Origin of the sequence: Ralstonia psammae (assembly GCF_958405935.1) — a bacterium.
Taxonomy (GTDB): domain Bacteria; phylum Pseudomonadota; class Gammaproteobacteria; order Burkholderiales; family Burkholderiaceae; genus Ralstonia; species Ralstonia psammae.
This window is the reverse complement of record NZ_CATZBU010000001.1, coordinates 671219-728018: the sequence shown is the minus strand read 5'-3', so window position 1 is coordinate 728018 and position 56800 is coordinate 671219. Positions and strand designations below refer to the sequence as shown.

General features: G+C 64.2%; 51 protein-coding genes (2 of these 51 cut by a window edge). 27 read left to right on the top strand and 24 right to left on the bottom strand.

Annotated features, from left to right (window positions below; translation table 11 throughout):
- A protein-coding gene (locus R2N16_RS03515; protein ID WP_316664180.1) for a lactonase family protein crosses the window boundary here: on the bottom strand, positions 1–335 show its start. Its footprint begins 1192 nt before the window's first position; only the first 335 of its 1527 coding nucleotides appear in the window; it begins with the start codon at positions 333–335; the stop codon falls past the left edge of the window.
- 200 nt (positions 336–535) lie between these two features.
- Between R2N16_RS03515 and R2N16_RS03510 the strand changes: the two genes are divergently transcribed.
- Complete coding sequence (locus R2N16_RS03510) at positions 536–1078, top strand: GNAT family N-acetyltransferase (protein WP_316664179.1); 543 nt, start codon at positions 536–538, stop codon at positions 1076–1078.
- A 73-nt stretch (positions 1079–1151) separates the two neighbouring features.
- On the opposite strand, the gene R2N16_RS03505 is transcribed toward R2N16_RS03510, so the two are convergent.
- The 3 genes from R2N16_RS03505 to R2N16_RS03495 form a co-directional block, all read right to left on the bottom strand.
- Positions 1152–1622, bottom strand: a complete 471-nt coding sequence (locus R2N16_RS03505) for a carboxymuconolactone decarboxylase family protein (RefSeq protein ID WP_316664178.1) — start codon at positions 1620–1622, stop codon at positions 1152–1154.
- Between the two features lie 142 nt (positions 1623–1764).
- Complete coding sequence (locus tag R2N16_RS03500) at positions 1765–2673, bottom strand: RNA polymerase sigma-70 factor (protein ID WP_316664177.1); 909 nt, start codon at positions 2671–2673, stop codon at positions 1765–1767.
- 70 nt (positions 2674–2743) lie between these two features.
- Positions 2744–4957: a response regulator gene (locus R2N16_RS03495; protein ID WP_316664176.1), complete on the bottom strand. Its 2214-nt coding sequence runs from the start codon at positions 4955–4957 to the stop codon at positions 2744–2746.
- Between the two features lie 239 nt (positions 4958–5196).
- Between R2N16_RS03495 and R2N16_RS03490 the strand changes: the two genes are divergently transcribed.
- Positions 5197–5811: a glutathione S-transferase gene (locus R2N16_RS03490; protein ID WP_316664175.1), complete on the top strand. Its 615-nt coding sequence runs from the start codon at positions 5197–5199 to the stop codon at positions 5809–5811.
- A gap of 63 nt (positions 5812–5874) precedes the next feature.
- Here the strand turns inward: R2N16_RS03490 and R2N16_RS03485 are convergent, their stop codons facing one another.
- The 3 genes from R2N16_RS03485 to R2N16_RS03475 form a co-directional block, all read right to left on the bottom strand.
- Positions 5875–7221, bottom strand: a complete 1347-nt coding sequence (locus R2N16_RS03485) for an MFS transporter (protein ID WP_316664174.1) — start codon at positions 7219–7221, stop codon at positions 5875–5877.
- A gap of 56 nt (positions 7222–7277) precedes the next feature.
- Entirely contained in the window at positions 7278–7652 is a 375-nt protein-coding gene (locus tag R2N16_RS03480) for a 5-carboxymethyl-2-hydroxymuconate Delta-isomerase (protein ID WP_316664173.1), read from the bottom strand.
- 61 nt (positions 7653–7713) lie between these two features.
- Complete coding sequence (locus tag R2N16_RS03475; RefSeq protein ID WP_316664172.1) at positions 7714–8751, bottom strand: polysaccharide deacetylase family protein; 1038 nt, start codon at positions 8749–8751, stop codon at positions 7714–7716.
- Positions 8752–8857: 106 nt separating this feature from the next.
- Here R2N16_RS03475 and R2N16_RS03470 point away from each other — a divergent pair, with 106 nt between their 5' ends.
- Positions 8858–9763: a LysR family transcriptional regulator gene (locus R2N16_RS03470; RefSeq protein WP_316664171.1), complete on the top strand. Its 906-nt coding sequence runs from the start codon at positions 8858–8860 to the stop codon at positions 9761–9763.
- Positions 9764–9796: 33 nt separating this feature from the next.
- Here R2N16_RS03470 and R2N16_RS03465 read toward each other — a convergent pair whose 3' ends face one another.
- Complete coding sequence (locus R2N16_RS03465; RefSeq protein ID WP_316664170.1) at positions 9797–10945, bottom strand: HPP family protein; 1149 nt, start codon at positions 10943–10945, stop codon at positions 9797–9799.
- Between the two features lie 232 nt (positions 10946–11177).
- Between R2N16_RS03465 and R2N16_RS03460 the strand changes: the two genes are divergently transcribed.
- Entirely contained in the window at positions 11178–13169 is a 1992-nt protein-coding gene (locus tag R2N16_RS03460; RefSeq protein WP_316664169.1) for an acid phosphatase, read from the top strand.
- A gap of 4 nt (positions 13170–13173) precedes the next feature.
- Here the strand turns inward: R2N16_RS03460 and R2N16_RS03455 are convergent, their stop codons facing one another.
- Positions 13174–14055, bottom strand: coding sequence for an AraC family transcriptional regulator (locus R2N16_RS03455; RefSeq protein ID WP_316664168.1), 882 nt, complete (start codon positions 14053–14055; stop codon positions 13174–13176).
- A 242-nt stretch (positions 14056–14297) separates the two neighbouring features.
- Between R2N16_RS03455 and R2N16_RS03450 the strand changes: the two genes are divergently transcribed.
- The gene (locus tag R2N16_RS03450; protein ID WP_316664167.1) at positions 14298–14810 is read left to right on the top strand and encodes a hypothetical protein; all 513 of its coding nucleotides are present in this window, start codon (positions 14298–14300) and stop codon (positions 14808–14810) included.
- Between the two features lie 63 nt (positions 14811–14873).
- Here R2N16_RS03450 and metK read toward each other — a convergent pair whose 3' ends face one another.
- Entirely contained in the window at positions 14874–16064 is a 1191-nt protein-coding gene (metK, locus tag R2N16_RS03445; RefSeq protein WP_199030949.1) for a methionine adenosyltransferase, read from the bottom strand.
- A 239-nt stretch (positions 16065–16303) separates the two neighbouring features.
- Here metK and R2N16_RS03440 point away from each other — a divergent pair, with 239 nt between their 5' ends.
- From R2N16_RS03440 to R2N16_RS03425, 4 genes are all read left to right on the top strand, one after another.
- Positions 16304–17152, top strand: coding sequence for a lysophospholipid acyltransferase family protein (locus R2N16_RS03440; protein WP_316664166.1), 849 nt, complete (start codon positions 16304–16306; stop codon positions 17150–17152).
- A gap of 13 nt (positions 17153–17165) precedes the next feature.
- Positions 17166–18059, top strand: coding sequence for a lipid A biosynthesis lauroyl acyltransferase (locus R2N16_RS03435; protein WP_316664165.1), 894 nt, complete (start codon positions 17166–17168; stop codon positions 18057–18059).
- Between the two features lie 87 nt (positions 18060–18146).
- Positions 18147–19025 carry a diaminopimelate epimerase gene (dapF, locus tag R2N16_RS03430; protein ID WP_316664164.1) on the top strand — a complete coding sequence of 293 codons (879 nt, stop codon included), beginning with the start codon at positions 18147–18149 and terminating at the stop codon, positions 19023–19025.
- 51 nt (positions 19026–19076) lie between these two features.
- Positions 19077–19904, top strand: coding sequence for a polyphosphate kinase 2 family protein (locus R2N16_RS03425; protein ID WP_316664163.1), 828 nt, complete (start codon positions 19077–19079; stop codon positions 19902–19904).
- A gap of 90 nt (positions 19905–19994) precedes the next feature.
- Here the strand turns inward: R2N16_RS03425 and pyrE are convergent, their stop codons facing one another.
- On the bottom strand, positions 19995–20672 hold the full coding sequence (gene pyrE, locus R2N16_RS03420) for an orotate phosphoribosyltransferase (protein WP_316664162.1): 678 nt from the start codon (positions 20670–20672) through the stop codon (positions 19995–19997).
- 32 nt (positions 20673–20704) lie between these two features.
- Between pyrE and R2N16_RS03415 the strand changes: the two genes are divergently transcribed.
- The gene (locus R2N16_RS03415; protein WP_316664161.1) at positions 20705–21490 is read left to right on the top strand and encodes an exodeoxyribonuclease III; all 786 of its coding nucleotides are present in this window, start codon (positions 20705–20707) and stop codon (positions 21488–21490) included.
- 137 nt (positions 21491–21627) lie between these two features.
- Complete coding sequence (gene argC, locus R2N16_RS03410; protein ID WP_316664160.1) at positions 21628–22641, top strand: N-acetyl-gamma-glutamyl-phosphate reductase; 1014 nt, start codon at positions 21628–21630, stop codon at positions 22639–22641.
- 61 nt (positions 22642–22702) lie between these two features.
- On the opposite strand, the gene R2N16_RS03405 is transcribed toward argC, so the two are convergent.
- Positions 22703–23611, bottom strand: coding sequence for a prohibitin family protein (locus tag R2N16_RS03405; protein WP_316664159.1), 909 nt, complete (start codon positions 23609–23611; stop codon positions 22703–22705).
- A 311-nt stretch (positions 23612–23922) separates the two neighbouring features.
- Positions 23923–24678, bottom strand: a complete 756-nt coding sequence (locus R2N16_RS03400; RefSeq protein ID WP_316664158.1) for a YdcF family protein — start codon at positions 24676–24678, stop codon at positions 23923–23925.
- Positions 24679–24928: 250 nt separating this feature from the next.
- Between R2N16_RS03400 and R2N16_RS03395 the strand changes: the two genes are divergently transcribed.
- On the top strand, positions 24929–25384 hold the full coding sequence (locus R2N16_RS03395; RefSeq protein ID WP_316664157.1) for a GyrI-like domain-containing protein: 456 nt from the start codon (positions 24929–24931) through the stop codon (positions 25382–25384).
- Between the two features lie 88 nt (positions 25385–25472).
- Here R2N16_RS03395 and R2N16_RS03390 read toward each other — a convergent pair whose 3' ends face one another.
- A complete protein-coding gene (locus R2N16_RS03390) occupies positions 25473–25982 on the bottom strand; it encodes a MarR family winged helix-turn-helix transcriptional regulator (RefSeq protein ID WP_316664156.1) in 510 nt (169 codons plus the stop codon).
- 235 nt (positions 25983–26217) lie between these two features.
- Here R2N16_RS03390 and R2N16_RS03385 point away from each other — a divergent pair, with 235 nt between their 5' ends.
- The gene (locus R2N16_RS03385; RefSeq protein WP_316664155.1) at positions 26218–27141 is read left to right on the top strand and encodes an EamA family transporter; all 924 of its coding nucleotides are present in this window, start codon (positions 26218–26220) and stop codon (positions 27139–27141) included.
- Between the two features lie 7 nt (positions 27142–27148).
- Here the strand turns inward: R2N16_RS03385 and R2N16_RS03380 are convergent, their stop codons facing one another.
- Positions 27149–28093 (bottom strand): M48 family metallopeptidase, encoded by a 945-nt coding sequence (locus R2N16_RS03380; protein ID WP_316664154.1) that lies wholly within the window; start codon positions 28091–28093, stop codon positions 27149–27151.
- A 97-nt stretch (positions 28094–28190) separates the two neighbouring features.
- Here R2N16_RS03380 and R2N16_RS03375 point away from each other — a divergent pair, with 97 nt between their 5' ends.
- Entirely contained in the window at positions 28191–29471 is a 1281-nt protein-coding gene (locus R2N16_RS03375; RefSeq protein ID WP_316664153.1) for a muropeptide transporter, read from the top strand.
- Here the strand turns inward: R2N16_RS03375 and R2N16_RS03370 are convergent.
- Positions 29463–30656, bottom strand: a complete 1194-nt coding sequence (locus R2N16_RS03370) for a class I SAM-dependent methyltransferase (RefSeq protein WP_316664152.1) — start codon at positions 30654–30656, stop codon at positions 29463–29465. The genes R2N16_RS03375 and R2N16_RS03370 overlap by 9 nt on opposite strands.
- Positions 30657–30672: 16 nt before the next feature.
- On the opposite strand from R2N16_RS03370, the gene R2N16_RS03365 reads away from it, so the two are divergent.
- On the top strand, positions 30673–31491 hold the full coding sequence (locus R2N16_RS03365; protein WP_316664151.1) for an SDR family oxidoreductase: 819 nt from the start codon (positions 30673–30675) through the stop codon (positions 31489–31491).
- A gap of 20 nt (positions 31492–31511) precedes the next feature.
- Positions 31512–31904, top strand: coding sequence for a dihydroneopterin aldolase (locus tag R2N16_RS03360; RefSeq protein WP_316664150.1), 393 nt, complete (start codon positions 31512–31514; stop codon positions 31902–31904).
- Positions 31905–31909: 5 nt separating this feature from the next.
- Here R2N16_RS03360 and R2N16_RS03355 read toward each other — a convergent pair whose 3' ends face one another.
- Both R2N16_RS03355 and rocD read right to left on the bottom strand, forming a co-directional pair.
- Positions 31910–32839: an arginase gene (locus R2N16_RS03355; RefSeq protein WP_316664149.1), complete on the bottom strand. Its 930-nt coding sequence runs from the start codon at positions 32837–32839 to the stop codon at positions 31910–31912.
- Positions 32840–32863: 24 nt separating this feature from the next.
- The gene (gene rocD / locus R2N16_RS03350; protein ID WP_316664148.1) at positions 32864–34090 is read right to left on the bottom strand and encodes an ornithine--oxo-acid transaminase; all 1227 of its coding nucleotides are present in this window, start codon (positions 34088–34090) and stop codon (positions 32864–32866) included.
- A 129-nt stretch (positions 34091–34219) separates the two neighbouring features.
- Here rocD and R2N16_RS03345 point away from each other — a divergent pair, with 129 nt between their 5' ends.
- The 6 genes from R2N16_RS03345 (at position 34220) to R2N16_RS03320 (ending at position 40892) form a co-directional block, all read left to right on the top strand.
- Positions 34220–35143, top strand: a complete 924-nt coding sequence (locus R2N16_RS03345; protein WP_316664146.1) for a LysR family transcriptional regulator — start codon at positions 34220–34222, stop codon at positions 35141–35143.
- A gap of 84 nt (positions 35144–35227) precedes the next feature.
- Positions 35228–35986, top strand: coding sequence for a TetR/AcrR family transcriptional regulator (locus R2N16_RS03340; RefSeq protein ID WP_316664144.1), 759 nt, complete (start codon positions 35228–35230; stop codon positions 35984–35986).
- A 57-nt stretch (positions 35987–36043) separates the two neighbouring features.
- Positions 36044–37018 carry an HlyD family secretion protein gene (locus R2N16_RS03335; protein WP_316664143.1) on the top strand — a complete coding sequence of 325 codons (975 nt, stop codon included), beginning with the start codon at positions 36044–36046 and terminating at the stop codon, positions 37016–37018.
- Positions 37015–37986, top strand: a complete 972-nt coding sequence (locus tag R2N16_RS03330; protein WP_316664142.1) for an ABC transporter ATP-binding protein — start codon at positions 37015–37017, stop codon at positions 37984–37986. Before R2N16_RS03335 ends, R2N16_RS03330 begins: the two co-directional genes overlap by 4 nt.
- Complete coding sequence (locus R2N16_RS03325) at positions 37983–39146, top strand: ABC transporter permease (protein ID WP_316664141.1); 1164 nt, start codon at positions 37983–37985, stop codon at positions 39144–39146. The genes R2N16_RS03330 and R2N16_RS03325 overlap by 4 nt, the downstream gene beginning before the upstream one ends.
- Positions 39147–39155: 9 nt before the next feature.
- Entirely contained in the window at positions 39156–40892 is a 1737-nt protein-coding gene (locus tag R2N16_RS03320; RefSeq protein ID WP_316664140.1) for an efflux transporter outer membrane subunit, read from the top strand.
- A gap of 283 nt (positions 40893–41175) precedes the next feature.
- On the opposite strand, the gene panE is transcribed toward R2N16_RS03320, so the two are convergent.
- Positions 41176–42132, bottom strand: coding sequence for a 2-dehydropantoate 2-reductase (gene panE, locus R2N16_RS03315; protein ID WP_316664218.1), 957 nt, complete (start codon positions 42130–42132; stop codon positions 41176–41178).
- 166 nt (positions 42133–42298) lie between these two features.
- On the opposite strand from panE, the gene ttcA reads away from it, so the two are divergent.
- The 4 genes from ttcA to R2N16_RS25480 all read left to right on the top strand — a co-directional run bounded on the left by ttcA (position 42299) and on the right by R2N16_RS25480 (position 48830).
- The gene (gene ttcA / locus R2N16_RS03310; protein WP_316664139.1) at positions 42299–43246 is read left to right on the top strand and encodes a tRNA 2-thiocytidine(32) synthetase TtcA; all 948 of its coding nucleotides are present in this window, start codon (positions 42299–42301) and stop codon (positions 43244–43246) included.
- 337 nt (positions 43247–43583) lie between these two features.
- Positions 43584–44951 (top strand): bifunctional UDP-N-acetylglucosamine diphosphorylase/glucosamine-1-phosphate N-acetyltransferase GlmU, encoded by a 1368-nt coding sequence (gene glmU, locus R2N16_RS03305; RefSeq protein WP_316664138.1) that lies wholly within the window; start codon positions 43584–43586, stop codon positions 44949–44951.
- Positions 44952–45067: 116 nt separating this feature from the next.
- Positions 45068–46906, top strand: coding sequence for a glutamine--fructose-6-phosphate transaminase (isomerizing) (gene glmS / locus R2N16_RS03300; RefSeq protein ID WP_316664136.1), 1839 nt, complete (start codon positions 45068–45070; stop codon positions 46904–46906).
- 130 nt (positions 46907–47036) lie between these two features.
- A complete protein-coding gene (locus R2N16_RS25480; protein WP_102064264.1) occupies positions 47037–48830 on the top strand; it encodes a TnsD family Tn7-like transposition protein in 1794 nt (597 codons plus the stop codon).
- Here R2N16_RS25480 and R2N16_RS03295 read toward each other — a convergent pair.
- From R2N16_RS03295 to R2N16_RS03275, 5 genes are all read right to left on the bottom strand, one after another.
- Entirely contained in the window at positions 48784–50619 is a 1836-nt protein-coding gene (locus R2N16_RS03295; protein ID WP_102064265.1) for a TnsD family Tn7-like transposition protein, read from the bottom strand. The two genes, R2N16_RS25480 and R2N16_RS03295, sit on opposite strands and share 47 nt — an antisense overlap.
- Before the next feature lie 4 nt (positions 50620–50623).
- Complete coding sequence (locus tag R2N16_RS03290) at positions 50624–52129, bottom strand: ATP-binding protein (protein WP_102064266.1); 1506 nt, start codon at positions 52127–52129, stop codon at positions 50624–50626.
- Entirely contained in the window at positions 52126–52836 is a 711-nt protein-coding gene (locus R2N16_RS03285) for a Mu transposase C-terminal domain-containing protein (protein WP_316664217.1), read from the bottom strand. Before R2N16_RS03285 ends, R2N16_RS03290 begins: the two co-directional genes overlap by 4 nt.
- 86 nt (positions 52837–52922) lie before the next feature.
- The gene (locus R2N16_RS03280) at positions 52923–54197 is read right to left on the bottom strand and encodes a hypothetical protein (protein ID WP_316664135.1); all 1275 of its coding nucleotides are present in this window, start codon (positions 54195–54197) and stop codon (positions 52923–52925) included.
- Between the two features lie 94 nt (positions 54198–54291).
- Entirely contained in the window at positions 54292–55149 is an 858-nt protein-coding gene (locus tag R2N16_RS03275; RefSeq protein WP_102064268.1) for a TnsA endonuclease N-terminal domain-containing protein, read from the bottom strand.
- Between the two features lie 608 nt (positions 55150–55757).
- On the opposite strand from R2N16_RS03275, the gene R2N16_RS03270 reads away from it, so the two are divergent.
- A protein-coding gene (locus R2N16_RS03270) for an AAA family ATPase (protein WP_102064269.1) crosses the window boundary here: on the top strand, positions 55758–56800 show its 5' portion. The gene runs 178 nt beyond the window's last position; 1043 of the gene's 1221 nt are visible here — the first part of the coding sequence; the start codon lies at positions 55758–55760; its stop codon lies beyond the right edge, outside the window.

Here is a 56800-nt window from a genome sequence, read left to right as displayed (position 1 = left end):
AGCAGCGTGACGGACTTGCCCGTGGCCAGGCCGCTCACAGTGCCGCCTACGGAGTAGGTCGCGGGGGCGGGGGCGGGCGCGGGTGCCGGCGTTGGTGTTGGTGTTGGCGACGGTGTGGGCGCGGGCGTGTTGTTGCTCGTCGGTGGGGGCGTGGTACCTCCATCTTCACCGCCACCGCAGGCGGTGAGCCCCAGCGACAGCGCGGCGGCCATCACCAGCGCGGCGCCGTGCATGCCGCGCGTGTGTCGTGCGGTGTCGGGTGGGATCGGTGCCGGTGTTGGTTGTGCGTGTGCGCTGTTGCTGCGTTGCGCTTGGGCAATGACAAGCTCGGCCATGGCTCCCCCCGTTCTGGTTGTCGCGGTTTGTTGACTCGCGTTTCCGGAAGCATAGGTACCCCCGCCCACACCGACATAGGCCAATTGACGGACAAAGCCCTCGGCTTCATGGACGGAGGCGGCACTGTTGGGGCCAGCGCATGTGATTGGCGCGATACTGACGACGTTTGCCTGCTCCCCGCCTATACGCGCTGTCAGCCATGTCCAATGCCAACCCGAACAACAACAACGCCGTGGTGATCCGCCGGCTGTCTTCTGCCAATGCGGCCGATGTGGCTGACTATCGCGCCATTCGACTGGCAGCGCTCAAGGATTCCCCCGACGCATTCGGTTCAACCTACGAGGCCGAAGCGGGGCTCTCGATGGAGGCATTTGCCGAGCGGTTGGCCACCACGATTGTGCTGGGCGCCTATGAGGGCACCGGCGGCGTAAGCATCATCGGCATGGTCGGCTTCAAGCAGCAGACGATGCCCAAGCTTGCGCACAAGGGTTTCGTGTGGGGCTTTTACGTGGCGCCCGCCGCGCGCGGGCGGGGCGTGGGGGCGGCGCTGGTCGAGCGCATCGTGGCGGCCGCAAGTGGGGTGGTGCAGCAGCTCACGCTGTCGGTGGTGCACGGCAACGATGCGGCGCTGGCGCTGTACGAGCGTTGCGGGTTTGAAACCTACGGCGTTGAGCCGCGCGCGCTCAAATCGACCACGGGCTACGCAGATGAAGTGCTGATGGTGCGCTTCCTGCAGGGGTAGGCCTGTAGGTGCAGCGCCTACCCCTGCGCGCAGGCGCTGCTGTACAGCGATCGTCGTATCGGCGCCGTCTCTGTTAAGCCGCTGCAACATAGGGCGCCTTCAGCGGCACCGGGTTGCGCAGGCTCACGTTCAGCAGGTTCCAGCTGTTGATGGTGACGATCACAAAGCTCAGCTCGGCGATCTCCTCATCGCTGAAGTGCTCGCGCAGCTTGGCGAATTCTTCGTCGCTGGCATCGCTGTGCGGGGTGTTGGTGACCAGTTCCGCCCAGCGCAGGGCGGCGCGCTCGCGCTCGGTAAAGAACGGCGCTTCGCGCCAGCCGGCCACGGCGTTCAGGTGGCGCGGGTCTTCACCCATCTTGATGAGGTCGCTCCAGTGCATGTCGATGCAAAAGGCGCAACCGTTGATTTGCGACACGCGCAGCAGAACGAGGTCGACCAGCTTGGCGCCCAGCAAGTCGCGGCGCAGGCCATTCGACAGGTTCAGCAGGTTGTTGAAGGCCTTCGGTGCGAGTTGGAAGTAGGCAACGCGGGGGGCTTGCGACATGAGCGGCTCCTAGAGGGGGTGGCTTGGTGACCAGGAGCAGCGGCAGGCGTCAGGTTTGTGCCTTGCCTCGCCTTGCTCCATGCCCTTAAGACGCGCCGCGCGGCCGGGTTGTGACAGCCCGGCCGAAAACGTTCTGCTGCTTTTATGCGTCGATGCCGATGTGCGCCAGCTTGTCCGGATTGCGCACCACATAAATGGCGACGATGCGGCTGTTTTCGATGACGAACGACTGGGCCGACTCCAGCTTGCCGTCCACGTAGCGCAGCAGGCCGGGCTCGCCATTCACGCGGGCGTGTACGTAGCGGACGTCGCCCATGGCGCGCACCAGTTCGCAGTAGATCTTGGTGATCTGGCCGGCGTCTTGAATGATGCGCATGAACGAGGGCACCTTGCCGCCGCCGTCGCCCACCAGTTGCACATCATCTGCCAGCAGCGCGCGGATGGCATCGCGCTGGCCGGTGCGTGAGGCTTCGGCAAAGCGCTCGAGCAACGCCCGATGCGCATCGGGCGCGACATCGAAGCGCGGGCGCTCCTGCTGCACGCGGTCGGATGCGCGGTGCACTATCTGCCGGCACGCGGCTTCGGTCTTGCCCAGCAGTGCGGCGATCTCCGAGTAGTCCTGGTCGAACACCTGACGCATCAGAAACGCCGCGCGCTCTTCGGGCGACAGGCGTTCGAGCACCCACAGCAGGGCCATCGACAAGTCGCCTGCCAGTTCCACGGCGGTTTCGGGCGTGGGGGTGGTGGACTCCGGCTCGACGAGCGGCTCGGGCAGCCACCAGCCGACGTAGGCTTCGCGCTCGGTCTTGGCGGCGCGCAGGCGGTCGATGGAGAGGCGCGTGACGACGGTCACGAGCCATGCCTCCGCTGACTGCAGCGCGCTCTGGTCGGTCTGGTGCCAGCGCATCCAGGCGTCCTGCAGCACGTCTTCTGCGTCAGCGCGGCTGCCGAGCATGCGGTAGGCAATCGTAAAGAGGCGGGGCCGGGCGGCGGTGAAGGCCGTGTCCTCGCGATCGGTGCGATCGGTGCGATCGGGGCTGGGCTGGGTCATGGCAGGGGGGCGTCTAGGGATGATGCTCCCTAGACGGGCAGGTGCGAGCGTTTGTGACAAGGTGCGGCGATTATGCGGCGTTCGTCACATGCTGCGTGCTGGCCGCACGCACAGGGGCACTGAGCCACGGCACCAGCGCCCGCTGCAGCGTCATCAGGTCGATTGGCTTGGCGAGCAGGCGTGCGCCGGCAATGGGCTCGCCAATCTCGGCTTCCGCGCCGTAGCCGGACATCAGCAGCACGCCCACTTGCGGCTGCAGGCGCAACAGCGTGCGGGCGAGGTCCGCGCCGGATTGGCCGGGCAGGGTAAGGTCGGTCAGCAGCACCTGAACGAGGCGCGTGCGAGCCAGTGCAAGGGCGTCTTCGGCATTGGCGGCGGCCACGCATTGCAGGCCGAAGGTGGCGAGCACCTCTTGCATGGCTTCGCGCGAGGCGGTGTCGTCTTCCACCAGCAGCACCGTCGGCGCTTGTGACGCGTCGGCTGCCACGGCATGGCCCACCGATGGGGATGCCGATTGCACCGCCTGTGCTTGTGCCTGTGCCTGTGCTGCGCGGCTGGTGCTGAGCACCTTGCGCACCATGCGCGCCAGGTCATCACGGCGGTAGGGCTTGCCGAGCAGCGTCACGCCGGGCGGCAGCCTGCCGTCGTACTGCACCTCGTCGCGCGTATAGCCCGAGACGAGCAGCACCGGCAGCGGCGGTACGCGTTGCGCGGCGCGTATCGACAGTTCGCCGCCCTTGATGGGGCCGGGCATGATCACGTCGGTAAACAGCAGATCGATGGGCGCGCCGCTGTTCATGCATTCCAGCGCGGCTTCGCCGTTGGCCGCCGTGAGCACGCGGTAACCGAGCTGGGTCAGCATGTCGACGGCGGTCAGGCGCACGTCGGTATCGTCTTCCACCACGAGGATGGTCTCGCGCCCGCCCATGGGCGTGACGATGGTATCGCGAAGGTCCACGGCATCGTCCGGGGCCGCCTCTGTGCAGCGTGGGAAGTAGAGCTGCACCGTGGTGCCCTGACCGACCGCGCTGTCGATGGCGATATGCCCGCCGCTCTGCTTGACGAAGCCGAACACCATGCTCAGCCCCAGGCCCGTGCCGTGGCCGTCGGGCTTGGTGGTGAAGAAGGGCTCGAAGGCGTGTTCGACCACTTCGGGCGGCATGCCCACGCCGGTGTCGGTGACAGAGAAGACGAGGTAGTCGCCGGGGGCAGGCTGATCGCTCCCCTGCGCCTGCGTGTTGTCGAGCGTGACGTTGTTGGCGGCGATGGTCAGCACGCCGCCGCCCCGCATGGCATCGCGTGCGTTGATGGCGAGGTTCAGCAACGCATTCTCGAGCTGGTTGCGGTCAGCTTGCACGTGCCACAAGCCGCCGGCCAGGTGCGTTTGCACCTTGATGGCTTCGCCCAGCGCGCGGTGCAGCATCTCGCTCATGCCCTGGACCAATCGTGTCGGGTTGACGACCGCCGGCGAGAGCTGCTGGCGGCGCGCAAAGGCCAGCAATTGCGCGGCCAGCGTGGCACCGCGTTGCACGGCGCGCGTGGCGGCGGCAATCCGGTGCTGCACGCGCGTGTTGCCCGGCGCCTCCACCGAGAGCATCTGCAGGTTGCCGGCAATCACCTGGAGCACGTTGTTGAAGTCGTGTGCGACGCCGCCGGTCAGGTTGCCGATGGCTTCCATTTTCTGGGCCTGGCGCAATTGCGCTTCCACTTCGGCGCGGGCAGACAGCGCATCGGCCACGCGTTGCTCCAGCGTTTCGGTCAACTGGCGCAGGGCCTGTTCGGCGGCCTGCCGTTCGCGCTCGGTCTGCACGCGCTCGGTGGTTTCCACCACGATGGCCAGCACGCCCGCCGGGCTGCCGTTGTCGTCGGGCAGCGGGCTGTAGTAGAGATCCATCCAGACGTTTTCGGGGCGGCCGTTGCGCAGCAGGACGAGTTCCTTGTCGCGGTACGACAGCGTGCCGCCACCCAGGCAGACATCCATGACGTGGCGGTTGAAGTCGGCCACTTCGGGCCAGCCGAGTTCAACCGGGCAACCCAGCAGGTAAGGGTGACGCCCGCCGGCAAACCCGGCGTAGGCATCGTTGTAGATCATGTAGCCCTGGCGGCCCCACAGCATGACTAGCGGCACCGGGCATGCCAGCACCATTTGCACGGCGGCACACAGGCTGGGTGGCCAGTCCATGATTGGTCCCAGTTCAGTGGAAGCCCAATCGAATGCCAGCACGCGCTGCGCCATCTCACCGTTCCACCCCAGGCAGCCATGGTGATGCGCGAGAAACGGCATAAGGTCTCCTGTCTGGCCGGGCAGCGTTGAGCACCCGGGTTGCGGTCATTCTAGAAAGTCGGGCGCCCGTCTGTTGTCGGCATCAGACGGCTCAAAGCCGGCACGGGCACGCAGAAAACGTGCCTGAGGCGCGGGCACGCTTTGCGCTGGCTATCTATCATGTGCTGCCGTGCCTGCGCAGCGCTGCGCTTTGCACCGAGGTTTCCCCCACCACACGCCCACACCCGCCAGGAGATTCCATGAAGTTGATCGGTATGCTTGATTCCCCGTATGTGCGTCGCACCGCCATTTCGCTCAAGCTGCTCGGGCTGCCCTTCGAGCACGCATCGGTGTCGGTCTTCCGGCATTTCGACCGGTTTCGTGAGATCAACCCGGTGGTCAAGGCGCCCACGCTGGTGTGCGACGACAGCACGGTGCTGATGGATTCCACGCTCATCATCGACTACGCCGAGGCGCTGGCCGGACGCAGCCTGATGCCTGCCCCGATTGCCGAGCGCCAGCACGCGCTGCGCGTGATCGGCCTGGCGCTGGCAGCGTGCGAAAAGGCGGTGCAGATCGTCTACGAACACAACCTGCGCCCGACCGAGAAAGTGCACGGGCCATGGGTCGAGCGCGTACACAGCCAATTGCTGGCGGCGGTGGAAGCGCTGGAAGCGGAGTGGAAGGACGCGCCGTTGCCCGTGACTGCAAGTGCGCTCACGCAGGCCGGCGTGACGGTGGCCGTGGCATGGGGCTTCATCCAGCTGATGGTGTCGGACCGCGTGCCGGCGGCGGACTATCCGCGTCTGGTGGCGTTTTCTGCGGCTGCAGAGCAGCTCGACGTGTTTCGCGCGTTGCCGATCGACGCGGCATGAACGGGCGGCGGCAGAGGCCGCCGTCGGCCGACACCTGCCGTCTTGGCGCCGGCCCAGTCGATGTCAGGGCCGGCGTGTCTGGCGTCCGTACACCAGCGTCAGCACCCCGGCGAGCATGGCTGATGCGCCCAGCAGCCCGACCCCCGCGGTCGCGGTGTGCGTCAGGTCCGTCAACCACCCGATGGCGAACGGGCTGACGAAACCCGAGAGGTTGCCGATGGCGTTGATGAAGCCGATGCCCGCGGCTGCGGCCACGCCATCAAGACGTGCGGTCGGCAGGTTCCAGAACAGCGGCAGCGCTGACAGGATGCCCGCCGACGCGATTGTGAGCGCGACCATTGCGGGCACCAGTTGGTCCATCGCGAGCGCGCTCACACAGAAGGCCACACCCGCCACGAGCGCACTGCTGCCGACCAGCGTGCCCCAGTTGCGGCGCTTGTCGGCTTGCCGTGCCACCACGTTCATGGCCACCATGGCAACCGCATAGGGCGCGGCACTCAGCCAGCCGACCGTCACGGTGCTGGCGATGCCGTCCGCGCGGATGACGCTCGGCAGCCAGAAGCTCACGCCGTACAGGCCCGCCAGCAGCAGGAAATAGATCAGCGCGAACAGCATGACCGAGCCGTTGAGGACGTCTGCGGCGCGGTGCACGCGCGCCTGCGGTGGCGCCGCCTGGGCGAGGTCCGCTTCCAGGCGTGCGAGCGCATCGGCGCCGAGCCAGCGCACCTCGCGCGGACGGCTTGGCAGCAGCAGGAACACCAGCACGCCGACCAGGGCCGATGGCAGACCCTCCAGCACGAACATCCAGCGCCAGCCTGCGTGCCCGAGCTGCCCGTCGAATGCCGCAAGGATCCACCCCGACAGCGGCCCGCCCACGATGCCCGCCACGGCCGTGGCACTCATGAACAGCGTGGTCATACGGCCGCGCCGGTGCGCCGGAAACCAGTACGTGAGATACAGCACGATGCCGGGAAAGAAGCCCGCTTCGGCCACGCCCAGCAGGAAGCGCAGCACGTAGAACCCGGTGGTGCTTTGCACCCATCCCATGGCCGCCGACAGCAGGCCCCACGACACCATGATCCGCGCGATCCAGGTGCGGGCGCCCAGGCGGTGCAGCAGCAGGTTGCTCGGCACCTCGCAGAAGAAGTAGCCGACGAAGAAGATGCCGGCCCCCAGGCCGTAGGCGGTGGCACTTAGGCCCAGGTCGGCCGCCATCTGCAGCTTGGCCGTGCCGATGTTGACGCGGTCAAGGTACGCCAGCACCTGGGCCAGCAGCAGGATCGGCATGAGCCGCCAGCCAATGCGGCGGTAGATGGTATCGAGCGCAGGGTCGTGCTGCGCCGTGTGGGGCAGGGTGGGTGCGGCGGGCGCGGGCTGGGCCAGCGCACCGGCGTGCGAGTGTGGGTTCATGCGGTCTCCTTGTTTGTGTTTGTTGTTGTGTGTGGTGTGTGGTGTGCAAAGGCGGTCTAGCCGGGCGCGTGCGAGTCGGTCTTCTGGTACAGCGTGCGGTCGAGCGTTTCGACCAGCACGCAGCATTGCCACCAGCCGCCGGGTTCGGCGCTGGCGGCAACGGCATCGCGCAGCACGTCGTGGATGGTTGCCGCCATGGCGCGCTGCATGTCGGCCGGGCGCGGGTTGGTCAGCACCAGGCGGGCGACGACGAACTGCGCATGTGCATCGTCCCCGGCCAGGAAGGCGCCGGCGATGTGCACGCGGCTCTTGAGGTCGATCAGCCGCGCGCTGCCGCTGTCGGCGAGTCGCCGGTGGATGGTCCGCAGCAGCGCGGGGAAGTCCAGGCGACGTGCCAGCGGCTCGGTCGCTTCGATCACGATATGGGGCATGGTGTTGTGCAGTGGTGCGCGCAGCCGGGGGCGGCGAGCAGCGTCGCCGCCCGGGCCGGTTTCAGATGGTTTCCTGCTCGCGCACGCTCAGCGGGCTTGCGGCGGTGTAGCGGGCAATCTCGTCCTTGCGCAGGAAGGCCACGCCGGGGTGCTGCTTGGCATAGCGCAGGAAGGCATCCCACGCGCGCACCATCTGCGGTGTGCCGCTGATACGGTCGTGCGCACTGATCGACATCATGCGGCGGCGTGTGCCGGCTTCTTCGTAGAGCTGGTCGAAGTCGAGCTTGATCTGCTCGAGGAACGCCGAGGGCGAATAGTTGCGGCCTTCCACCAGAAGGATGTCGTTGTTGCGCAGCGTGTAGGGCACGACCACGAAGTCGCGGCCGTTGACCTGTTCGATGAACGGCTCGTCGCGGCTCAGGTCATCAATGTGATACAGGTAGCCCAGCTCCTGCAGCAGCGACAGCGTGTTGGGGCCGCGGCGCAGCCAGTTGCAGTTGTAGCCCACGGGGCGCTGGCCGGTGACGGCCTCGACCATGGTCACGGACTCGCTCAGGAAAGCGCGCTCCTGGGCGCGCGTCATGGCGTATTGCGAGCTCCAGCGCGGGCCGTGGCCGGCCGCCTCATGGCCGCGCGCCACGATCTCGCGCGCGAGTTCGGGGTGCCGCTGCACGGCCTCGCCGATCATGTGCGAGGTCACCTTCACGCCGTGGCGGTCCCACAGGTCGAGCATGCGCGGAATGCCCTCGCGATAGCCGTAGGCAAACCAGGTGTTGGTGGCGGGGTCCGACGGCATGCTGGCCGGAAAGTCGATCTTCGGGAACGGGCTGTCGGTGCCCTTGGGCGGTTGTCCGCCGGCCTCGAACTGCATCGAGATGGAAATGACGAGGCGGATGCCGTCGGGCCAGAACGGGCCCGCACCAGGCGCGCCGGCAGAAGCGGGCGCATGGTCGCGCTGCGGCTGCGCGGTGGCGTTGCCGGCCAGCAGGGCGCCGGCGGCCAGGGCGCCCGCGCCGGTTCCTGCGCGGGTGAGAAACGTGCGGCGGCCCGCCTGGGGCAGGGCGTCGGTAGCGGGTACGGGATCAGGCAATCGGGTCATGGTGCAAGCGCGAACGTGAAAGACCGAGGCATGCTAGCCTTCGCGAAATCGCAGAAATACCGCTGCCAATAGGAATCATCCTTTCCTGGTCGCGAACAATCAGCCCATGCTCGACAACCTGCCCGCGCTCATTTCATTTGCCCGTATCGTCTCAGCCGGCAGCCTGTCGGGCGCGGCGCGCGAGATGGACCTGCCGCTGTCGGTGGTCAGCAAGCGCCTGACGCAACTCGAGGCAGCGCTCGGCGTGCGGCTGATCCAGCGCACCACGCGGCGCCAGGCGCTGACCGAAGAAGGGGCGCTGTTCCACAGCCGCGTGGTGCGCATCCTCGATGAAATCGAACAGGCCGAGTCGCTGCTGATGCAGCGGCGCCAGGCCGTGAGCGGCCTGCTGCGTGTGACGGCGCCGGGCGAGCTGGGGCGCCGGCGCATCGCGCCCATCGTGGCGGCGTTTCAGCGCGAGCATCCGCAACTGAGCGTGCAGCTCGAGTTGACCGACGCCGTGGTCGACCTGATCGACAGCGGTTACGACATGGCCATCCGATTTGGCGCGCTGACCGACTCCACGCTGATCGCCCGGCCGCTCGCGCCCAACTTTCGCGTGTTGTGCGCCTCGCCGGCATACCTGGCCGAGCATGGCGCACCCATGCATCCGTCAGACCTGGTGCGGCATCGCTGCATCCTGATCGGTGACCAGCGCCGCGCCGATCTGCGCTTTACCGGCGACGGCGAGGAGCACACCGTGCGCGTGACCGCTTCCATCGTCACCAACGACGGCGAAGCCGCTCATACGCTGGCGGCCGAGGGGGCGGGCATTGCCGTCAAATCCATCTGGGACGTGGGCGACGACCTGCTGGCAGGACGCCTGGTGCGGGTGCTGCCAGGGCATGCGGTGTCGGCCGCGCCGCTGCACGCGATCTATCCGCACAGCCAGCACCTGGCGCCGCGCGTGCGCGTGTTTGTGGACTACGTACGGGATCGCCTGCAGCAGGCGTGGCGCTGGGAAGGCCTCTGAGGACGCCGCAGCCCGATCGCGCAAGCGCGCGCGTCAGGCCGCCTTCGGCTCAATGGTGGCCTGGCGGTACAGCCCGCCCACCAGGTCCGATTCGGTGATGATGCCGACCAGCCTGCCATCGGTGTCGACCACGGGGATGTGGTGGTGTCCGGCGCTGGCAAACAGCGGCACGAGCTCCGACATGGGGGCGCCGGCCTGGATGGTCTGTACGTGCGTCTTCATGTGGTGCGCCACGCGCGGCGGCGTGAGGGTGCCGATGCTGAACCAGTGGCGCAGCGTCTGCCGCAGGTCGCGCGGGTTCAGGCCCAGCAGGTCGGCACGGGTGACGATGCCCGTCACGCGCTGCTGCCCGTCCACCACCGGCAGCGCCTTGATGCCGTGCTGGCGCAGCAGCTGCAGTGCGCGCGGGATCGACGTGCCCGGGGCGGCGGCAATCGCCGGCTGCGACATGATGTCGGCGCAGGTCAGCGCCTGGAACGTGCGGGTGTAGGCCTGGAGCTGCATCTCGCGCAGCACGGCCTCGATGTCTTCGGGGTCGATGTCGAGCAGTTCGCTCTGGCGGCGCAGCGCGGCCACGATGTCGTCACGCGTGAAGCCCGCGGTGGCCGGCGGGCGTTCGGCGGCGGGCAGGCGGTGTGCGTGCGGATACCGGTGGCCGGTGGCGGCGTGGTACACCAGCGCGCCCACCAGCAGCAGCGCCGACTGGATCAGGATCGGCTCGAGCACGAAGCGATACCCCAGCGCATGCACGGCCGGGCCGCCAATCACGGCGGTGAGCGCCACCGCGCCCGAAGGCGGGTGCACGCAGCGCAGTGCAAACATGCCGGCAATGGCGGCCGAGACTGCCAGCGCGGATGCAACGACGGGATCATCCACCAGCAGCGCGAACGTCACGCCCACGGTGGCGGCGACCAGATTGCCGCCGATGATCGACCACGGCTGCGCGAGCGGACTGGCCGGCACCGCAAACAGCAGCACGGCAGACGCGCCCATCGGAGCGACCAGCAGCGGGATCAGCGTGGAAGCCCCCGGCACCATCTTCATCATCGTGCCGGTAAAGAGGATACCGACGAGTGCGCCGACGGCAGAGCGCACGCGCTCGCTCCAGCGCACCGTCACGGGTGCAGGAATGAAGCTGTGGAGCCAGCGGCGCAGAGCGGGATGCAAGGATGAAGCGGACATGGTCGACGGACGGCGATGGCCCGGACCAGGCTTCACCAAAGTCAAAAAACGCAGCCGGCGATTCTATCACGCTGTGACATAACGCACCGTCAGCGCTGTCATGATCTGACATGCCCCAACGTAGGGCGCAGGGCGCGCGAATTTGTAAACGAAGCGTCACGCATTTTTCATGGTGCGTGCAGAGACTGCTGGGTTTTTCAGCGCTCTCTTCGGGTCCCCAGCCCACTGCACCATGTCCTTCACTGCCCGCCCTGCGTTTTCCCACCCGCGTCTTTGCACCAGCCTCGTTGCGCTTTTCGGCGCCCTCGCGCTCACCGCGTGCGGCGGCGGGGACGACACGACCAACAGCGGCACGCCAGTTGCCACCACGCAGGCCATTCCGGCGCCGCCGGCAGACCCGGGCTTTGTCGACACGGCCGCCGTGGCCAGCGGCGTACCGGCGTTCGTCGACAACATCGCCACCAACCAGCGCGGCGATGCGCGCTACGCCACGCTCGGCACCAATGCTGGCGTGCGCCTGTTCACGCGCTTTCTGGACCTCTGGCAGCCGCTCACGGAGATTGTCGACGCGGGTGTGAACGCACCGGCCAACGGGGCGTTCCCGGCGGTGGTCGCCTCCACATGGACGGGTTTGCCCAACGACGGCACGGCCGGCGGCACGCAGCTCAATCTGCCGGTCCTGAACGCAAACGTTCAATACGTGGTGAACGCCACCACCAACCGCACGCAGGCCCAGGCCGATGCAGCGTACTTTGACGACCGCCGCGGCAAGGGCTACAGCGTGAGCGACGGCATGGGGCCGCTGACCACCGCGTGGCGCACACTCGCGCAGCAGACCACGTCCATCACCACCGTGCCGGCCGATGCGACCACCGTGCTCTACAACGACAGCGGCAACAACACGGGCGTGGGCACCTCGGGCGGCAATACCGCCTTCGGCAAAGTGGTCGACCTGATCAACACGGTGGGCAACAACGCGTCCACCGAGCCGGCCAAGCGCTTCTACAAATACGCGCGGCCGTATCGCTGGAGCAGCAGCGTGGTCGTCGTGCCGACGCTGGTGCCGGCCGAGAGCCCGACCCCCGCCACCGACGGCGGCTTCATCAGCGGCCACTCCGCCGAAGCCGTGCGCGATACCGTGGCGATGGCGTATCTGGTGCCCGAACGCTTCCAGCAGATCCTGGCGCGCGGCATGGAGTTGGGCGAGAACCGCATCCTGGCCGGCATGCATTCGCCGCTGGACGTGATGTCCGGCCGCATGCTCGGCATTGCCTCGGCCGCTGCCAACCTGGCCGACCCGGCCAACGCCACGCTCAAATCCGCCGCCTTCACGCAGGCGCACACCGCCCTGATGGCGCAGACGGGCACGGATGCCACCAGCTTCCCGGCGCTGGCCCAGTCCGGCACGCCGGCCACCGACCGCTTTGCCGACTACGCCACCAACCAGGCCAATTTCACGCGCCGCATGACCTTTGGCTTCACGCAAATCGGCGCAACGACGCTGGCGCCGGTGGTGCCCAAAGGCGCCGAGGTGCTGCTCGAAACGCGCTTCCCGTACCTGAGCGCCGACCAACGCCGCGTGGTGCTCAAGACGACGGAACTGGCATCCGGCTACCCCGTGCTGGATGACGCCGAAGGCTGGGGTCGCCTCAACCTGTTTGCTGCGGCGGACGGCTACGGTGCCTTCAATGGCAACGTGATCGTGTCGATGGATGCAACGCAGGGTGGCTTCAACGCGGCCGATACGTGGCGCAATGCCATCTCCGGCGCAGGCAAGCTCACGCTGCAAGGCACCGGCAGGCTGCGTCTGGCCGGCGCCAATACCTACACCGGCGGCACGCAGATCGCAGGCGGCGTGCTGGAGGCTGATTCGGCCAACGCATTCGGCACGGGCGACGTGTACGTGGGCGCCGGCACGCTGGCCGTCAACGCGCCGGCGGCGGTGGCCATTGCGGGCAAGTTCACGCAACTGCAGGGCACCACGCTCGACCTCGCCATCGGCCCGAACGGCCAGGGCAAGCTGAGCGTGGCCGGCCTCACCACAATCGCCGGCGGCACGCTGCACGTGAAGTTCGTGAACGGTTACACGCCCAAGGTGGGCGACACCATCGCCGTGGTGGATGGCGCGGGCAGCAACCGCCAGTTCTCGTCGGTGGTGGTGGACGGCTTCAAGGCCACGGCCATCTACACGGCCACCGGCATCCAGATCCACCTGGACGCCTGATCGCTTACTTGAGCGGCAGCAGCACGTCCGTCACGGCTTCGTGCTCGGGTACGTCGGGGTAGAAGCGCACGCGCTGGAACAACAGCGGCGCGTCGCGCAACGCCTCGCCGCTCGACGGCAACCAATCGGCATACAAGTACGCAACGCTCTGGCCGAGCGTGTCGTCGGCGCCCGTGTGACGCAGCACGGCGTAACGGCCGTCCGCCAGCGTCTTGCCCGCCACGCCCGCAGCATTGGATTCGACCGGCGCGTGCGTGGCCGCGCAGATGTCCATGCGAAACGCCTCGGGCGGCACATCGTCGGGGTTGTCGTAGACGACGTTGTACGTGGCCGAAACGCTTGGGTGCAGCCGATGCTCGCGGCGCCAGGCGATGAACGCGCGGAGGGTCTCGCCCAGGCGCGATGGATCACCGCGGTGCTCGATGGCCGCGACGGCCACGGCCTCGCGCTCAACGATCTCGACGGACTGGGATTGCGGTTGTGCTGGCATGTGTTGGCTCCTGAGGGCGCGCAGCGCCTGTAGATTGGTGGCCCAGGGTGCCCACTCCGGTGCCGCCCGAAATGCCGACGGCGATTGCCCCGCCTGCCTGCGGAACGCCCGCGCAAATGCCTCCGGCCCCTCGTACCCGCATGCCAGCGCGATGTCGGTGATGCGCGCATCGTCGCGATAGGCGAGTTGATGCGCGGCGCGCTTCAGGCGCAGCAACTGCACATAGCGTCCGACGTTCATGCCAAACAGCAACGAGAACTGGCGGTGGAAGTGGTATCTGGAAAACGCGGCCACTTCGGCCAGCCCATCCACGTCCAGCGTGTCTTCCAGATGGGCGTCGATGTGTGCCAGCACGGCGCGCAAGCGGGCGAGGTAGCGGTCGGTGGCGGTGGTCAATGGGGTGGCTCCTGGGTGGCGATACGGTATCGCCGGCGGGCTTGTCGCGCCTGATCGAAATTGCGCAATTGCCTGCCGTGATCTTTAACCCGTGCCGCCTGCCATGGGGCGTGGTTGGGCACATGCGGCGCATATCGGCGTTGCGTTGGCGTCCCTAGAGTGGGTTGTGCCGTGGGGGCCGTCCTTGCGGTGCGCCGGCGCACATGCCGGTGCTTCACGCCGATGGATTACGAGGCCACATCATGGCAGAACAGACGCTCTACACATCGCACAACAACTATTCGAGCCTACAGACGCAAGGCGGCGGTACCGACATCGAACGCCGCCTGGGCTGGTGCGCAGCCGCCAGCGCCCTCTGGTGTAAGAACACACTGGACGCCGCGATCGCACCCAAGGATTCCGACCCGGGCAAGCTGCGCGCCGGCATCTTGCAGGTCAAGTTCCGCTGGGATCCGAATGGCAATGGCCAGGACGTGCTGACCTTGCTGGGCAATGTGGATCTGCACGGCGTGCAGGTCGCCAACGCGGTCACCTTTGATGCCCTGCTTGATACTGTGACCGGTGCGCCGGGCGTGTACTGGCTGTCCAACTACGGCCACGCGACCGCCGTGGACACGCGCGCCGGCCGCGAACTCTTCTACGACATCGAGAACGGGCTGTTCCAATACGCCAACGCGGCCGAACTGCGTCAGGGCATTCGCGCACGCTATGGCAACTCGCCACGTTGGCGAGCTTTTCGCGTGACGGCGGCTTGATCACTATGGCCGCGCAACAAAAAACCGCCCCGAAGGGCGGTTTCTCTTTGGTGCCAAGCTGGCTCAGGCAAACGCCTTGGCCGGCTCGCCGGCCAGGCCGGCCGCCTCGCGCAGCAGCAGCGCCTTGTCGGTGGCTTCCCAGCTGAACTCCGGCTCTTCGCGGCCGAAGTGGCCGTACGCGGCGGTCTTTTCGTAGACCGGGCGCAGCAGGTCCAGCATCTGCACGATGCCCTTTGGGCGCAGGTCGAAGTGTTCGTGCACGAGCTTGGCGATCTGCTCGTCCGGGATCACGCCGGTACCTTCCGTGTACACGGTGATGTTGATCGGGCGTGCCACGCCAATCGCGTAGCTCACCTGCACCTGGCACTGGCGCGCCAGACCGGCGGCCACCACGTTCTTGGCCACATAGCGCGCGGCATACGCCGCCGAGCGATCGACCTTCGACGGGTCCTTGCCCGAGAACGCACCGCCACCGTGCGGGGCCGCGCCGCCGTACGTGTCGACGATGATCTTGCGACCGGTCAGGCCGCAGTCGCCTTGCGGGCCGCCGATGACGAAGCGGCCGGTCGGGTTCACCAGGTACTTGGTGTCGGCCAGCATGTGCGAGGGCAGCACCGGCTTGATGATCTCTTCGATCACGGCTTCGCGGATGGCCTCTTGCGACATTTCGGGCGCGTGCTGGGTGGACAGCACCACGGTATCCACGCTGTGCGGCTTGCCGTCCACATAACGCACCGTCACCTGCGACTTGGCGTCCGGGCGCAGCCAGGGCAGGCGGCCGTCGCGGCGCAGTTGCGACTGGCGCTCGACCAGGCGGTGCGCGTAGTAGATCGGGAAGGGCATCAGCTCGGGTGTCTCATCGCACGCGTAGCCGAACATCAGGCCCTGGTCGCCGGCGCCCTGGTTCAGGTAGTCGTCCGATGCGCGGTCGACGCCCTGGGCGATATCCGGCGACTGCTTGTCGTAAGCGACGAGGACGGCACAGCCCTTGTAGTCGATGCCGTAGTCGGTATTGTCGTAGCCGATGCGCTTGATGGTTTCGCGCGCGACGTGGATGTAGTCGACATTGGCCGACGTGGTGATTTCACCCGCGAGCACCACCAGGCCGGTGTTGCACAGCGTTTCTGCTGCGACGCGCGCATATTTGTCCTGGGCGAGGATGGCGTCCAGGATGGCGTCGGAAATCTGGTCGGCGACCTTGTCGGGATGGCCCTCGGAGACCGACTCCGAGGTGAAGAGGAAGTCGTTTGACACGGCTGTTAGCTCCAGATTGGCTATCACGTTGCCAATCCGTTGAGCCACGGCCGGCGACGCTTTAGCGGTATTTAGCAACCTTGCCGAGGTTTGTGGCCAAGCAAGGATTCGCCCCGCAAGTTGTCAGTTAACTCGGCGAATCGCGCTATTATACGCGGCACTTTTCGGGGCCGCAGCAAGGCCTATCAAGACCCTGCTCCCCTGTCGACTGCGACCAACACATTGCTGCGACCGCACGCATGACCTTCCTGTTCTGGCTGTTTTCACGCTTGCCTCTATCCGCGCTGCAGGCGCTGGGCGGCTGGCTGGGAGCGCTGGCGGCCAAGGTGCCCGGCCGCTATCACGACCGGCTCATCGCCAACTTCCGTCACGCTTATCCCGATGCCACGCCCGCCATGCTCAAGGAGGCGGGCCGCTCCGCCGGCCGGATGGTGTTCGAGATGCCGTACTTCTGGGTACGCAAGAACGGGGCGGACGTTGCCCCTCATCTGTTCGACGTTTGTCGATCTGCCATTGAACGCGCGCTTGCGGGCGGACGCGGCCTGATTTTCCTCACGCCGCATCTGGGCTGCTTTGAAGTCCTGCCGCAGGCCTATGCGCGTGAGCATCCGGTCACCTCGCTGTTCAAGCCGCCGCGCAAGGAGAGTCTGCGCACCTGGATCGAGAACATGCGCGCGGGGCCTAACATGCAGATGGCCCCGGCAGACCCGCGCGGCGTGCGCATGCTGGTGCGCGCACTCAAGCGCGGCGAGGCCATTGGCATCCTGCCCGACCAGACGCCCACCGGCGGCGAGGGTGTATGGGCGCCGTTCTTCGGCAAGCCCGCCTACACGATGACGCTGGTGCACCGTTTGCATCGGCTGACAGGTGCGCCCGTCGTGGCATTGTTTGCCGAGCGGCTGCCACGCGGCACGGGCTACCGCTTGCACGTGCATGAGATCGGCGATCTGCCCGAAGACGCGACGCAGGCCGCTACCCGTATCAATGCCGCCATCGAACAGTTGATTGCCCTGGCGCCGACGCAATATCTCTGGGGCTATAACCGCTACAAGCACCCCGCGGGCGCGGACGCTCCGCCCGCTGCCTGACACTGCTGCCTTTATGGAACGTTTCTCTGCCAATCTCGGACTCGGCTTCTTGTGGCTGCTGTCCTTCCTGCCATACGGCTTTGTCGCGCGTTTCGGCGAAGGCCTGGGCGGGCTGCTGTACCGCATTCCCAATGGCCGCCGCCGCGTGGTGCTGGCCAACTTGCGCGCGTGCTTTCCCGAGAAGTCCGAGGCCGAGCGCGAAGCCATGGCGCATGACGTCTTCCGCAAGGTCTTCCGCAGCTTTGCCGAGCGCTCGTTTGCGTGGTTCGCATCCGAAGAGCGCCTGATGCGCGTGGTCAAGATCGACGACCAGGCCAATCTGCCGGCGCTGCACGGCCAGCCGCACATTCTCGTCACGCTGCATCTGTCGGGCGTGGAGATCGGCGCGCTGGCGCTGACGGACTATTTGCGCAAGAACGTCGGCAACGCGGGCTGCTCGCTGTACACGCGCATGGCCAACCCCGTGCTCGACGACGCCATCAAGGCGCTGCGCAGCCGCTTTGGCGCGACCATGGTGTCGCGCAACGAGAACATCCGCCAGATCATGCGCACCATCAAGCGCGGCGAGGCGCTGCAGCTCATCTCCGACATGGATTTCGGCGAGCGCGACTCGGAGTTCGTGCCGTTCTTTGGTGTGCCCGCGCTTACGCTCAACGCCATCCCGCGCATGGCGTCGATGACCGGCGCCAAGGTCGTGCCGATGTACACCGAGATCCTGCCGAATTACGAAGGCTATGCGCTGCGCATCCTGCCCGCGTGGGAGAACTACCCCACGGGTGACCTGACCGCCGACACGCGCCGCATGAACGCCTTCTTTGAAGACGCCATCCGCCCGCGCATCACCGAGTACTACTGGGTGCACAAGCGCTTCAAGCACCGTCCCGAGGGCGTGCCGGGCATTTATTGATGCCGGTGCCGGCCAGGGCAACTGCGGCCGGCTCGCTTTAGAATGGGTGTTTTCCGAACGCTCATCGCCGCATCTGTGCGGCCCGCCATGAAACTGCACTTCACCAAGATGCACGGCGCGGGCAACGACTTTGTCGTGCTCGACGGCATCCAGACCCCGATCGACTTCACGCCCGAGCAATGGGCCGCCATTGCCGACCGCCACTTTGGCGTGGGGGCCGACCAGCTCCTGCTGGTCGAGCGCTCGACTCGGCCCGACGTCGATTTCCGCTATCGCATCTTCAACCACGATGGCGGCGAGGTGGAGCACTGCGGCAACGGCGCACGCTGCTTCGTCAAGTTCGTCACCGACCGGGGGCTGACCGATAAGCGCACCGTGCGCGTGGAAGTCATGAACGGCATCGCCACGCTGACGATGCAGGACGACGGCCAGGTGACCGTCGACATGGGCGCGCCCGTGTTCGAGGCGGCGCGCCTGCCGTTCCTGCCCGAAGGTCTGCCCACCCGCGTCGAAGGCGACGACACGCAGCACGGCCTGCAAATCAACGGCCGTACTGAATGGCTGTCCACCGTGTCGATGGGCAATCCGCACGCCGTGCAGATCGTCGACGACACGGAAGCCTTTCCCGTGCTGGAAGACGGCCCGCTGATCGAATCGCATGCCGTGTTTCCGCGTCGCGTGAATGCGGGCTTCATGCAGATCGTCGATCGCCATTCCGTGCGCCTGCGCGTGTACGAGCGCGGCGCGGGCGAGACGCTTGCGTGTGGGACGGGCGCCTGCGCGGCTGTGGTGGCCGGCATCCGGCGCGGTCTGCTGGACTCGCCCGTGAAAGTGGCCACGCACGGTGGCGACCTGACCATCGCCTGGGCGGGCGTCGGCCAGCCGGTCATGATGACCGGCCCTGCCACGACCGTCTTCGAAGGCACCCTGGATCTGGATGCGCTGAATCTGACGGCAGCGCACTGAGCCCACGCGGGTTGGCGTCCGCCCGCTTAGAGCGACAAGGAAGGAGGTCTCTTGGCATCCAACGGCAAGTCTGCGCTAGACGACTGGTATTTCGACGGCAGCACCAAGTTCAAGATCGCCAAGTTCGATCCGGCGGCCAAGCCCTGCACCACGGGCAGCAAGGCGAGCGACCTGGAGCGCCTGGCCGAGCTGTCCATGCGCATCGAGACGTTGCAGGACATCTTCTATGCGGAGCATCGGCGCAAGCTCCTGGTGGTGCTGCAGGGTATGGACACCGCAGGCAAGGACGGGACCGTGCGCACGGTGTTCCGCGCACTCGATCCGCTGGGCCTGCGGGTGATTGGATTCAAGACGCCTACGCCGCTGGAACTGGCGCATGACTACCTGTGGCGCGTGCACGCCGAGGTGCCCGCTGCGGGCGAGATCGTGATCTTCAACCGCAGCCACTACGAAGACGTGCTCGTCACGCGCGTGCACGGCGACATCGATGCGGCCGAATGCAAGCGTCGCTACGCGCATATCAACGCATTTGAACGGATGCTGGCGGAGACCGGCACCACCCTCGTCAAATGCTTTCTGCATATCTCCAAGGACGAGCAGCGCGACCGCCTGCAGGAGCGTGTCGACGACCCGCACAAACACTGGAAGCTCGGCATGGCGGACATTGAGGAGCGCGGCTACTGGGACGAGTACATGACGGCCTACGAAGACGCCATCAACGCGACCGCCACCCCGCACGCACCGTGGCACGTCATCCCAGCCAATTCCAAGTCGCACCGCAGCCTGATGGTGGCCGAAATTCTGCTGGGCGTGATGGAGCGATTGAAGCCGGAGTATCCGGCGGGGAACCCGGCTTTTAACGGCTTGAAGGTGGAATAGGGGGGGGCGGGGCGTCACACCGGCGCGCCCATCCCCAAAAACAAACCCCGGCAAACCAGTTCTGCCGGGGTTTTGTGACGTCGGAACGCGTCAGGCCGCGCTGACGCCGTACTTGTCGCGATAGGCAGCGGCCTTCGCGCGATACCCGGCCAATGCCGGATCGCCCGCGCCATCGAGGTATCCCAGCAAGTCATCGAGATTGGCAATCGAGACCACCGGCATGCCGTATTGAGCCTGGACATCCTGCACTGCAGAGCGCTCGCCGATATCGATCGCGTTGCCGCTGCGCTCCATCCGGTCCATCAGGATCAGCACGGCAGCCGGCGTCGCGCCAGCGGCGCGAATCAGCTCAACGGACTCGCGCACCGAGGTGCCGGCAGAAATCACGTCATCGACGATCACCACCCGCCCTTGCAGCTTCGCGCCGACCAGGCTGCCGCCTTCGCCGTGGTCCTTGGCTTCCTTGCGGTTGTACGCAAAGCCCACATTGCGGCCCAGGCCCGCCAGCGCGACGGCGGTGGCCGACGCCAGCGTGATGCCCTTGTAGGCCGGCCCGAACAGCATGTCGAACTCGACACCCGAGTCCAGCAGGGTTTTCGCATAGAATTGCGCGACTTGGCCCAGCAGGGCGCCGTCTGCGAACTTGCCGGCGTTGAAGAAATAGGGCGACGTCCGCCCCGCCTTGGTCACGAATTCCCCGAACGACAGCACGCCGGCTTCCACCGCAAAGCGGATGAAGGATTGGCGCAACTCGCTGTTTTGGCTCATCTTTTTTCTCTGGTCTGCAAAAAAGTCCCGCCATGTTACGCATCATTTCCGCCAACCTCAACGGCGTTCGCTCCGCTGCCAGCAAAGGCTTTTTCGATTGGATGGGCAAGCAGGACGCCGATTTCGTCTGCGTGCAGGAACTGAAATGCGCGCAAGACGACATGACGCCCGAATTCTTGGCGCCGCATGGCTACCACGGCGTGTTTCAGCACGCGGTGAAGAAGGGCTACAGCGGCGCTGGCCTGTACACGCGCCACAAGCCGGACGAGGTCATTGTCGGCTTCGATAACGGCGAGTTCGATGCCGAAGGCCGCTATGTGGAGGCCCGCTACGGCAAGTTGTCGATCATCTCGGTCTACGTGCCGTCGGGCTCCAGCGGCGAAGAGCGCCAGCAGGCCAAGTTCCGCTTCATGGACTTGTTCATGCAGCACCTGATCGACCTGCGCCACGAAAAGGGCCGCGAGGTCGTGCTGTGCGGCGACGTCAACATCGTCCACAAGGAAATCGACATCAAGAACTGGAAGGGCAACCAGAAGAACTCCGGCTGCCTGCCCGAAGAGCGCGCGTGGCTGACCAAGCTCTTCGACGAGGTTGGCTATGTGGACGTGTTCCGCACGCTCGACCAGCGTCCCGAGCAGTACACGTGGTGGAGCAACCGCGGCCAGGCCTACGCAAAGAACGTCGGGTGGCGTATCGATTACCAGATTGCCACGCCGGGTATTGCCGCCACCGCCCGCCGCACGTCGATCTTCAAGGACATCAAGTTCAGCGACCACGCGCCGCTGACCATCGATTACGACACGAAACCGCACTGGTAAGCACGCCCAGGCGGAACAGGAATCACTTTATTGCGCTGCCGCAGAAATTTCTCCGTCAGCCGCTACAATGCAAAACTCACGCGCTGGCACAGGGCCGGCGCTGTGTTTTCTGCCCACTGTTTTTTAGCGAGATCACCATGGCATTCAAGGTTTTCGTCGACGGTCAGGAAGGCACCACCGGCCTTCGCCTGCTCGACTATCTGTCGCAACGCGACGATATCGAGCTGCTGCGCATCGCCGAAGACAAGCGCAAGGATTCTGCCGAGCGCGCCAAATTCCTGAATGCCGCCGATGTCGCATTCCTGTGCCTGCCGGACGTCGCCTCGCGCGAGGCCGTCTCGCTGGTCAACAACCCGAACACCTGCATCATCGACGCCAGCACCGCGTTCCGCACGTCGGACGACTGGGTCTACGGCCTGCCCGAACTGGCCAAGGGCCAGCGCGAGCGCCTGCGCAACACCAAGCGCATCGCTGTGCCGGGCTGCCACGCCAGCGCCTTCGTGCTGCTGATGCGCCCGCTGGTGGAAGCGGGCATCGTTCCGGCCGACTACCCGGTCACCGCGTTCTCGCTCACCGGCTACAGCGGCGGCGGCAAGCAGATGATTGCCGACTACCTCGCCGCCAATAACCCGAAGCTGGACAGCCCGCGTCCGTACGCGCTGGCGCTGGCGCACAAGCACCTGCCCGAGATGCGCGTGCAAAGCCAGCTGAGCCTCGCGCCGATCTTCACGCCGGTGGTCGGCAACTTCCTCAAGGGCCTGGCCGTGACGATTGGCCTGCACCCGCAGCACCTGGCACGCAAGGTGAGCCCGGCGGACATCGCCCGCGTGCTGGCCGATTACTATCAGGGCGAGCAGTTCATCCGCGTGGCTCCGGCCGACAACGTCGCGACGCTCGACAACGGCTTCTTCGACGTGCAGGGCGCCAACGACACCAACCGTGCCGACCTGTTCGTGTTCGGCTCGGACGAGCGCATGGTCGTCACCGCGCGTCTGGACAACCTGGGCAAAGGTGCGGCCGGCGCCGCGGTGCAATGCATGAACGTGCACCTGGGCGTGGATGAAGCGACCAGCCTGCATGTGGAAGCGCCGATTCCCGCTGCCGGCGCCGAGCATGCCGTGCGCGAAGCCGCCCCCGGTTTTGCCAGCTGATCGCCAAGACCGCTGAAACGAAAAACGCGCCTTCGGGCGCGTTTTTCTTTGGCGGCGCGGCTTACTTGCTTTGCGCGCCTGCCGGGATGTTGAACAGCATGCCACCGCCGTTGCCGCCTGCCATCACACTCGGCGTCACGCCGTTCCACTTCTCGATGGCGGCACGTTCGAGCTTCAGGCGCTCCCACGCAAGCAGGCGGTCATCCAGCGACGAAGCCAGCGCATGGTTGGCAGCGGCTTCGCCTTCGGCAATCGCCACCTTCTTCTTGGCCTCGGCCTGCGCCGAGCGCACTTCGTTCTCGGTGCGGATCGCGTCCTGGATGGCCTTGGTCTTGGCGCTCACCGCATCGAGCAACGCACGCGGAGGACGCAGCGAGCCGACGATGCCGAACTGCTTGATCGACACGCCCAGCGGCGCGAGTCGCGTGTCCAGCTCCTGGGTCAGCCGCGCAACAAACTCTTCCTTCTTGCCGCCGTTCACGTCGTCGAAGTTGTATTCCGAGCCGATGGCGACGATCACGTTGCGCGCGGTGTCGCGCAGGTAGCCGTGCGTGAAGGTCTCGATGCGATCGGCGCGGAAATTGGTGTAGAACGCCGGCACCTTGTCGCGGTCGAGCTGGTACGAGACGGCGACGTCGACATTCACGGGGACGGCGTCCTTGGTGTTGAAGGTCAACTCTTCGTTGAGTGCGCGGCCTTCATTCACGTCTTGCGTCCAGATCACGCGCTGCACGTAAGTCGGATATTGGATGATCGACGTCTGCACGGGGTTGTAGAAGACGAACCCGGTGACGACGTTTTCATGCGTGATGCCGCGATCGACGAGCCGGTTGATCTTGATGCCCGTGTAGCCGGGCGGAATGATCTGCCAGTTCAACAGGAAAGTCCGCCCGATTACGAGCGCCGCAACGGCGCCGAAGACGAGCGCGAGCAGTTTGACCGGCAGCTTGCTTGCCGTGACTTGAGGCATGAGGGTTCCCCTTGCTTGTTGGTTTGCTTCTGAGGTGTGGCTGGCGGGGCGGGCGCGCTGCTTACGCAGCGGCCCGCTTGCTGGCGCAGGAATCGTCGGCGATTCCCGTCAGGGATGGCCGCGCCCGGTGGGCGGGTGGTGGCAAGCGAGCTTGGCCACAGTGATCAGGCGGTGAGCTTCAATACGGCCGAGGTGGCGCATTGCGATGCCCGGATGTTGCGATGCACAAAGTATAGGCCGGCGCCGGATTTTTGCTCCCCTCCGGAAGCACTAGAGCGGGGCTTCGAATGCTCAGGCGTTGTGGGGTCGGATCACGCGTCGCCGGGGTGGATGCGCGCGGGGTTCCAGCCCAGCGCGTTGTACACGTGATAGCGCGCGATGCCGATCCACTCGTGCAGCGCGAAATCCGTCAGCGCAAAGTTGTACGCCATCGGCAAGGGTGATGCTGCGGCCTGCAGATCGTCGGCGCGTACGGGCGTCGGTGCCATGCCGAAGTGCGTGAAATACAGCAGGCTGCGACGCAGATGAATGGCAGACGACACGAGCACGGTGCGATCGGGCGCGTATTGCGCAAGCACCGTGCGCGAGAACTGTGCGTTCTGCCACGTGTTCATGCTTTTGGGCTCCGCCAGCACGTCAGCCTTGTTGACGCCGAGGGCGACGAGTTCGCGGCCATATACCGTGGCTTCCGGCTCGCCGTGGTGACGGGCATCGCCGCCGCTGACGAGGATCTTGCAATCGCCATCGGCCTTGCGGCACGCCTGGTACAACTGCGCGGCTTCCACCAGGCGCGGATACGAGAACAGCCCGGGCTCGACCGCGTCGCCCACGCGGAACGTGCCCGCGCCCAGCAGCACGATGGCATTGCGCGTGTTCCATTGGATGTGCTGCTCGTTCTCGAACGGCTTTTCCAGCGAATCGAGCAGCCATGCCGGCACCGGCCCGCAGCCGATCGCCATCACCAGCACACCGGAGAACACTGCCAGCCCGCGTGCAGCCCGACGTCGGCCGCGTGCTGCACACACCGCTGCCACGATCACCAGCACACACAGGATGGTCAGGCTCACAGGTTCCTCCAGGTTGGCGCGTCACGCGCGTACGTGAGGCGCCATCGTAAAGACGAATGGCCGGTTGTGCGACCCGTCTTCTTACGGGGGTGTTGCTGCAAGCTGCGGATCGGCTGACGGCGCGGGCATGTTCGGGGCAATAACGCTGGTGGCAGTACCCAATGCGCGGCAAGATGGCGAACTTGTCGCGCGGTGCCGAGCCCGGGGCCGTGCGGGGGAACGTCTCGGCTCCAAGAAGAAAGGGTGCTCAATGGAAATCAAGGTTGTCCCGGCGATCCTGGTGCTCAGCGCGCCGCGTCGCATCACGCTCGCCGAAGTGGGCGGGGAGGCGTCCGTTGTTTGCGCGGCGATCGAGGCCGACGCCGTCGCGCACGGCATGACGGTCAGTGGTCCGTGGATGTTCGTCTACTACAATCTGCCGCATGACCGCGACACCCCGTGCGAGATCGAGTTCTGCCTGCCTGTGCGGACAGAACTTGCCTACCACGGCGAGCATGTGCTGAAGACGTTGGCAGACACGACGTGCGCAACGCACATCTATCAAGGGCCGCTCGACGGACTCTTCAATGGCTATGCGGCGTTGTTGCAGGCGGTCGCATCGCAGGGCTGTCGCCTTTCCGGCGAGAGTCGCGAGGTCTATCACTGCTGGCACGGCCCGCAGGCCGTAGACAGCCAGGTGGAGATTCTTTTCGCGCTGGAGCCTTAGCCGGCATGACGGGATTGGACGGCGGTGCTCCGGGGCTTGCGCGCGGCGCGATGATTCTCGATGGCAAGCGCCCCATCGGCTGAGCATTTCATGCTGGCCCGCCGATCTTCCCCAGAAGCTCCCGCAACATCGCCCGCTCCGCTTGACTCAACGCCGCGAGCATCCGTTCCTCCGTCTCCACATGCGAGGCGACCAGCCCATCGACCAGCGCAAAGCCTGCATCGGTCAGTACGATCTGCAGCCCGCGCCGGTCGTCCGGGTCGGTCCTGCGGGCGATCAGGCCACGTTTTTCCAGCCGGTCGAGCCGGTTGGTCATGGCGGAGGTGGACAGCATCATGTCCTTGGCCAGCGTGGAGGGCGACAGCGCTTGCTCACGGCCGTTGCGGCGCAGCGTGAGCAGCACGTCAAAACCGGCCATGTCCAGATCCGCGCCGGCCACGTTGGCCACCACGCCGGTGCGCAGCCGCTCGCCGGCGCGCCAGACATCGCCGCAGACTGCCATTGGGCTCGGATCGATGTCTGGGCGCTCGCGCCGCCATTGCGCGAGGATGCCGTCCATCGGAGCCCCCTGTGCGGGTGTGGAATCGCCTTGACCCATTGAAAGCCTCGTCTTATATTTCCACATCAAACTACTTGATGTCGAGATTCTTGGCATCGTATCGGGTTTGCAGGTGCGAGGCAATCGGTCGGTCGTCGTGGGTGTGTCGCTTCAATGCCGACCCCGCCCCCCACCTTACGAAGGTCCAACGCCGCCCACCAAGCGCATGCTCAGTCGAGCTTTTTTTTTCGGCTTATTTATTTCGATATCAAATTACGTAACGTGGAGATTTATCATGCCGTTCAACCGCTTGATCGTGATGGTGGTCACCGCTGTGGCGCCGGTGCTGTGGGGCACGACGTATCTCGTTTTCACGCAGACGTTGCCCGTCGGTCACCCCTTGCTGGTCGGCGCGCTGCGTGCGCTGCCGGCGGGTGTGCTGCTGATGCTGCTCGGCCCCGGCCTGCCGCCGCGTAGCAAGCTGCTGCCGCTGCTGTTTCTCGGGCTGGCAAATATTGGCGTGTTCTTCGCGCTGCTGTTCGTGGCGGCGCAGCGCCTGCCGGGCGGCGTGGCGGCGACGATCATGTCGGCGCAACCGCTGGTGGTCGCGCTGCTCGCGTGGCCATTGCTTGCGCGCAAGCCGCGTCCGGCGCAATTGGCGGCGGCGCTGGCGGGTTCGGTGGGCGTGGGGCTGCTGATTCTCGGCCCAGCGGCCAAGCTCGATGCGATTGGCGTGGTGGCGGCGCTGGCCGCCGCGCTGTCGATGGCGACTGGCACTGTGCTGATCGAACGCTGGGGCCGAATCGGCACGCCGTTGGCGGTGGCCGCGTGGCAACTCGCGTTGGGCGGGCTGGTGCTGCTGCCGGTGGCGCTATTCGTGGAAGGTCTGCCGCCCGCGCTGACGGCGCGCAATGCGGTGGGCTTTGCGTACCTCATCGTCATCGGCACAGCCTTGGGTTACTGGCTGTGGGTGCGCGGCATTGGCGTGTTGGGCGCAGACGTGACGTTCCTCTCGCTGCTTAGCCCGCTCACGGCCACCGTGCTGGGTGCACTGGTGCTGGGGGAGTGGTTCAGCCCGATGCAGACGGGCGGGGCGGTGCTGATTCTGGGCGCGACGGTGGCGGGGATGGCGTTGTCGCGGCGCGCGCATCGACCGCACACGGCGCAGGCCGATGCGGTACAGCATCCCGGTTCTGGCGGACAGCCGCAGGCGCGTTGATTGTTGCCTACCGCCGCACCATCGGCCGCATCGGCGCCTCATCGCCATTATCAGCAGGCGCGGCGCCCAGATATTGCATGTTCGACCGATATTCCGGCAGCTTCGCCATCGGCATATGTCGGGCGTCGGCAAACAGCGTGAGCGTTTCGGGCAGATGGCGTGACAGCACAACCATGCGCGTGCGTCCCGACGGGTGCGTCGATAAAAACTGTTTCTGCTCCGCCCCGCCGATCGAACCCATTTTCTGCCACAGCGTGAGCGCGGCGCGCGGGTCGTAGCCGGCCCGGGAGGCGATGTCCATGCCGACCAGGTCGGCCTCGGTTTCCTCCGCTCGGGAGAAGGCCAGCAAGTGCATCTTGGCGCCTTCGCCCAGGTCCGTATCGCCCCGGTTGCCGAAGCCGAACAATTGCGAGATGACGTTGGCGCCCAGGTTGGTGATCTCGCGCTGGCCGGCGCGTGCGCGGGCGTGCTCGCGCAGCGCGTGCGCGATCTCGTGGCCGAGCGCCATGGCGAGTTCGTCGTCTGTCAGCTTGAACTGCTCGACCAGCCCCGAGAACACGGCGATCTTGCCACCGGGCATGCAGAACGCATTTACCTGCGACGAGCCGATCAGGTTGACCTCCCACTGCCAGCGAGCGGCGTCGGGGTTCCAGCGCGGCGCCTGCGGCGTGAGGCGCCTGACGATGCTGCGGATGCGGATCAGGTCCGGCACGTTGTCGGGCGCGAGCGCGCCTTCGTGGGCGGCGTTGTCAATGATCCCCTTGTATTCGGCCTGCGCGCGCCTGTCGATTTCCTCGGCCGGGATGACAAGGCGGATGTTGGGCGACGTGGTGGTCGGCGCCTCCAGCTTCACGCCGTCGGCGGGCACGGGCAGCGGGCCGTCCATGGCGATTGCCCATGTGGATAGCGCGAGGCCGATAGCGGTCAGCAGGGAGCGTGTTACGCGGGGCATATGGGTGAGGGGCCGAATCCGTGCGACATAATATCGGCCAACGCACCGTGCCACGCTACGTGGCAACCCGCATTCGCCTTCGCCTCCGGCCCGCCGCATGACCTTTCACGATTACCTCGATATTTTCCGCAACCGCCGCATCGGCGCGATGCTGCTGCTGGGCTTCGCCTCCGGCCTGCCGTTGGCGCTCACCTCGGGCACGCTGCAGGCGTGGATGACGGTGGAGGGGCTGGATATCCGCACCATCGGTTTGTTCTCGCTCGTGGGGCAGGCGTACATCTTCAAGTTCCTGTGGGCGCCGTTGATGGACCGCTTCACGCCGCCGCTCATGGGCCGCCGGCGCGGCTGGCTGGTGCTGACGCAAGCGGGGCTGGTGGCGTCGATTGCCGCCATGGCGTTCACGCCGCCACACGCCGCACTCTGGGCGCTGGCCGGGCTGGCGGTGCTGGTCGCGTTTCTGTCGGCGTCGCAAGACATCGTCTTCGATGCCTACAGCACCGATGTGCTGCATACGAGCGAGCGCGGCGTCGGCGCGGCCGTGAAGGTGCTCGGCTATCGGCTGGCGATGCTGGTGTCGGGCGGCCTGGCGTTGTATCTGGCCGATCGCGTGATGGGCTGGAGCAACATGTACCTGCTGATGGCCGGGCTGATAGCGCTGGGCATCATCACGACGCTGTGGGCGCCCGAGCCGGAGGTGTCGGCCCGCCCGCCGCGCAACCTGCAGGAGGCTGTGGTCGGGCCGCTGCGGGACTTCTTCTCGCGCCGTGGCGCCTGGGCGCTGCTGGCGCTGATCGTGCTCTACAAGCTGGGCGATGCGTTTGCGGGCAGCCTGTCGACCACGTTCCTGATCCGTGGTGTGGGCTTTTCCGCCGGTGAGGTCGGCATCGTCAACAAGACTCTCGGGTTGGCGGCCACCATCATCGGTGCGTTGTACGGCGGCACGCTGATGGTGCGGCTGGGGCTGGTGCGCGCGCTGCTGCTCTTTGGGGTGCTGCAGGCAGTGTCGAACCTGGGCTACTGGGTGCTGGCCGTCACGCCGCAGCATCTGTGGACGATGGCGGTGGCCATCGGCATCGAGAACATCTGCGGCGGCATGGGCACGGCGGCCTTTGTGGCGCTTCTGATGGCGCTGTGCAACCGGTCGTTCTCGGCGACGCAATATGCCTTGCTGTCAGCGCTGGCTTCCATCGGCCGTGTGTACGTCGGGCCAACCTCGGGCTACCTTGTGGAGGCCTATGGCTGGCCCGCGTTCTATCTGATGACGGTGGCGTTTGCCTTCCCGGGCCTGGCGCTGTTGTGGTGGATGCGCGGCACGATCGGCCGCTACGAAGCCGAGCAGACCGAACGCGCCCTGGCGGCTAAGGCCGCGTCAGCCTAGACGGTTCGAGCGGTCGGCATCTGCAAAGCCGGCCAGCGGCAGCGCGGCATCGATGCCTTTGCCCAGCGCGATGGCCTTGAACAGCTCGCCCATCTCCGCTTCCGACAGCAGCTTCTGCACGGCACTGGCCGCCGGCAGAAACTGCATCGGGTCCGACGGATCCAGCGTCATCAGCAGCTCACCTACGCCGGCGCTCAACAGAAAACGCGCCTGGCTCGTATAGCCGAGCAGTTCCAGCCCGGCCTCCTGGCCCGCCTGGGCAATCCCTGAAAAATCGACGTGCGCGGTGATGTCCTGCAAGCCCGGTAGCCAGAACGGATCGTCGTGCGCGTGCTGGCGGTAGTGGCACATGAGCGTGCCGTTGGCGCGGTGCGCGTGGTAGTACTCGGCGGCCGGGAAACCGTAGTCGATCAGCAGCAGCAGGCCGCGCGCAAGGGCCGCCCCCGCGCTGCGGATGAAACCCTCGGCGGCTTCGTGCGATTCAGTGACGAGATCCTCCGTGCCCGGCAGCGCGGCCAGCTTGGCGGGCACCTCTGACGGATCAACGAGCCGGTCATCCCATTGCAAGCCGGTTTCGGCATCGAGCGTCACGCCGCGCTGGTGCCACACGCCGCCGCGCCGCGACCACAGCGACACGGGCATCGCATCGAGCACTTCGTTGCCGATCATCACGCCAGTGAACGGCGCGGGCAACGTGTCGTGCCATTGGGCGAGCGCACCCAGGTCGGCGCCGAGCGCGCTCAGGCGTTCCTGCTGGCGCTGGCGTAGCTCGCCAGAGAGTTCGACGATGCCGTAGCTGTCGGGGCGCGCGCCCAGCGCTTCGAGTTCGATGAGGATGTCGGCGGCCAGCTTGCCGGTGCCGGCGCCAAATTCCAGCACGTGGCGTTGGCCTTCGGGCAATGCCTGCAGCACCTGCGCGATCTGGTGCGCCACGGTGCGGCCGAAGAATGGCGTCAGTTCGGGTGCGGTGATGAAGTCGCCGCCGTCTTCCACGCGGCGGCCGAACTTGGCCGCGCCGCCGCTGTAATAGCCCAGGCCGGGCGCGTAGAGCGCCAGTTCCATGTAGCGGTCGAACGGGAGCCAGCCGCCGGCGGCTGCAATGGCGTCGGCGATCACGGCGAACAGGTGCGCGGACTGCGCCTGCGCTGCCTCGTTGGGAAGCGGTAAACTCACGGTTTTGCTCATCGCCGGATTGTAAACAATGGCGCAGACGCCCATCCAGTCAACTGCGGAATCGACCGCAGATTCCGCTACACAGCGGCGCATCGCCCTTGTCACAGGCGCAGGCCGCCGCGTGGGCCGCGTCATCGCCCTGGCCCTGGCCCGCCACGGCTGGGATGTGGCCGTGCATTGCCACCGCTCGCGTACCGAGGCCGACGCCGTGGCCGCCGAGATCACCGCCATGGGCCGCCGCGCCGCGGTGTTGCAGGCCGACCTGTCGGACGAAGCCGCCGCCGGCCACCTGATTGCCGATTGCATCGCTGCACTGGGTACGCCCACCTGCCTGGTCAACAATGCGTCGCTGTTCCAGTACGACGTGGCGACCAGTTTCAGCTATGCGTCGCTCGATACGCACATGCGTACCAACGTTGCGGCGCCGCTGTTGCTGTCGCGCGAGCTGCACCGTGCGTTGACTGCCGATGGCGCCGGGGGCCGCGGCGTCGTCATCAATCTGCTCGATCAGAAGCTCGTTAACCTGAACCCGGATTTCCTCTCTTACACGTTGTCGAAGGCGGCGTTGTCGACCGCCACGATGCAGCTTGCGCAGGCCCTGGCGCCCGCGCTGCGCGTGGTGGGCGTGGCGCCGGGCATCACGATGGTGTCGGGCGACCAGTCGCAAGGCGGATTTGCACGCGCACACCAGATGACGCCGCTGGGCCAGTCGTCCACGCCGGAAGATATCGCCGATGCCGTGTGCTACCTCGCCACCGCGCGTGCCGTCACCGGTACCACGCTGTTCGTCGACGGAGGCCAGCATCTGATGCCGCTGGCCCGCGACGTGATGTTCCTCACTGAATAATTCTCCCCCCGGACGCTCCCATGCTTTCCCTGCTATCCCACCCGCGCCTGTCGCACTGCCGCCGCATGTTCCTGCGCAACTACGAAGTGCAGATCAACATCGGCGTGCATGAATTCGAGAAGAAGGGCGAGCAGCGCGTCCTGATCAATATCGAGCTGTACGTGCCCCTGGAGCATTCGTCGCCCACGGAAGACAAGCTGCACGAAGTGGTGGACTACGACTTCATGCGGGAGACCGTGGCGCGCCGCATGGCGCAAGGCCATATTCACTTGCAGGAAACGCTGTGCGATGACGTGCTGACGGCCATGCTCAAACACCCGCATGTGCTGGCCGCGCGGGTGTCGACGGAGAAGCCGGATGTGTATCCGGATTGTGAGTCGGTCGGGGTGGAAGTCTTCCGCATCAAGGACTAAGACGACTACGCTGCCGTCGCATACTCGCGGCGCTGGGCGTGCAACGCGCCCGCGACGCTGCCCAGCAGGTCCAGCGCCAGATGTGCTGTGATCCCGCCCTTGTCGTGGCGCGGGTTGTATTCCACCAGTTCGAAGGCTGCGAAGCGCGCATCGCGTGCGCAAGCGGCGAGTGCCTGGGCCATGCCCAGCGCGGTGAGCCCGTCTGTTTCGGGCGTGCCGACGCCCGGTGCGACGGCCGGATCGAAGGCATCCAGATCGAGTGTCACGCCAAAGGCCGCCGTGCCCGATTTGACTTGGCGGATGGCGTCGGCCATCACGGCGCGCAGGCCGTTGCGTGCCACTTCTGCAGCGTCGATCACGCGCACACCCAGCAAGTCGAGCAACGCGCGTTCGGCGGGCTCATAGCTGCGCGCGCCGATCACCACCACGTGTTCCGCCAACAGCTTGGGCGCGGCATCGCGAACTTGCGTGAGGGCCGCTGCGCCGTGGCCAAGCAGCGCCGCCAGCGGCATGCCGTGGATGGCGCCGGAATCGCTCGTCTGCGGTGTGTGGCTGTCGAGATGGGCGTCGATCCAGATCAGGCCGAGCGGACCCTCCGGCCGCAAGGCGTTTGCCACGCCCGACCACGTGCCGATCGCGCACGAGTGGTCCCCGCCGATGATGACGGGCACATGCCCCTCGTGCAGGCTGTGCGAGGTCGCATCGGCGAGCGCGCGCGAGAAACCGGCGACGCCCGGGAGTGCCGCCAGCCGTGCTGAACGGCTGTGCCCCGCCGACATCGCCAGTTCGATGTCGTGCACGAGCGTGGCGTGCGTGTCCGGCGTCTGCAATCGCGCCAGCGCGCCGGCCTCCAGCAGCGCACGCGGGCCGTCCTTGCAGCCGTCGTCTTGCGCTCCGCAGCCGATGGCCGCGCCGATCAGATCAATGATGGTCATGTCACTCCCCTTGCCCGTGCTTCCTCAAGCCGCCTTGCGGCGCGGCCAGCCGGCCAGCGTTTGCCGGATGGCTTCCAGCGCCAGCGCCAGTTCGGCCTCGCCGATCACCAGCGGCGGTGTCAGGCGGACCACGTTGCCGTAGGTGTCCTTGGTCAGTACGCCGCGCTCGGCCAGCGCGAAGGCGAAGTCGTGTGCATCGATGTCGGCGTCCAGTTGCAGGCCGATCATCAAGCCGCGTCCGCGCACTTGCCGCACGCCATGGCCGACGAGCGTCTTCAGTTCGGTGATGAACGCTGCGCCCACGCGCGCGGCACGCTGTGGCAGTTGTTCTTCGATCAGCAAGGCAAGTGCCGCGCGTACGATGTGCGCTGCGAGCGGGTTGCCGCCAAACGTGGAGCCGTGGTCGCCCGGCCGGAACACGCCGATGACCGCCTCGCGCCCCGCGATGGCTGACACGGGCACCATGCCGCCGCCCAGCGCCTTGCCCAGCACCACCAGATCGGCGTCCACCCCTTCATGCCAGCTCGCCAGCACATCGCCCGTGCGGCCCAGGCCTGTCTGCACCTCATCGCAGACGAGCAGCACGTTGTGCCGGGTGGCGAGTTCGCGTGCGAGCTTGAGGTAGCCCGCAGGCGGTTCGACGATCCCGCCTTCGCCTTGCACGGGCTCCATCAGGATGGCGCCCGTGTTGGGCCCGATGGCCGCACGCAGCGCATCGGCGTCGCCAAACGGAATGCGCCGGAAGCCCGCTGCGAATGGGCCGAATCCGTAGCGATACTGGTCGTGTGAGGAGAATCCGACGATGGTCGTCGTGCGGCCGTGGAAGTTGTTCTCGAACACGATGATCTCGGCCGTCTCGGGCGCCAGGCCCTTCACTTCGCGAGCCCACTTGCGGGCGGCCTTGATGGCGGTTTCGACGGCTTCGGCGCCGGTGTTCATGGGCAGCGCGCGGTCCATGCGCGTGATGCGGCAGACGTCGGCCAGGAAGGGGCCCAGCTCGGTGTTGTGGAAGGCACGCGAAGTGAGCGTCAGCCGGCCAGCCTGCTCCGTCAGCGCAGCAACGAGTTTCGGGTGCGAATGCCCGAAGCTGACGGCCGAGTACGCCGACATCATGTCGAGGTAGCGGCGGCCGTCGGTATCGAACAGCCACACGCCTTCGCCGCGTTCCAGCATGACCGGCAAGGGCGCGTAGTTGCGTGCGCCGTAACGTTCTTCCAATGCGTAGCTCGGATGTTGCATTGCGGTCGTCATGATGGCCTCCTGCCTGGCTCGGTCGTTCACTTGCGGCGGATTGTGCGATCTGACAGACTTGAAATCAAATCGAATGTTTTTCGTTTTTCGATCCAAAAATTTGATGGATCAAGGTACCGGTTCTCAGCCATGTCGCACTCGCCGCTGCGCTATCTGCATAGCTTCCTGACCGTCGCCAACGAAGGCAGCTTCGTGCGCGCGGCAGACCGTCTGGCCGTGTCCCAACCGGCGCTGTCATACCAGATGCGCCAGTTGGAACAGTGGCTTGGCGTGCCCTTGTTCGAGCGCTCGGGGCGCAAGCTCGTGCTCACGCGTGCAGGCACATCCGTGCGGGCGTGGTGCCGCGATGCGTTTGCCGGCCTGGATGAGCTGCGCGCCGCATTGCACAGCGGCGAGATGGAACGTGTGTCGCTCAAGCTGGCGAGCGGCTCCAGCTTCGGGCGCTACGTGCTGATGCCTGCGCTGGTGAGGCCATCGCCCGAATCCGACGCGCCGCTTCTTGACGACGTGCGCCTGGAACTCACCTTCGGTAGCGACGAAGAGGTCTTTAGCCATGTCGAATCCGGCCGCGCCGATCTCGGCTTTGTCTACATGCCGCGCACGTCACGCCTGTTTGAACACCACGCCGTCTATACCGAGGAATTCGTGCTTGCCTGCAGCGCCCGCGCACTGCGTGAGCAGGGCGCGCCACGTACGCTGGCCGATTGCGCGGGGCTGCCCTTCGTCACCTACGATGAGTCCGATGCGGTCTACGGGCTGTGGTTCAAGGCGCTGTTCCGGCGCATGCCCGAGACGACTGTCAGCGCACATCACGTTTCCGATCTGGAAGAGGTGAGCACGTTGGTGGAGGCTGGCATGGGCTGGTCGGTGCTGCCGCTGCACGCCATTCAAGAGGTGGTGGAGCGCGGGCGCCTGCAGGTGGTTCGCCCGATCGTGGCGCGGCGCTGCCTGAACACCGTGTTCGCCGTGCGCCGCACATCGAGCTTTCCGAGCGAAGCGCAAGACCGATTGCTTGTGAGGCTCGCGCAGCTGGATGCGGCGGCGCGCGTTTAGCCGCGCAGTCACATTCCTCCCGGCCGATGCAAGGGGCGGTATGTCGCCTTGAAATTAATTAATTCGACAATTAATATTTCTGGCATGGCAATCCGCAAACCTTCCTCTCGTGGCCCGGGCCGCCCCCGCCGTCTAGGCGGCGCAACGCCGGACGACCTTCGCGACCGCCTGCTCGACATCGCTGTCACCTTGTTTGCACGCGACGGTGTCGGCCCGACCACGCTTGCCGCCATTGCGCGCGAAGCCGGAGTGACGGCGCCAATGGTGCATTACCACTTCAAGACGCGCGATCAATTGCTGGACGCCGTGGTGGAGGGGCGCATCCGCCCGCTGGTCGACCAGGTGACGGGGCCGGCGCTGGCGATCATCGCGGATGACGCCCACCTCCCCGACCTTGCGCAGACCGTGGCAGGCGTGGCGCAGCGCATGGTGGCGGTGGCCACGGCCACGCCGTGGTTTCCGACGTTGTGGATTCGCGAAATCGCCAGCGAAGGCGGCCAACTGCGCGAGCGTGTGTTCGCACGCATCGCGCTGGAGCGCGCCACGTTGCTGGTCGACCGCATTGCCCACGCGCAAACGGCGGGCGCGGTCAACGCGGCACTGCAGCCGCCGCTGGTGATGGTGTCGGTGATCGGCCTGGCGATGCTGCCGCTGGCGACGCGCGCGCTGTGGGGGCGCCTGCCGCTGGCGGATCGAGTGACCGACGAGGACATCGGCCGGCACGTGGCCGCGCTGCTCCTGCACGGCATCGGCCCCGTGGCGGCACCTGAGGAAGGGGGCGGCAAGAAAGCGAAGCCGAAGCCCAAGCCCAAGCCCCAGCCAACGAGCACGGGGCGCAAGTAGGCGAATACGACAGATCAATCGCATCAATCGCATCAATCGAATCCCGCGGAGGGTGGCATGCGGCAAGCGTTGTGCATCGGCAGGGCAGGGTGTTTGGCGGCGGCATCGGCTGCTGCGATGGCCTTGGCGGGCTGCGATAAACAAGACAACCACACCTACCAGGGCTATGTGGAAGGTGAGTTCGTCTACGTGGCCTCGCCCGTGGGTGGGCGGCTCGAACACCTGGGCGTGCAGCGTGGACAGACCGTCAATGCGGGAGCGCCGCTGTTCGCGCTGGAGTCGGTGGACGAGACTGCGGCCCGCCAGCAGGCTGCCGCGCAACTGCAAGGCGCCGAAGCCCAACTCGCCGATCTGAACATCGGCAGGCGTGTGCCGGAGGTGGATGCGGTGCGCGCGCAACTGGCGCAGGCCGTGGCGGCGGACAGGCTCGCGTCGACGCAGCTTGTGCGAGACGAGGCGCAATTCCGCGCGGGTGGCATCGCGCAATCGCAGCTCGACGCAAGCCGCTCGACCGCGCAGACCAACGTGCAGCGCGTGCGTGAACTGACCAATCAGTTGCGCATTGCCCAGTTGCCGGCGCGCAATGATCAGATTCGCGCGCAATCCGCACAGGTGGAAGCCGCGCGTGCGGCGGTGGCGCAAGCCCAATGGCGGCTCGATCAGAAAGCGCAGAAGGCGACGCAGGGCGGCCTCGTGTTCGACACGCTGTATCGCGAAGGCGAGTGGGTCGGTGCCGGCAGCCCCGTAGTGCGCATGCTGCCGCCCGCCAACGTGAAGGTGCGCTTTTTCGTGCCGCAAGGCGTGATGGGTGTGCTCAGGCCTGGGCAAGCCGCGCGCCTGCACTGCGATGGCTGCGCGGCCGACATCAATGCCACCGTCACCTACATCGCCACGGAAGCCGAGTACACACCGCCCGTCATCTACAGCAACACGACGCGAGACAAGCTCGTCTTCATGGTGGAAGCGCGGCCCGCTGCGGCCGATGGGCCAAAGTTGCACCCTGGCCAACCCGTCGAGGTGACGCTGCCATGAGCGCTGCCAGCCCCGCCAGCCAGCCCCACGCAGGCAACGGCGACTACGCCATCGACGTGCATGGCCTGAACAAGTACTTCGGCGACAAGCACGTTGTGAAAGACCTCTCCATGCGCGTCGCGCGGGGCGAGATCTTTGGCTTCCTCGGCCCCAATGGCAGCGGCAAGACCACGTCGATCCGCATGATGTGCGGGCTGCTAACGCCCGATAGCGGCAGTGGCTCGTGCCTGGGTTACGACATCCTCAAGCAGTCGGCGCAGATCAAGCGGCGCGTCGGCTACATGACGCAGCGGTTCTCGTACTGGGATGACCTTTCCATTCGCGAAAACCTGGACTTCGTCGCGCGCCTGTACGAGATGCCCAATCGGCGCGAGGCGGTTGACCACGCGCTGGAGCACCTCGGGCTGGCCTCGCGCGCCAAGCAATTGGCGGGCTCGCTGTCAGGCGGCTGGAAGCAGCGCTTGGCGCTGGCCGCATGCATGCTCCACAAGCCCGAACTGCTGCTGCTCGATGAACCCACCGCCGGTGTCGACCCGAAAGCGCGCCGCGACTTCTGGGAAGAACTGCACCGGCTGGCGGCGGAGGGCATTTCGGTGCTCGTCAGCACGCACTACATGGACGAGGCCGAGCGCTGCCACAAGCTCGCCTACATCGCGTATGGCGAGCTGCTCGCGCAAGGCACTGCCGAGGAGGTGATCGCCGGGCAGCACCTGTCGACGTGGTCGATCTCGGGCGGCAATCTGGTCGAGCTGGGCCGCAAGCTCGAAGGGCAACCGGGCGTGGATCAGACTGTCGCCTTTGGTTCGGTACTGCACGTAACGGGCGCGGATGCGCAAGCACTGGAAGGCACGCTGCGCAAGCTCACGGGAGGATCCGACGTGCGCGCCGAACCGATCAACACCGGCCTGGAAGACGTGTTCATCCACATGATGAAGCGCTCCTCCGACAACTACGGGGCGCAGCCATGAAACCAGACGGCAATCCCTTTTCGTTCGTGCGCTGGTGGAGCGTGGTGCTCAAGGAGTTTCTGCAACTGCGGCGCGACCGTGTGACGTTCGCCATGATGATCGGCATTCCGATCATGCAACTGTTCCTGTTCGGCTTTGCCATCAACGCCGACCCGAAGCACCTGCTGACCGGCGTGATTGCGGCAGACCAGAGCGAGTTCACGCGCAGCTTCCTGGCCAGCATGCGCAACTCCGACTACTTCGACTTGGCGACCACGCTGACCGACGAAACCGCCGGGCACGAGGCCTTGGCCAAGGGGCAGCTTCAGTTTGTCGTGTCGATTCCGCCAGACTTCACGCGCAAGCTCGTGCGCGGCGAGAAGCCCTCGCTGCTCGTGGAGGCCGATGCCACTGACCCCGCTGCCACCGGTCTGGCCGTGGCTTCGCTCTCGCAACTGGTGCAGGGCGTCGTCAGCAAGGATATGAAGGGCGCGTTATCGCCACTGGCCGCAGGTGCTGGCACCGGCCGTGCCGCGCCGCCATTCGATGTGCGCATCCACAAGCTCTACAACCCGGAAGGCATCACGCAGTACAACATCATCCCCGGCCTGATGGGCACCATCCTGACGATGACCATGGTGATGATGACGGGCCTGGCCATGACGCGCGAGCGCGAGCGCGGCACGATGGAAAACCTGCTCGCCACGCCGGTGCATCCCCTGGAGGTGATGACGGGCAAGATCGTGCCGTACATCTTCATCGGGCTGGTGCAGGTGACCATCATCCTGCTGATGGCGTTCTTCGTTTTCCACGTGCCGTTCGTCGGCAGCGTGTGGATGGTCTACGTGTCGGCGCTGCTGTTTATCGTGGCGAGTCTGACGGTGGGGATCACGCTGTCGTCGCTCGCGCAGAACCAGCTGCAGGCGACGCAACTGACGTTCTTCTACTTCCTGCCGAACATCCTGCTCTCGGGCTTCATGTTTCCGTTCGTGGGTATGCCCAAGTGGGCGCAGGCGATCGGCAACCTGCTGCCGATGACGTACTTCAATCGGCTCACGCGCGGCATCCTGCTTAAGGGCAATGGCTGGTTTGAGCTGTGGCCGAGCATTTGGCCGTTGATGGTCTTTACGGTGGTGGTGCTGGGCATCGCGTTGCGGTTTTATCGCAAGACGCTGGATTGAGGTGGGGCTATGCGGATGTTCTTTTGCTGTGATGATGGCGGTGGTGCATCCCTTGTTTCGTCCCCTGCCGGGGCCGACTCCCTTTCTTTGTCTTGCCAAAGAAAGGTAAGCAAAGAAAGGCGCGCCCGAGATGGAGACTTCCCCTTGAATTTATGTCGCAGAGAGGGGAGGGGAAAAACTCGCTGCGCTCAGACAGTTTCCCTTCCTTTTTCCTCTCTGCAACAGAAATTCAAGGCGCCATTTAGGGCAGGGACCGGCCAAACCGACTGGGGGCGCCTGCCAGCGCTGGGGCGCGCGTTGGTGGGTGGTGAGTGGTTGCTCGGTGTTGTGATTGCTACCGCCTTGTCTTTGAGCGGCTGTGCCGTTGGTCCCGATTTCAAGACACCCGCCGGGCCTGCGGCCGCCGGCTATTCAGCACAGCCTGTGTCGCGGGAAACCGTATCCGCGCCCGTTGTTGGCGGCGAGGTGCAGCATCTGGCCGATGCCAACGTGCCGGCCGACTGGTGGCACCTGTTCCAATCGCCCACGCTCGATGCGTTGGTGGACGAGGCGCTGCGTGCGAGCCCGTCTGTCGTGCAGGCGGAGGCGCGCTTGCGCCAGGCGCAGGCCGAAGCCGAGGCGCAATTCGGCTATGCGATGCCGTCGGTGGATGGCACCGTGTCTGCCGTGCGTCAGCAGATCAACCCCGAGGCGTTCGGGTTCAACACGCCCAAGCCGGGGCCGTTCACGTTGTATTCCGCGTCGCTGTCGGTGTCGTATGCGCTGGACATTTTTGGCGGCGTGCGCCGGGCGCTGGAAGCATCGCGCGCGCAGGTCGATACCCAGCGCTATGAACTGGAAGCGGCGCGCCTGTCGCTGGCGGGCAATGTGGTGACGGCGGCCGTGCGGATTGCCGCGTTGGATGCGCAGATCGCTGCCACGCAGCGATTGGCCGCCGACCAGCGCAAGCAGCTGGAGATCACCGAGCGCAGGCTGAGCCTGGGTGGCGTCGCGCAGGTCGATGTGTTCTCGCAGCGCACGCTCGTCGCGCAGACCGACGCCACGTTGCCGCCGCTCATGCAGCAGGCCGCCCAGCAGCGGCATCGTCTGTCGGTGTTGCTGGGGCGCGAACCGGGGGCCGGGTTGCCCAATTTGCCGACGCTCGACGCGCTGCACCTGCCCGACCCGCTGCCGGTGTCGCTTCCGTCCACGCTCGCACAGCGCCGCCCCGACATCCGCGCCGCCGAAGCCATGTGGCACGAGGCCAGCGCCAACGTGGGCGTGGCCACGGCCAACCTGTTCCCGCGCATCACCCTGTCCGCAGGGCTGGGTTCGGAAACCACGGGCTTTCGCAACCTGCTGGGCGCCGGATCCAGCATCTGGAACCTCGGCGCCGGGCTCACGCAGCCGATCTTCCACGGTGGCACCCTGCGCGCCAAGAAGCGCGAGGCCGAAGCCGCCTACGACGCAGCGGGCGCTGCTTACAAGCAAACCGTACTGCAAGGCCTGCAAGAAGTGGCCGACGCCTTGCATGCCGTCAACAACGATGCCCAAACGCTGCAGGCCAGAGCACTTGCAACCGACCAGGCACAACGGACCCTACGCACCGCCGAAGCCCGCCACGCCGCCGGTGGCATCAGCACGCTAACGTTGCTGGACGCCCAGCGCCAGGTCGACCAGGCCGCGCTGCAGCAGGTGCAGAGCAGGGCGGATCGTCTGCTGGATTCCGCAGCACTCTTGCAAGCACTGGGCGGCGGTTGGCAGTAGGCAAACGGCGACGAGAAAATCTAATCGACAACCCGCACATTCAGACGGTTTGGCCGTCCCCCTGCCCTAAATGGCGCCTTGAATTTTTGTGAGCGGGCGGATAAAGGAAGGAGGCCTGTTTGAGCGCAGCGAGTTTGCCTCCTTCCCTGCACGGTCACGGAAATTCAAGGAATCTTTCGCCATCTTGGGCGCGGCTTTCTTTGCTTGCTTTCTTTGGCAAGACAAAGAAAGTGAGTCAGCCCCGACAGGGGATGAAACAGGGGTGAACCGAAAGCGAAAATAATCAGCCAACCGCCGGCCGCAACAAACGTTGTTGGTACGCCTGCAAATGCGCAAACGCCACCCGCAGCAACGACACATCCGTCCCCAACGCCCGCCCACGACGCAGCATGTCGCCCACGATGTGGTCTGCCTCAACCCGCGCACCGCTCTCCAGATCGCGCAGCATCGACGCCGTCAGCGGCGACCCCACCTGCGTCAGCACATTCAACCCCCGCTCGCGCGCCGGTTGCCGATTCGGATACCCCGACGCCGCAGCCACGCGCTCGCACGCAGTGAACATCGCCTCGTTCAACGCCGCGCCCTCATCGGTGGCAACGATCTCGCCCACCGTCGCCCGCATCAGGCAAGTCATTGCCGCCAGCGAGGTCAGGAAGGTGAACTTCTCCCACATGTCCTGCATGACGTTCTCGGCCAGCACGGAGTCAAAGTTGGCCGTGGCAAAAACGTCGCGAATCGCCTCGGTGCGCTCGCGCGGCGCATGCGGCGTGCGCTCGCCAAAGGTGATCGAGTGCACGGCGGGGCCTTGGCCGTTGCTCAGATGCAGCACCGCGCCGTCCGGCGCACTCGTCGCACTGATGTGGCACAGCCCACCCAGCACGCGCGATTCACCAAACGCCGCATCAAGCCGTTCCAGATGCGCCAGCCCGTTGAGCACCGGCAGCACCACGGTGCGCTCGCCCACCGCAGGGCGGATCGCGGTGATGGCGTCTTCCAGGTCATAGGCCTTGCAGCTGAGCAGCACCAGATCGGCGCGGCCCCAAGCGGCGGCCTGGTCTGCGGTAATGGTTTGCACGGGCAATTGCGCATCGCCACGCGGGCTGCGGATCACGAGGCCGTGTTCGCGCAACCGCGCCGCACGCGCGGGGCGCACCAGGAAGGTCACGTCCGCACCCGCCTGGGCGAGCCGCCCGCCGAAATAACCGCCGGTGCCACCGGCGCCAAGCACCAGAATTCGCATTGCTGTCGTCATTGGGTTCGTTTCCATCGAGCAGAAGATAGGCAAACGATTCTAGGCTTGTTCGCCCGACCCTGCAGACGGCGCCCCGCGCGCGCTAAAATGCTGATTTTCCTCACGATTTGACGCCCGTTCGGCCATTATTCAGCGCTGGCGGGGTCGACATGCCATGACGTTTTCCAATAACTTCCACCGCCTCGAAACCCGTCTGCAGTCGCAGGTCGGCCGCGCCATCGGCGACTTCAAGATGATCGAAGAGGGCGACACCGTCCTCGTGTGCCTGTCCGGCGGCAAGGATTCGTACACGATGCTGTCGGTGCTGATGGCGCTACAGAAGCGCGCGCCGGTCGATTTCAAGCTGATCGCGATGAACCTCGATCAGAAGCAGCCCGGCTTTCCGGAAGAGGTGCTGCCCAACTACTTGAAGAAGCTGGGCGTGGAGTATGTGATCGTTGAGGCGGACACGTATTCGATCGTCAAGGAGAAGGTGCCCGAGGGCAAGACCACGTGTTCGCTGTGTTCGCGCCTGCGCCGCGGCGTGATCTACCGCACGGCCAAGGAACTGGGGGCCAACAAGATTGCGCTGGGCCACCACCGCGACGACATCGTCAACACGTTCTTCCTGAACATGTTCTTCGGCGGCAAGATGAAGGCGATGCCGCCCAAGCTGGCTACCGACAATGGCGACCACATCGTCATCCGCCCGCTGGCCTACTGCGCCGAGAAGGACATCGCCTCCTACGCCCGTGCGATGGAATTCCCGATCATTCCGTGCAACCTGTGCGGCTCGCAGGAAAACCTGCAGCGCAAGAAGGTCAAGGAGATGCTGCTGGAGTGGGAGCGCCAGACGCCGGGCCGCATCGACAACATTTTCGCGTCGCTGCAGAACGTGGTGCCGTCGCACCTGGCCGATACCGAGCTGTTCGACTTCAATGGCCTGACCACGGGCCTGGCGAAGATCGGCGAAGACGCGCTGTTCGGCCAGACCGCCTACGACCAGGCACCGCTGGTGTTTGCCGGCTCGCACGACGATCGCATCGAGTTTGTGCGGTTTGAGCGCAAACCGGGCGAGAAGCCAGCCGACACGGCGGTGCCCGGCGAGGCGGCCGCAAGCTGAGCGCGGCCCGCGTCACGCGGGTGGCACACGTTGCGTACAGGCTCCCAGCGGGGCCGTGCCGAGCGTGCGCCATCCGCCTGACCTGCCGGCGGGCTAACCGTCTTGGTCATGGCGCGGTTGCAACAATTCCACCGTTTGACCGGTTCAGGGGGAGGGTGGGCCCCATGCTAGAATTTTTACATCTGTGTCTTATACGCCGCAAAAGCGCCCCGCAGAAGGGTTTGCAGGCGGTCCGGCCATCCCGAGGGGAGGTGGCGGGCGTGGGTTTGAGGTAGCCATTCTCGGTGCCGGCAACCCGTCGCAGGCTATCGCTTCGAGTCACTCTAGGAACCTCCTTGTGAATATCGTCATCCTTGCTGCAGGCATGGGCAAACGCATGCGCTCCGCCCTGCCGAAAGTGCTGCACCCCCTGGCCGGCAAATCGCTGCTGGCGCACGTCATTGAAACCGCGCGCACCATGTCGCCGACGCGGCTGGTGGTGGTGGTTGGCCATGGCGGTGACCGGGTGCGCGAGATGGTCGGCGCGCCCGACGTCGCTTTCGCCACGCAAGACAAGCAGCTTGGCACGGGCCACGCTGTCATGCAGGCCGTGGACCAGCTCGACGAGAGCGTGCCCACCCTGGTGCTCTACGGTGATGTGCCGCTCACCCGCGCCGAAACGCTGGGCGCGCTGGTGGGTGCCGCCGGCAACGATCACCTGGGTGTGCTGACCGTGCACCTGAGCGACCCGACCGGCTATGGCCGTATCGTGCGCGACGCCGCCGGCCGCATTACCCGAATCGTCGAGCAGAAAGACGCCAACGAAACGCAGCTTGCCATTCACGAAGTGAACACCGGCATCCTGGTCTGCCCGACGGCCAAGCTCAAGAATTGGCTCGCTACGCTGTCCAACGACAACGCGCAGGGCGAGTACTACCTGACCGACGTCATCGAGCGCGCCGCAAGCGAAGGCGTGCCCATCACCTCCGCGCATCCGCTGGCCGAGTGGGAAACGCTGGGCGTGAACAGCAAGGTGCAGCTGGCGGAGCTGGAGCGCATTCACCAGCGCAATCTCGCGCAGCAACTGCTGGAAGACGGCGTGACGCTCGTCGACCCGGCGCGCATCGACGTGCGTGGCAAGCTCACCTGCGGCCGCGACGTGGTGATTGACGTCAACTGCATCTTCGAGGGCAACGTCACGCTGGCTGATGGTGTGCGCATCGGTGCCAATGCGGTGATCCGCGATGCGGTGATCGAAGCCGGCGCCGAGATCCTGCCGTTCTGCCACATCGAGAGCGCCAAGGTGGGCGCCGACTCGCGCATCGGCCCGTACGCGCGCCTGCGCCCGGGCACCGAACTGGCCGAAGACGTGCATATCGGCAACTTTGTCGAAGTGAAGAACAGCCAGGTCGCAGCGCACAGCAAGGCCAACCACCTCGCCTACGTGGGCGATGCCACGGTCGGCTCGCGCGTCAACATCGGCGCTGGCACAATCACCTGCAACTACGACGGCGCGAACAAATTCCGCACCATCATCGAAGACGATGCCTTCATCGGTTCCGATACGCAGCTCGTGGCGCCGGTGCGCGTGGGCAAGGGTGCGACGCTGGGCGCCGGTACCACGCTGACCAAAGACGCGCCCGAGGGCAAGCTGACGGTTTCGCGTGCGCGCCAGACCACTGTCCAAAGCTGGCAGCGCCCGGTCAAGCAGAAGAAGGAAGGCTGACAGGGTTTCTCCTGCGCCGAACAGCGGATGCCGCTTCGGCGCACGAGCATCGATACTGAATTACCGAGTGCGGCGCACCTTCACGGTACCGCTACACCCCAACTGGAGAAATCAACATGTGCGGTATCGTTGGCGCGGTTTCCACGCGCAATATCGTTCCCGTCCTGATCGAAGGCCTGCGCCGCCTGGAATACCGCGGCTATGACTCGTGCGGCGTGGCCGTTCAGCGTGACGGCCAGCTTGAGCGCGCACGCACCGTGTCGCGCGTGGCCGATCTCGATGCCCAGGCACAGACGAGCCACCTGGACGGCGCCATTGGCATCGCACATACGCGCTGGGCCACGCATGGCCGGCCGGACACGGTCAACGCCCACCCGCACTTCTCGGGCGACACCATCGCCCTGGTGCACAACGGCATCATCGAGAACTACGAAGCGTTGCGCGAAGAACTCAAGGCCGTCGGCTACGGGTTTGAATCGCAGACCGACACTGAAGTCGTTGCGCACCTGATCCACCAGGCCTACACGTACCCGAGCAGCGCCACGCGCGGCGACCTGTTCGCCTCGGTGCGTGCGTCGGTCAAGCGCTTGCACGGCGCCTATGCGATTGCCGTGTTTGCCCGCGACAACCCGGACGTGGTCGTGGGCGCGCGCGCTGGCTCGCCGCTGGTGGTGGCGATTGGCGATAACGAATCGTTCCTCGCATCCGACGCGCTGGCCGTGGCCGGCACCGCCAGCCGCATGGCCTACCTGGAAGAAGGCGACGTGGTGGAACTCACCCGCAACGGCTTCACCGTGGCCGATGCGCACGACAAGATCGTCGAGCGCGAAGTGAAGGAAGTCGGCACCTACGCGGCCGCCGTGGAACTCGGCCCGTTCCGCCACTTCATGCAGAAGGAAATCTTCGAGCAGCCGCGTGCCCTGGGCGATACGCTCGAAGGCGTGCAAGGCTTTGCGCCCGACCTGTTCGGCCCCGAGGCGGCCCAAGTGTTGCCCAAGGTCGACAGCGTGCTGATCCTGGCCTGCGGCACGAGCTACTACTCGGGCTGCACGGCCAAGTACTGGCTGGAGTCGATCGCCAAGATCCCGACCCAGGTGGAAGTTGCCAGCGAATACCGCTACCGCGAGACGGTGCCCAACCCGAATGCGCTGGTCGTCGTGATCTCGCAATCGGGCGAAACCGCCGACACGCTGGCCGCGCTGCGCCACGCACGCGAACTGGGCCACACGCACACGCTGGCCATCTGCAACGTGGCGACCAGCGCCATGGTGCGCGAGACGCAGCTCAAGTTCCTCACGCGTGCCGGCACCGAGATTGGCGTGGCGTCCACCAAGGCATTCACCACGCAGCTGGCCGCGCTGTACATGCTGGCGCTGACGTTTGCCAAGCTGCGCGGCCATCTGAATGCGGATCAGGAAGAAGATGCGCTGCGTCATCTCCGCCACCTGCCGTCGGCGCTGAACGCCGTGCTGGCGCTGGAGCCGCAGATCATCGCGTGGTCGGAAGAGTTTGCCCGCCGCGAGAACGCGCTGTTCCTCGGTCGCGGTCTGCATTACCCGATCGCCCTGGAAGGCGCGCTCAAGCTCAAGGAAATCTCGTACATCCACGCCGAGGCCTACCCGGCCGGCGAACTCAAGCACGGCCCGCTGGCGCTGGTGACCGAGCAGATGCCGGTCGTAACCGTCGCCCCGAACGACGCGCTGCTTGAAAAGCTCAAGTCGAACATCCAGGAAGTGCGCGCGCGCGGCGGCAAGCTGTACGTGTTTGCCGACGCCGATACGCAGATCCAGTCGAGCGACGGCATCCAGGTGATCCGCATGCCGGAGCACTACGGCCAGCTCTCGCCGATCCTGCACGTGGTACCGCTGCAGTTGCTGGCATATCACACGGCACTGGCGCGCGGCACAGACGTCGACAAGCCACGTAACCTCGCGAAATCGGTGACTGTCGAATAAAGTTCGGTAGGCGCAGAAACAGATGATCATTTACAAATATGTTGGCCCCAGCGCAAATATGTTTGGGTTCTGAAAAATATGTTTGTCCTGGGGCGTTTCGGCCCAGAGTTCCACATGAGGTGGTCGAGGTTTGGTACCAGCCGTTGAGGTAGTTGAGGCAGCATACGATTGCTTTGATGGCCGGGACGAGCAGCTCGACGCCGCTGCGTTGCTCGCACAGGCCTATCGCGAACCGCTAGCTTTGTGTGCCCCGCCTATCCCAGGGGAAAGCTTGATTTCCCAGGTTGGGCGGTATCACGTTACCAGTGGAAACCTAACTACGCGGGATACGTACGCAGAGCTCTTCCGGCGTTTGCCGTTCCAACTCACAGCCTGGGTTCCGTCATATGTCGGAGCCCTAGGTGATCGTTTTTTCACACGACCAAGTCAGACGATTCAGTGCCTCCTGCGAGAGAGCACCATGTTTCCGCTATTGGAAATGTTTACTGGCGCTGAGTTCGCTGCGCGGGACGAGCAAAGCCATATCGACGCGGTGCTCCAGGGGCTTCCAAAACACACAGCCGGCGCATTTAATCGGACGCGTCTTTGCCCTCAATGTCTGACGGAAAATGAAGACAGGTACGGCACGCCAGCTATTCTGAATGCACATCAGATACCCGGCGTTTCCGTATGCTTCCGCCATGGCATTCCACTCTTAGAGCAATGCCCCACATGTCGGTGCCCCTTTGAGCGAAAGGCAGACTTGGTATTGACCCCGTGGCGTGGCTGTTCTGCTTGTGGAAGAAAGCCGAGTGACCAACAAGTCGAGGGGCTCCTCGCGGACGAGGGCGACCACGCTATCGCCTTCGCTCGCTTTGCTGCTCAGTTGTTGATATCAGGCCTCCGCGGCGCCTCGCGTGAGGGAATTGTCCAACTTTACCGGGCCGGCATCCACGAGCTAGGGGTGACGCATAGAGGCGCAGTCAATCGAAAAGAGTTGATTCGGCAGATTGTGGATCGATATGGCGAGAAGTTCGTCAAACGAGTTGATCCCGCGTTTCGCACTGATCGACTCTCAGCGTGGCTTCATATCCTGATCGAGAGCGCGACATGGGAGGTCCACCTCGGCAGGCATTTGCTACTTTCGTTCTTCCTCTACGAGGAGGCCGAACGATTTCTAACTCGGTACCGTGAGATTGCACTGCATCCCCGTGCGCGATTGACTAAGCGCCTTGCTCGAACGGAGGTTCCTGACCAGCCGCCGCTATCAGGCGACCTAATTGGGCAAGTTGTCGCAGCTTCAAAAGCAATTCCGAACTGTGATCTCGATACGCTGTGGCGAGAGCACTACGGCCTGATGAAGCGTCTTGTTCGGCAGAATCCCGGTGCGCTCGATGACCTGCGGAAGGAGCTGGAGCGTGGCAGCCAGCGAGACTACAAGTCCTCAGGGGACAACACACCCAACTCACATCCAAACGACGCATTCTGGGCAAAGGAACTCATGCAATTCGCGCCTCGTTTCTACAACGGAGCCGAGTATCCCGAGCGAGGCACTCGACAACTGTTGCTGAGGCGAATTGGCTGGAAACACAATCCCACTTCAGATCTGCCGAGATTCCCTCTGTTGAGAAAGGAGCTGGCGGCTGCGTGTGAATCGCCCTGGCATTTCTATATTCGTAGAATCCTATGGGCTTTGACTCAGCCGTCCGCTCGCGCGTGGTCAAGGAGCAAGGTTTGCAAGATATCCGGGGTGGAGGTGCGCAAGGGGCAGGTTCTAATGGACTACTGTGCGCTAAAAGTTGTTCCAGAAGTAGCCGGCCCGTCAGACGTGATGCGGATACTTCGGGATTGGCAGATCGGTTTGAGCTGGGAGGGGCCATGCCCAGAGCGCGTCTTTTCTAGTGTGGGACGCGGTTACCAACGTCGTACACACGGTGACGGCTAGGGATGCCCGCGAGACGGCGCAGCCGTGACGGCGGAGGCGAGATTCCTTCCTCATTGGTTAGCTGTTGGTTCCACCATTCCAGGCGTCTAGCTTGAAACTCGGGAACGGACTCAAGCACGTCCTCAAGGAGGATGTTGCAGATTGGCAGCTTGGCACGATGCTTTTCCAGCCAGGACACATGGCCAGTACGTCGTCCCAACTCACGCAGCGTAATTCTGACCGGCGCCTCTTCGGAGACACGTATCGCTTGCACCGTCGATCGAATGGCTTTCGCTAAGTGAGCATCCCGCATATTCCAGTCGACACAGCTCTTCGGCGCTCTTGTTGCGGGAGGCAAATCCAGCAAGCGCTCAATAAGCCACGCATGATCATTCCGGTACAGCCACATGTAGCAAGCCGGTATTCGCCGGCGTAGCTCGCTTGGTGAAGGAATGGGGTGGTTCTCGAGCGCAGCGATCATGCAATGCCTACTTTCATCGCGTCGCAAAGACCGCTGAACCTTCCTGCGAACGCGTTGAAGGTCGCAATCTTCGGCGAGGACGCGACTGGCCGTAGATACGGATATTCCCAGTCGATGTGCGGTCTCAGCCAACGGGGTACCTTTGCGGAGCAATAGTCTTATTGCGTCGCGCTGAGCAGCAAAGACCCGCTTACTGCGCCGAGCAACCCTAACGCCGTGGCGGTGGGCGATCGTGAGGATTGTATGGATACCGACACTCAACTCATGAGCGGTATGGCGTGCGGAATATCCTTCGCTTTCCATAAGCCGGAGCGCATCGGCTACTACGGAAGAATCATTGAGGGCCGCCGGCTGGCGCCATACCCCAGATGGTGCACTCGTGGATACTCTTTCGTAAAGAAACGCATCAACCGATGGAGCGAGCGATCCGATCAGTAAGAGATGCTTCAGCGGGTGATGTATCGCGCGTTGCTTCCGGACGAGGGTGGTCAACCAACTGTGGTCATCACGAATCGAAGCGAATAGAGTGGCAAACGGCTCGGTACCGGAAACTGGTTCCCAGTAATCCATAACGTGCCGCTGCAATGCTACGATACATACTCTCTTTCCAGATGTGAGCAGGCCGTAGTTGCCCAGCCAAACGAGGTATCGCTCACGTAGGGCAAGTGCCTGCAGTGCAGTTTCTGAGGGCGAGTTCAGTAGTTCAGTGCCAAGCGAGGCCAGACGAACTAGCTGGGCTTTGGTGGCCTCTGGCAGGTCATGTGCCGGACGATTGAACGGAACCAGTCGCTCGTCAGGCAGAAATAGCGTGTGGCGATGAATGTGCTGCGACAGGTGATGGCATTCATTCAACGCTAGTACATGATTCGGGCACATCAGTACCCCGGGCAGTTGGTGTATTCGGTGCCAGGTCGCTACCCCTAGGTTTGCGAGATCTGCTTCGGCACAGCCGTCACAGTATCGCAGCGTACTTGCGCCACCGAGTCGGCTGCTGATGAGCCCGAGCGAGAGTTTCAAGCCAGTTGCGGCTGTCAGCCACATTGATGACTGCACGGCTCCGTAGCGATCGACTGGAACAAACAATCTCCAGTAGGGAAGGACGGTATGCCGGTCGACTATCGAGGAATATGGCGAACGATCAGCCATGCCCAGGTAGTCGAACAGCCGCCCGAGATGGCCTGGCAGCAGACTGGCAGGAATAACGCGATCCGACCCGAACAGCTCGAGCAGGGAGTCGTTTGACGAACGATTGCCACTTAGACGGTGCTGTCGCGCCGCGATGCCGAATACCGTTTCGTCGGGCGCAGTAATGATGTCGAGAAACCGCATTGAACTACTCCGGGTCAGCAGACGGAGGCGCTTCCCCAAACAGTGTTATGTCTGCGATAGCTCCGGCTCGCTTTAGGGTCCCATATACATCATCGGACTGTGCGGCGCTCCGAAGGTCGTTCTCATGAAGCTCTGGCTGTGGGCGTCGCTTTCCACTCTTGCGGGTATCTTCCGGCGAAATAGGTGTAGCCATCTCGTGGCTCCGTACTCCCATCAACTCGTCAAGGCGTGCATCGATATTCGCTGCTAGCGAAGTGGCTGTCGCACGCTCGATCACACTACGACTGGGTGGAAGGAGATCCTCAAACTTTGTCAGCGACTCGTCCGTATTGCTACGCAACGCATCTATCGCCGGATGCAGTAGCACGAGCTGCTCGTTGTATGTGGCACGGACGCATTCGACCGTCAGCGTTTCTGAACCGTCGAGCATGGCGCGTTGCTGCGCTAGCTTGAACAAGATAACTAGGATGTCCGTGATACCTTGCGTGAGATCGTAGAAGGTGTAGAACAACTCTTCATCGAGTTCCGTTGGTTTTTGCGTCCACTGATACGTCCACAAGCGCCTGACGAACTTGACCCAGTCGGCATCGTCATGCGAACTTGGGGCCTCAATATCTATCAGACCACTTTCCGACGCGCGGCGAGCATCTTTCAATTCGCGCTTAAAGAGTCGTATAGCCTTGTAGGTACCGACAAGGACAGTCGGTACCTTCAATTGCTCACGTAAGTCCTGAATGAAATCAAGCAACGGCGCAGCGCCTTGTGTTTTGGCGAGATCCAATCGTTGGATTTCATCAATGACAAGCAGTCCCAAAAAATAGGTTGCCGAGTGCTGACGCATCATGCCCTCAAGCTCATCACGAGTGAGCTTGCTGCGCGAGTACATGCGTTCGTACTTATCTATAGCAAGCGCATGATCTAGTTGTCGTGCGAACTCTCTGCAGAAGCTTGAAATCGATCCATTCTCGGGGCAGGTCACTTTCAGCCAAACGATCTGCGTAATTGGAAGGCGCGATCCGTGATAGAGCTCGTGGCGGACGACTTGATCGGGGTAAGTGCGTAGCACTGCGTCGATCGCAGTGGTCTTCCCAATTCCACTAAGACCGACGATGGTGGCCTTCGAGTCAGCAGCCATGAGTTGGTCGGATGAACTCGATTTTCTTGAACGGCCTTCGGTATGAGTGTTGGCGTGGTAAACGCGGCGCCAAGTATCCGCTTGCAAAGGGTTACGCATGACGTACCCAGCCCGGATGAGTCGCGATACCGTTCGCTCGATTTCATAGTACTTTGGTCGCGGCACCACAACGTGCTTCAAGCGTGCGAGCAGGTGCCAGCGCTGTTCTGCCGGAAGCTGCCGCTCAGCAGGGTCAAATTTCGGACGGACAAGCATTGCAACGGTTGCATCCCGCTCCGAATAGATGTCCGGAAGTGCTGCGATCAGCGGGTTGTTGCGATACTCCTCAATCGCCTGTTCACGGTAAGTCGCGAGGGTGCCAGCAAGGTGACTCATGATTCCACCGTCCAAATGTCGTCCAGCGGATCGGCTCCGCGCCGGGCGTTCTTGATGGGGACCACATTGGCCGGCTTTCGCCGAGCATCGAGCGCCGTTTGCCGTGAGAGTATTTCCTCTCGCGTCCTGTCGATACGCTGTCCTGATTTTTCGAAGGCACGGTTCCCGCCAATGTTGCGCAGGGCCTCGGACTTTGTCATGCCTTTACGCGCCGCACTGGCCTCCTGTTTTGCGTTCGAAACAATCTCCTCGCATTCCGCGCTGTATTGCGCATTCCGTGAGCGCGTGTCATTTGCCTTGCGCTCCGAGGCAGCATTCAGCAACTTGATTCGGTCCCAAAGCTCTTCGATACGAGCAATTTTGAACTGCTCTTCGCGATCGACGAGGTAGCAAGCTTCCCACTCTCCTTCTTCTTCATTTCGAATCCAGATCGTCGATGGCGCGTACGGCAGGTGTCGAACTTCCACGTGACCGTATCGTCCCCTTATACGTACGCGCGCGAACTGCTCTTCGCGCTCCAAGCGAGCATTCGTATAGTGTCGGGATTCGAAGCGAAGTCCATTCGGCCGAACCGACGCGGTTCCTTTGGGTAGCAGATTTGTCCAAACCTCGTGGCGACTCCGTATGTTGGCGCCACCAGTCAGGTTCGATAGCCCCCAGTTCCACACTGCCGTCGGTGTGGCGTCAGTGAGGTTCTGGCCAAGCATTGCTTCCGGCAAACGGCCGGCGTTGTAATTGGAGTGATTGAACCGGATAAATCGGCGAATCAGAATGCTAGTGAGTTCGGGAAGATTTAGGCAAGCATCCATTGCATATCCGCGCTTCTTAACCTCTCCCTCGCATTGATGGCTCCTGGCAGAAAATTAACTTGCTCAAGATTTGTCAGGCGGAACTGTTGCTCGACGTTCGGCTTCCAGTCGCCTCGTTGCACTGCGGCGTTTTGCGGGCAAATGCCGAGGGTGCCCGAAAGATCGTCGGCTGCCAGGCCGCACAGCTCTCCGTTGTCTCCCAACAGATATCGTGGCAGATGGTGGCAGGGCCACATTTCCTGCGTGATCTCAACACCGAAGTCCTTGCAGAAGGTGACCTTGTCAGTGAACGCGTTAAAGAGGGCTAGGCGGGCACCTTCCCAGCTCGGTCCCTCAAGGCCAAGATAGAACCCGACGACCATTCCGGAGAAGACATCAACAACGACGTATAGAACAGGGCGGCCGATTATCCAGGCACGGTTGAACACAGAAACGAGATAGATGTCCATCAGAGTGGCGTCGATCTCAAACCGTGCACACGGTCCGAAAACGTGCCGCCGCGATGAACCCATCACACCACGCATGCGGAGATTCCAGGTGGACGTGTCAACATTGCGTTTGGCGATAGATAGGTCCAGATTCAGCTCTTCAATAACGCGGTTGAACTGCCGATACGATGGCGCTTGATGAGGAGCGGGTTCGATTGGTACAGAGATACTGCCTTGTTGAACGTAGCCGGCACTGAAGTACTTCGTTTTGGTGTCGCGCCACGCTTTCATGCGCGATGTACCCCCCTTATAGAACTGAGTAATGCCGGCGACAATCCGTTCCCGGACATCGGCCACGGCAACACCGAGAAGGCTTGCATCGTCGGTTGACAGCAATCGATCGGGGCGCCGTCCACGTTTTGCAGATCCTGCTTTCTGCTTGCGTTCTTGTCGCGTTCCCTGTGGTCCGCAGAGATCATAGAAAGGGATGAGTGCAGCCTTGCTGTTCCCGTGCGCCCAGTAGCGATAGAGTGGTCGCCGTACCGATTTTGCGGCAATGCCAAGTTGCCTTGCCCGCAGGCTGATAATGCGACCACGAGCTTCGTCGTCAAAAATGTCTGGGATGTATTGCTCATCGACCAACGGAGCGATGATCGACCATAACCGGTCTCGCATCTCGACATACCTGGCGGGGATGGCGTCTAGGTCTCTCAATGCAAATGGGCGTGGCCGCATCTGCACAATAGCCAACAGCCCTGAATCCAAGGCCTCTTTGATCTTGCCGTAACAGAATGCGCGAGGCTGCTTGAGCTTCGGTTCGATGCCGATCATGACGATGAGATCGGCCGGTGCATCCAGCCAGAGTATTCTTTGAGGATGCGTGAACGTAGGAGAGCCAATGCTTGGGGTTGAAACTAAGACTTGGTTAAGCGCTAAGCTTTGTGGTGTCGCCATCATCTATCTCCGAGGCAAAGTGGCGCACATGACGCACGATGACGGGATGACGTGGTCCGATGTCTGCGGTCATATCGATCTCGATGAGATGTTGCCAAACGCAGTGACGAAACAGTCGGTCGGCGTCATGCCGGGTGAGCCGCAGTTCGTTCGCTGTTGCCTCAAGCAACACCTGCAGCGGGATATCTTTCATCCAGCGATGCTGTACGAACCGTAAGAATCGGGGGATGAGGGGTGTAAGGCATACCGGTTCGGGATACGCAAGGTAGCTTAGCCATTCGAGATTCATGATCCGAACGCGATCAAACTCACGTTCGGTAACCAAGGTCCACGGTATTCCGCGAGAAAGCCAGTACTCCTGTTCGAGTCGCAGTTTTTCGAGGACGCGTTTTCGTTTCCTGCTCTGAAGCTCACTTGACGATTTGATGCTGTATGCGCGGTGCTCGATTTTTCCCGAAGGCCCTCGAAGGGTCAGAAGAAAGTCGGTCGTGATAACCGTTAGCGTTGAAGTGCCGGGGTACTGGGGATGTCGTATGCCAAGCATTTCTGCGAGACCCGCGGTTTTTTCTTGCGGGAACAGTGGGAACTGTTCGCGTATGTCCAGCACCTCCTCGGCGAAATCGGCGTAAAGGAAGAAATGGAGTTCGATGTCAGACAGTAGATGATGGAGGCGGCTGGTGGTGAAACCCCACGGTCGACTCTTGCGGCCGCTGGATGGCACGTCTCGGATCGTGAGCCACGGTCGATAGCCGGGGCCTGTTCCCGTGCCAAGCCCAGCGTCCCGCCATCGCTCTACATCGATAGTCGTGATGTTGCGACGTTTTTTCATTGCTTGATCAGGCTAGTTCTACTTGGCTACGGCGGTTGTCGCAGGGTCTTACGTCTAACGGCAATCCTCGACCCTGAGAGGCAACTCGCTCAGCAGTAGTCGCCATGTGTCCAAGCTGCATCGTCGAGTTGACTCGACACGTCTATTTCTGATGGCGCCTTGTGCGCAGAGAGCTCGCTTCTCACTTTCTAAAAGCGTATCCCGATCGGATTAAATATGCAAAAAAAAGGTGCTTATATTTTTTTGTATCATTTTTGATATCTATTCATCATTAAAGTCCGGATTTTCTCGGGATTGTTGATTTCTAGTTTGGAAAAGGTTGCCTAGTCGGTTGCCATGATTTTTCAATAGACCCAACCCGGTTGATGTTGTATGGTTGAAGAACATAGCAACGCAGATTCCATCTCGCACGCAATTCTCCATGGCTGCCCAGCGTATCCACCGTCACCAATCAATCCTAGCGGTCGGTTTCGGCAGCCGCGCGTTCGCTCATCGTGAGCGAACCAGCACGCGAATAGCAGGCTGATCCCCAGCCCCTATTTGTCCCGGCATAGAGCCGGCTAGACATCTGCGGCGACACGCCGCCAGTTCGCGTATGGAGAAACATCTTGAACGTTCCCCGAAAGTCACCGGAGTACCCGCCCGGATTTGTTCCCTTGAGGGAGCTTGCCGTACTGCGCAGCCCGGCATCGTGGGCGCTACTCGTCCCGTCGACCACGTACACGGTCCTTGATGCTGCCGAACAAGCCAAAGTGGATCTTGCTGAGGTCAAGGAGGATGAGCCCGAATCCCGCTCGCCACAACCACCTACAGTCGCGGCGACAGAAGTAGTGCCGGCGCGCCGCCGGACCAGGGGCAGGCATATTCACGTCTTTGCACAGGAGGCGCTCGAGCAAGCCAGCGCAAACCTGCAAACGGCTGACCGCTATCAGCAGAAGCACGCAAAGGCATTGTTGGAGCAGGCTGCTGCCAACGATGGATACCGTGAACTGCCTCGCATCCACCCAGCCCTGAAGAAGCTCAAAGAAGCCCACAGCTCGCTGGGCAATCTGCGTGAGCCAATCCAGAAGTTAACGATTGATCTGACGCTTGCCGCTGCCATGCGGGCGAAAGACTTTCGTGTTCGACCGATTCTGCTGACGGGTGAGCCTGGAGTTGGCAAGACCCAGTTCGCGTTGCAGTTGGCCGAGATCTTGGGGGTGCCCATGCAGAAGTGGTCGGCTGGAAGCGCGCAGGCCAATTTCCAACTGACCGGCGGCGACAGCGCTTGGCGGAGCGCTCGGCCAGGGATGATCTTCGACATGCTGGCAAAAGGAAGCTCTGCGACACCCGTTCTCGTCCTGGATGAGGTGGACAAGATTGGCGATGATGGCCGCTACCCGGTCACTCCGGTGCTACTCGATTTGCTGGATACTGAAACGGCGTGCGCGTTCCAGGACGCGTTTCTACGCATGCCGTTTGACGCGAGCCGGATCATCTGTGTCCTAACAGCCAATGATGTCGACGCCGTGCCGCCCGCTCTCCTAAGTCGAGTGGAGGTGTTCGATATCCGCGCGCCTGACCCCGAACAAAGGCTGCAGATCATTCTGGCCGAGGCTCAGCGGTTGCAACGCGCAACGGGCCGTCGCATCGAGTTGGATATCCACGCTGC

Excerpts from the sequence above, each read along its gene's own strand:
- R2N16_RS03370 (WP_316664152.1), bottom strand. The coding sequence starts at position 30,656 with ATGAGCAAAACCGTGAGTTTACCGCTTCCCAACGAGGCAGCGCAGGCG.
- R2N16_RS03290 (WP_102064266.1), bottom strand. The coding sequence starts at position 52,129 with ATGAGTCACCTTGCTGGCACCCTCGCGACTTACCGTGAACAGGCGATT.
- R2N16_RS03365 (WP_316664151.1), top strand. The coding sequence starts at position 30,673 with ATGGCGCAGACGCCCATCCAGTCAACTGCGGAATCGACCGCAGATTCC.
- R2N16_RS03340 (WP_316664144.1), top strand. The coding sequence starts at position 35,228 with ATGGCAATCCGCAAACCTTCCTCTCGTGGCCCGGGCCGCCCCCGCCGT.
- R2N16_RS03285 (WP_316664217.1), bottom strand. The coding sequence starts at position 52,836 with ATGCTTGGCCAGAACCTCACTGACGCCACACCGACGGCAGTGTGGAAC.
- R2N16_RS03390 (WP_316664156.1), bottom strand. The coding sequence starts at position 25,982 with ATGGGTCAAGGCGATTCCACACCCGCACAGGGGGCTCCGATGGACGGC.
- R2N16_RS03465 (WP_316664170.1), bottom strand. The coding sequence starts at position 10,945 with ATGTCCGCTTCATCCTTGCATCCCGCTCTGCGCCGCTGGCTCCACAGC.
- rocD (WP_316664148.1), bottom strand. The coding sequence starts at position 34,090 with ATGACGACCGCAATGCAACATCCGAGCTACGCATTGGAAGAACGTTAC.
- R2N16_RS03275 (WP_102064268.1), bottom strand. The coding sequence starts at position 55,149 with ATGAAAAAACGTCGCAACATCACGACTATCGATGTAGAGCGATGGCGG.
- R2N16_RS03325 (WP_316664141.1), top strand. The coding sequence starts at position 37,983 with ATGAAACCAGACGGCAATCCCTTTTCGTTCGTGCGCTGGTGGAGCGTG.
- R2N16_RS03435 (WP_316664165.1), top strand. The coding sequence starts at position 17,166 with ATGGAACGTTTCTCTGCCAATCTCGGACTCGGCTTCTTGTGGCTGCTG.
- R2N16_RS03280 (WP_316664135.1), bottom strand. The coding sequence starts at position 54,197 with ATGATCGGCATCGAACCGAAGCTCAAGCAGCCTCGCGCATTCTGTTAC.
- R2N16_RS03380 (WP_316664154.1), bottom strand. The coding sequence starts at position 28,093 with ATGCCCCGCGTAACACGCTCCCTGCTGACCGCTATCGGCCTCGCGCTA.
- R2N16_RS03335 (WP_316664143.1), top strand. The coding sequence starts at position 36,044 with ATGCGGCAAGCGTTGTGCATCGGCAGGGCAGGGTGTTTGGCGGCGGCA.
- R2N16_RS03440 (WP_316664166.1), top strand. The coding sequence starts at position 16,304 with ATGACCTTCCTGTTCTGGCTGTTTTCACGCTTGCCTCTATCCGCGCTG.
- R2N16_RS03375 (WP_316664153.1), top strand. The coding sequence starts at position 28,191 with ATGACCTTTCACGATTACCTCGATATTTTCCGCAACCGCCGCATCGGC.
- R2N16_RS03460 (WP_316664169.1), top strand. The coding sequence starts at position 11,178 with ATGTCCTTCACTGCCCGCCCTGCGTTTTCCCACCCGCGTCTTTGCACC.
- R2N16_RS03295 (WP_102064265.1), bottom strand. The coding sequence starts at position 50,619 with ATGCGGTTTCTCGACATCATTACTGCGCCCGACGAAACGGTATTCGGC.
- R2N16_RS03505 (WP_316664178.1), bottom strand. The coding sequence starts at position 1,622 with ATGTCGCAAGCCCCCCGCGTTGCCTACTTCCAACTCGCACCGAAGGCC.
- R2N16_RS03495 (WP_316664176.1), bottom strand. The coding sequence starts at position 4,957 with ATGCCGTTTCTCGCGCATCACCATGGCTGCCTGGGGTGGAACGGTGAG.
- R2N16_RS03475 (WP_316664172.1), bottom strand. The coding sequence starts at position 8,751 with ATGACCCGATTGCCTGATCCCGTACCCGCTACCGACGCCCTGCCCCAG.
- dapF (WP_316664164.1), top strand. The coding sequence starts at position 18,147 with ATGAAACTGCACTTCACCAAGATGCACGGCGCGGGCAACGACTTTGTC.
- R2N16_RS03485 (WP_316664174.1), bottom strand. The coding sequence starts at position 7,221 with ATGAACCCACACTCGCACGCCGGTGCGCTGGCCCAGCCCGCGCCCGCC.
- R2N16_RS03320 (WP_316664140.1), top strand. The coding sequence starts at position 39,156 with ATGCGGATGTTCTTTTGCTGTGATGATGGCGGTGGTGCATCCCTTGTT.
- R2N16_RS03500 (WP_316664177.1), bottom strand. The coding sequence starts at position 2,673 with ATGACCCAGCCCAGCCCCGATCGCACCGATCGCACCGATCGCGAGGAC.
- R2N16_RS03480 (WP_316664173.1), bottom strand. The coding sequence starts at position 7,652 with ATGCCCCATATCGTGATCGAAGCGACCGAGCCGCTGGCACGTCGCCTG.
- R2N16_RS03385 (WP_316664155.1), top strand. The coding sequence starts at position 26,218 with ATGCCGTTCAACCGCTTGATCGTGATGGTGGTCACCGCTGTGGCGCCG.
- R2N16_RS03345 (WP_316664146.1), top strand. The coding sequence starts at position 34,220 with ATGTCGCACTCGCCGCTGCGCTATCTGCATAGCTTCCTGACCGTCGCC.
- pyrE (WP_316664162.1), bottom strand. The coding sequence starts at position 20,672 with ATGAGCCAAAACAGCGAGTTGCGCCAATCCTTCATCCGCTTTGCGGTG.
- argC (WP_316664160.1), top strand. The coding sequence starts at position 21,628 with ATGGCATTCAAGGTTTTCGTCGACGGTCAGGAAGGCACCACCGGCCTT.
- R2N16_RS03470 (WP_316664171.1), top strand. The coding sequence starts at position 8,858 with ATGCTCGACAACCTGCCCGCGCTCATTTCATTTGCCCGTATCGTCTCA.
- R2N16_RS03450 (WP_316664167.1), top strand. The coding sequence starts at position 14,298 with ATGGCAGAACAGACGCTCTACACATCGCACAACAACTATTCGAGCCTA.
- ttcA (WP_316664139.1), top strand. The coding sequence starts at position 42,299 with ATGACGTTTTCCAATAACTTCCACCGCCTCGAAACCCGTCTGCAGTCG.
- glmS (WP_316664136.1), top strand. The coding sequence starts at position 45,068 with ATGTGCGGTATCGTTGGCGCGGTTTCCACGCGCAATATCGTTCCCGTC.
- R2N16_RS03395 (WP_316664157.1), top strand. The coding sequence starts at position 24,929 with ATGGAAATCAAGGTTGTCCCGGCGATCCTGGTGCTCAGCGCGCCGCGT.
- R2N16_RS03330 (WP_316664142.1), top strand. The coding sequence starts at position 37,015 with ATGAGCGCTGCCAGCCCCGCCAGCCAGCCCCACGCAGGCAACGGCGAC.
- R2N16_RS03490 (WP_316664175.1), top strand. The coding sequence starts at position 5,197 with ATGAAGTTGATCGGTATGCTTGATTCCCCGTATGTGCGTCGCACCGCC.
- R2N16_RS03360 (WP_316664150.1), top strand. The coding sequence starts at position 31,512 with ATGCTTTCCCTGCTATCCCACCCGCGCCTGTCGCACTGCCGCCGCATG.
- R2N16_RS03510 (WP_316664179.1), top strand. The coding sequence starts at position 536 with ATGTCCAATGCCAACCCGAACAACAACAACGCCGTGGTGATCCGCCGG.
- R2N16_RS03405 (WP_316664159.1), bottom strand. The coding sequence starts at position 23,611 with ATGCCTCAAGTCACGGCAAGCAAGCTGCCGGTCAAACTGCTCGCGCTC.
- panE (WP_316664218.1), bottom strand. The coding sequence starts at position 42,132 with ATGCGAATTCTGGTGCTTGGCGCCGGTGGCACCGGCGGTTATTTCGGC.
- R2N16_RS03355 (WP_316664149.1), bottom strand. The coding sequence starts at position 32,839 with ATGACCATCATTGATCTGATCGGCGCGGCCATCGGCTGCGGAGCGCAA.
- R2N16_RS03415 (WP_316664161.1), top strand. The coding sequence starts at position 20,705 with ATGTTACGCATCATTTCCGCCAACCTCAACGGCGTTCGCTCCGCTGCC.